The organism is Tsukamurella pseudospumae (assembly GCF_001575205.1).
GTDB lineage: Bacteria > Actinomycetota > Actinomycetes > Mycobacteriales > Mycobacteriaceae > Tsukamurella > Tsukamurella pseudospumae.
On record NZ_LSRE01000049.1, the window covers coordinates 1 to 56,184 of the forward strand.

At 71.0% G+C, this 56,184-nt stretch carries 57 protein-coding genes, 1 pseudogene and 1 riboswitch (1 of these 59 only partly in view); of the genes and pseudogenes, 21 read left to right on the top strand and 37 right to left on the bottom strand.

The window, feature by feature from the left end; genetic code table 11:
- On the top strand, positions 1-392 hold a 392-nt coding region (locus AXK61_RS25780), incomplete at its 5' end, for an IS30 family transposase (protein ID WP_156485766.1).
- Between the two features lie 8 nt (positions 393-400).
- On the opposite strand, the pseudogene AXK61_RS20010 reads toward AXK61_RS25780, so the two are convergent.
- Positions 401-1,264 (bottom strand): annotated as a pseudogene (locus AXK61_RS20010) (type I restriction-modification system subunit M); the annotation flags it as partial.
- 258 nt (positions 1,265-1,522) lie between these two features.
- Here AXK61_RS20010 and AXK61_RS20015 point away from each other — a divergent pair.
- The 8 genes from AXK61_RS20015 (at position 1,523) to AXK61_RS20050 (ending at position 9,914) form a co-directional block, all read left to right on the top strand.
- Positions 1,523-2,338, top strand: a complete 816-nt coding sequence (locus tag AXK61_RS20015) for a hypothetical protein (protein WP_068746831.1) — start codon at positions 1,523-1,525, stop codon at positions 2,336-2,338.
- A 59-nt stretch (positions 2,339-2,397) separates the two neighbouring features.
- Positions 2,398-2,739 (top strand): hypothetical protein, encoded by a 342-nt coding sequence (locus AXK61_RS20020; RefSeq protein WP_156485767.1) that lies wholly within the window; start codon positions 2,398-2,400, stop codon positions 2,737-2,739.
- 4 nt (positions 2,740-2,743) lie between these two features.
- Entirely contained in the window at positions 2,744-3,190 is a 447-nt protein-coding gene (locus AXK61_RS20025; protein ID WP_068746833.1) for an NADAR family protein, read from the top strand.
- 259 nt (positions 3,191-3,449) lie between these two features.
- Positions 3,450-4,091: a DUF4352 domain-containing protein gene (locus tag AXK61_RS20030; RefSeq protein ID WP_068746834.1), complete on the top strand. Its 642-nt coding sequence runs from the start codon at positions 3,450-3,452 to the stop codon at positions 4,089-4,091.
- Positions 4,092-4,195: 104 nt separating this feature from the next.
- The gene (locus AXK61_RS20035) at positions 4,196-5,191 is read left to right on the top strand and encodes a hypothetical protein (protein WP_068746835.1); all 996 of its coding nucleotides are present in this window, start codon (positions 4,196-4,198) and stop codon (positions 5,189-5,191) included.
- A gap of 58 nt (positions 5,192-5,249) precedes the next feature.
- Positions 5,250-6,713, top strand: coding sequence for a peptide MFS transporter (locus AXK61_RS20040; protein WP_068746836.1), 1,464 nt, complete (start codon positions 5,250-5,252; stop codon positions 6,711-6,713).
- A 136-nt stretch (positions 6,714-6,849) separates the two neighbouring features.
- Entirely contained in the window at positions 6,850-8,430 is a 1,581-nt protein-coding gene (locus AXK61_RS20045; protein ID WP_082789470.1) for a GMC family oxidoreductase, read from the top strand.
- The gene (locus AXK61_RS20050) at positions 8,427-9,914 is read left to right on the top strand and encodes an aldehyde dehydrogenase family protein (protein ID WP_068746837.1); all 1,488 of its coding nucleotides are present in this window, start codon (positions 8,427-8,429) and stop codon (positions 9,912-9,914) included. Before AXK61_RS20045 ends, AXK61_RS20050 begins: the two co-directional genes overlap by 4 nt.
- A gap of 3 nt (positions 9,915-9,917) precedes the next feature.
- Here the strand turns inward: AXK61_RS20050 and AXK61_RS20055 are convergent, their stop codons facing one another.
- The 7 genes from AXK61_RS20055 to rpe all read right to left on the bottom strand — a co-directional run bounded on the left by AXK61_RS20055 (position 9,918) and on the right by rpe (position 15,169).
- The gene (locus AXK61_RS20055) at positions 9,918-10,373 is read right to left on the bottom strand and encodes a PH domain-containing protein (protein ID WP_068746838.1); all 456 of its coding nucleotides are present in this window, start codon (positions 10,371-10,373) and stop codon (positions 9,918-9,920) included.
- Between the two features lie 63 nt (positions 10,374-10,436).
- Entirely contained in the window at positions 10,437-10,880 is a 444-nt protein-coding gene (locus tag AXK61_RS20060) for a 6,7-dimethyl-8-ribityllumazine synthase (protein WP_068746839.1), read from the bottom strand.
- Positions 10,877-11,356 carry a 6,7-dimethyl-8-ribityllumazine synthase gene (ribH, locus tag AXK61_RS20065; protein WP_068569118.1) on the bottom strand — a complete coding sequence of 160 codons (480 nt, stop codon included), beginning with the start codon at positions 11,354-11,356 and terminating at the stop codon, positions 10,877-10,879. The genes AXK61_RS20060 and ribH overlap by 4 nt, the downstream gene beginning before the upstream one ends.
- On the bottom strand, positions 11,353-12,600 hold the full coding sequence (locus AXK61_RS20070) for a bifunctional 3,4-dihydroxy-2-butanone-4-phosphate synthase/GTP cyclohydrolase II (protein WP_068569119.1): 1,248 nt from the start codon (positions 12,598-12,600) through the stop codon (positions 11,353-11,355). Before AXK61_RS20070 ends, ribH begins: the two co-directional genes overlap by 4 nt.
- Before the next feature lie 2 nt (positions 12,601-12,602).
- A complete protein-coding gene (locus AXK61_RS20075; protein ID WP_068746840.1) occupies positions 12,603-13,226 on the bottom strand; it encodes a riboflavin synthase in 624 nt (207 codons plus the stop codon).
- A 55-nt stretch (positions 13,227-13,281) separates the two neighbouring features.
- Positions 13,282-13,440: riboswitch (FMN riboswitch) on the bottom strand.
- A 62-nt stretch (positions 13,441-13,502) separates the two neighbouring features.
- Entirely contained in the window at positions 13,503-14,489 is a 987-nt protein-coding gene (gene ribD, locus AXK61_RS20080; protein WP_068746841.1) for a bifunctional diaminohydroxyphosphoribosylaminopyrimidine deaminase/5-amino-6-(5-phosphoribosylamino)uracil reductase RibD, read from the bottom strand.
- Positions 14,490-14,491: 2 nt separating this feature from the next.
- Positions 14,492-15,169: a ribulose-phosphate 3-epimerase gene (gene rpe, locus AXK61_RS20085; RefSeq protein ID WP_068569873.1), complete on the bottom strand. Its 678-nt coding sequence runs from the start codon at positions 15,167-15,169 to the stop codon at positions 14,492-14,494.
- Between the two features lie 163 nt (positions 15,170-15,332).
- Here rpe and AXK61_RS25925 point away from each other — a divergent pair, with 163 nt between their 5' ends.
- Positions 15,333-16,304, top strand: a complete 972-nt coding sequence (locus AXK61_RS25925; protein WP_068569122.1) for an LGFP repeat-containing protein — start codon at positions 15,333-15,335, stop codon at positions 16,302-16,304.
- A gap of 119 nt (positions 16,305-16,423) precedes the next feature.
- On the top strand, positions 16,424-17,368 hold the full coding sequence (locus tag AXK61_RS20095) for an endonuclease domain-containing protein (protein ID WP_068569123.1): 945 nt from the start codon (positions 16,424-16,426) through the stop codon (positions 17,366-17,368).
- Here AXK61_RS20095 and AXK61_RS20100 read toward each other — a convergent pair.
- Genes AXK61_RS20100 through def form a run of 3 tightly spaced genes read right to left on the bottom strand, consistent with a single transcriptional unit; the run spans position 17,365 to position 20,194 of the window.
- Positions 17,365-18,774 carry an RsmB/NOP family class I SAM-dependent RNA methyltransferase gene (locus AXK61_RS20100; RefSeq protein ID WP_414930015.1) on the bottom strand — a complete coding sequence of 470 codons (1,410 nt, stop codon included), beginning with the start codon at positions 18,772-18,774 and terminating at the stop codon, positions 17,365-17,367. The genes AXK61_RS20095 and AXK61_RS20100 overlap by 4 nt on opposite strands.
- A complete protein-coding gene (locus AXK61_RS20105) occupies positions 18,720-19,655 on the bottom strand; it encodes a methionyl-tRNA formyltransferase (protein WP_068569874.1) in 936 nt (311 codons plus the stop codon). Before AXK61_RS20105 ends, AXK61_RS20100 begins: the two co-directional genes overlap by 55 nt.
- Positions 19,655-20,194 carry a peptide deformylase gene (def, locus tag AXK61_RS20110; RefSeq protein ID WP_068569125.1) on the bottom strand — a complete coding sequence of 180 codons (540 nt, stop codon included), beginning with the start codon at positions 20,192-20,194 and terminating at the stop codon, positions 19,655-19,657. The genes AXK61_RS20105 and def overlap by 1 nt, the downstream gene beginning before the upstream one ends.
- 147 nt (positions 20,195-20,341) lie before the next feature.
- Here def and AXK61_RS20115 point away from each other — a divergent pair, with 147 nt between their 5' ends.
- Positions 20,342-21,400: an alpha/beta hydrolase family protein gene (locus tag AXK61_RS20115; protein WP_068746842.1), complete on the top strand. Its 1,059-nt coding sequence runs from the start codon at positions 20,342-20,344 to the stop codon at positions 21,398-21,400.
- A gap of 53 nt (positions 21,401-21,453) precedes the next feature.
- Entirely contained in the window at positions 21,454-22,797 is a 1,344-nt protein-coding gene (gene gdhA, locus AXK61_RS20120) for an NADP-specific glutamate dehydrogenase (RefSeq protein ID WP_068746843.1), read from the top strand.
- 61 nt (positions 22,798-22,858) lie between these two features.
- On the opposite strand, the gene AXK61_RS20125 is transcribed toward gdhA, so the two are convergent.
- Positions 22,859-23,347: an Lrp/AsnC family transcriptional regulator gene (locus AXK61_RS20125; protein WP_068569128.1), complete on the bottom strand. Its 489-nt coding sequence runs from the start codon at positions 23,345-23,347 to the stop codon at positions 22,859-22,861.
- A gap of 151 nt (positions 23,348-23,498) precedes the next feature.
- On the opposite strand from AXK61_RS20125, the gene pdhA reads away from it, so the two are divergent.
- The 3 genes from pdhA to AXK61_RS20140 are packed head-to-tail and all read left to right on the top strand — an operon-like array spanning position 23,499 to position 26,932.
- On the top strand, positions 23,499-24,623 hold the full coding sequence (pdhA, locus tag AXK61_RS20130; protein WP_068569129.1) for a pyruvate dehydrogenase (acetyl-transferring) E1 component subunit alpha: 1,125 nt from the start codon (positions 23,499-23,501) through the stop codon (positions 24,621-24,623).
- A gap of 3 nt (positions 24,624-24,626) precedes the next feature.
- On the top strand, positions 24,627-25,631 hold the full coding sequence (locus AXK61_RS20135) for an alpha-ketoacid dehydrogenase subunit beta (RefSeq protein WP_068569130.1): 1,005 nt from the start codon (positions 24,627-24,629) through the stop codon (positions 25,629-25,631).
- Positions 25,628-26,932, top strand: a complete 1,305-nt coding sequence (locus AXK61_RS20140; RefSeq protein WP_068746844.1) for a dihydrolipoamide acetyltransferase family protein — start codon at positions 25,628-25,630, stop codon at positions 26,930-26,932. The genes AXK61_RS20135 and AXK61_RS20140 overlap by 4 nt, the downstream gene beginning before the upstream one ends.
- A 15-nt stretch (positions 26,933-26,947) precedes the next feature.
- On the opposite strand, the gene AXK61_RS20145 is transcribed toward AXK61_RS20140, so the two are convergent.
- Entirely contained in the window at positions 26,948-28,768 is a 1,821-nt protein-coding gene (locus AXK61_RS20145; protein WP_068746845.1) for a neutral/alkaline non-lysosomal ceramidase N-terminal domain-containing protein, read from the bottom strand.
- A gap of 107 nt (positions 28,769-28,875) precedes the next feature.
- Between AXK61_RS20145 and AXK61_RS20150 the strand changes: the two genes are divergently transcribed.
- Complete coding sequence (locus tag AXK61_RS20150; RefSeq protein ID WP_068746846.1) at positions 28,876-29,184, top strand: hypothetical protein; 309 nt, start codon at positions 28,876-28,878, stop codon at positions 29,182-29,184.
- Positions 29,185-29,198: 14 nt separating this feature from the next.
- Here the strand turns inward: AXK61_RS20150 and AXK61_RS20155 are convergent, their stop codons facing one another.
- Positions 29,199-29,771 carry an ester cyclase gene (locus AXK61_RS20155; protein ID WP_068746907.1) on the bottom strand — a complete coding sequence of 191 codons (573 nt, stop codon included), beginning with the start codon at positions 29,769-29,771 and terminating at the stop codon, positions 29,199-29,201.
- Positions 29,772-29,834: 63 nt separating this feature from the next.
- On the opposite strand from AXK61_RS20155, the gene AXK61_RS20160 reads away from it, so the two are divergent.
- The gene (locus AXK61_RS20160; RefSeq protein WP_156485768.1) at positions 29,835-30,506 is read left to right on the top strand and encodes a TetR/AcrR family transcriptional regulator; all 672 of its coding nucleotides are present in this window, start codon (positions 29,835-29,837) and stop codon (positions 30,504-30,506) included.
- A gap of 38 nt (positions 30,507-30,544) precedes the next feature.
- Here the strand turns inward: AXK61_RS20160 and AXK61_RS20165 are convergent, their stop codons facing one another.
- The 15 genes from AXK61_RS20165 to pyrR all read right to left on the bottom strand — a co-directional run bounded on the left by AXK61_RS20165 (position 30,545) and on the right by pyrR (position 46,993).
- Positions 30,545-32,536, bottom strand: coding sequence for a primosomal protein N' (locus AXK61_RS20165; protein WP_231855617.1), 1,992 nt, complete (start codon positions 32,534-32,536; stop codon positions 30,545-30,547).
- A gap of 14 nt (positions 32,537-32,550) precedes the next feature.
- Positions 32,551-33,774: a methionine adenosyltransferase gene (metK, locus tag AXK61_RS20170; RefSeq protein WP_068746848.1), complete on the bottom strand. Its 1,224-nt coding sequence runs from the start codon at positions 33,772-33,774 to the stop codon at positions 32,551-32,553.
- 43 nt (positions 33,775-33,817) lie between these two features.
- On the bottom strand, positions 33,818-35,056 hold the full coding sequence (gene coaBC / locus AXK61_RS20175; protein WP_068746849.1) for a bifunctional phosphopantothenoylcysteine decarboxylase/phosphopantothenate--cysteine ligase CoaBC: 1,239 nt from the start codon (positions 35,054-35,056) through the stop codon (positions 33,818-33,820).
- Positions 35,057-35,068: 12 nt separating this feature from the next.
- Positions 35,069-35,341 (bottom strand): DNA-directed RNA polymerase subunit omega, encoded by a 273-nt coding sequence (rpoZ, locus tag AXK61_RS20180; RefSeq protein WP_068520856.1) that lies wholly within the window; start codon positions 35,339-35,341, stop codon positions 35,069-35,071.
- A 48-nt stretch (positions 35,342-35,389) separates the two neighbouring features.
- A complete protein-coding gene (gene gmk / locus AXK61_RS20185) occupies positions 35,390-35,986 on the bottom strand; it encodes a guanylate kinase (protein WP_082777724.1) in 597 nt (198 codons plus the stop codon).
- A 7-nt stretch (positions 35,987-35,993) separates the two neighbouring features.
- On the bottom strand, positions 35,994-36,308 hold the full coding sequence (gene mihF, locus AXK61_RS20190) for an integration host factor, actinobacterial type (RefSeq protein WP_068569137.1): 315 nt from the start codon (positions 36,306-36,308) through the stop codon (positions 35,994-35,996).
- Between the two features lie 316 nt (positions 36,309-36,624).
- Positions 36,625-37,836 carry a cation:proton antiporter gene (locus AXK61_RS20195; RefSeq protein WP_068746850.1) on the bottom strand — a complete coding sequence of 404 codons (1,212 nt, stop codon included), beginning with the start codon at positions 37,834-37,836 and terminating at the stop codon, positions 36,625-36,627.
- Positions 37,833-38,315 carry a cation:proton antiporter regulatory subunit gene (locus AXK61_RS20200; protein ID WP_068569878.1) on the bottom strand — a complete coding sequence of 161 codons (483 nt, stop codon included), beginning with the start codon at positions 38,313-38,315 and terminating at the stop codon, positions 37,833-37,835. Before AXK61_RS20200 ends, AXK61_RS20195 begins: the two co-directional genes overlap by 4 nt.
- Positions 38,316-38,339: 24 nt before the next feature.
- Positions 38,340-39,134, bottom strand: coding sequence for an orotidine-5'-phosphate decarboxylase (pyrF, locus tag AXK61_RS20205; RefSeq protein WP_068746851.1), 795 nt, complete (start codon positions 39,132-39,134; stop codon positions 38,340-38,342).
- Positions 39,131-42,460: a carbamoyl-phosphate synthase large subunit gene (carB, locus tag AXK61_RS20210; RefSeq protein ID WP_068569140.1), complete on the bottom strand. Its 3,330-nt coding sequence runs from the start codon at positions 42,458-42,460 to the stop codon at positions 39,131-39,133. The genes pyrF and carB overlap by 4 nt, the downstream gene beginning before the upstream one ends.
- Complete coding sequence (carA, locus tag AXK61_RS20215) at positions 42,460-43,599, bottom strand: glutamine-hydrolyzing carbamoyl-phosphate synthase small subunit (RefSeq protein WP_068569141.1); 1,140 nt, start codon at positions 43,597-43,599, stop codon at positions 42,460-42,462. The genes carB and carA overlap by 1 nt, the downstream gene beginning before the upstream one ends.
- Positions 43,596-44,024, bottom strand: coding sequence for a PH-like domain-containing protein (locus AXK61_RS20220; RefSeq protein ID WP_414930016.1), 429 nt, complete (start codon positions 44,022-44,024; stop codon positions 43,596-43,598). The genes carA and AXK61_RS20220 overlap by 4 nt, the downstream gene beginning before the upstream one ends.
- A gap of 62 nt (positions 44,025-44,086) precedes the next feature.
- Positions 44,087-45,400, bottom strand: a complete 1,314-nt coding sequence (locus AXK61_RS20225; protein ID WP_068569143.1) for a dihydroorotase — start codon at positions 45,398-45,400, stop codon at positions 44,087-44,089.
- A 52-nt stretch (positions 45,401-45,452) separates the two neighbouring features.
- Positions 45,453-46,409, bottom strand: a complete 957-nt coding sequence (locus AXK61_RS20230) for an aspartate carbamoyltransferase catalytic subunit (protein ID WP_068569144.1) — start codon at positions 46,407-46,409, stop codon at positions 45,453-45,455.
- Entirely contained in the window at positions 46,406-46,993 is a 588-nt protein-coding gene (gene pyrR / locus AXK61_RS20235; protein WP_082777725.1) for a bifunctional pyr operon transcriptional regulator/uracil phosphoribosyltransferase PyrR, read from the bottom strand. Before pyrR ends, AXK61_RS20230 begins: the two co-directional genes overlap by 4 nt.
- Positions 46,994-47,095: 102 nt before the next feature.
- Between pyrR and AXK61_RS20240 the strand changes: the two genes are divergently transcribed.
- The gene (locus tag AXK61_RS20240; protein ID WP_068746909.1) at positions 47,096-49,060 is read left to right on the top strand and encodes an FAD-dependent oxidoreductase; all 1,965 of its coding nucleotides are present in this window, start codon (positions 47,096-47,098) and stop codon (positions 49,058-49,060) included.
- Positions 49,061-49,064: 4 nt separating this feature from the next.
- Here the strand turns inward: AXK61_RS20240 and nusB are convergent, their stop codons facing one another.
- The 5 genes from nusB to AXK61_RS20265 are packed head-to-tail and all read right to left on the bottom strand — an operon-like array spanning position 49,065 to position 52,315.
- Entirely contained in the window at positions 49,065-49,574 is a 510-nt protein-coding gene (gene nusB, locus AXK61_RS20245) for a transcription antitermination factor NusB (protein WP_068569147.1), read from the bottom strand.
- Complete coding sequence (efp, locus tag AXK61_RS20250; RefSeq protein WP_068569148.1) at positions 49,575-50,138, bottom strand: elongation factor P; 564 nt, start codon at positions 50,136-50,138, stop codon at positions 49,575-49,577.
- A gap of 14 nt (positions 50,139-50,152) precedes the next feature.
- The gene (locus AXK61_RS20255; RefSeq protein ID WP_068746852.1) at positions 50,153-51,253 is read right to left on the bottom strand and encodes a M24 family metallopeptidase; all 1,101 of its coding nucleotides are present in this window, start codon (positions 51,251-51,253) and stop codon (positions 50,153-50,155) included.
- Between the two features lie 30 nt (positions 51,254-51,283).
- Complete coding sequence (locus tag AXK61_RS20260; protein WP_068746853.1) at positions 51,284-51,820, bottom strand: YceI family protein; 537 nt, start codon at positions 51,818-51,820, stop codon at positions 51,284-51,286.
- A gap of 42 nt (positions 51,821-51,862) precedes the next feature.
- Positions 51,863-52,315: a nitroreductase/quinone reductase family protein gene (locus tag AXK61_RS20265; protein ID WP_068569151.1), complete on the bottom strand. Its 453-nt coding sequence runs from the start codon at positions 52,313-52,315 to the stop codon at positions 51,863-51,865.
- A gap of 109 nt (positions 52,316-52,424) precedes the next feature.
- On the opposite strand from AXK61_RS20265, the gene AXK61_RS20270 reads away from it, so the two are divergent.
- Positions 52,425-53,090, top strand: a complete 666-nt coding sequence (locus AXK61_RS20270) for a TetR/AcrR family transcriptional regulator (RefSeq protein WP_068746854.1) — start codon at positions 52,425-52,427, stop codon at positions 53,088-53,090.
- Positions 53,091-53,094: 4 nt separating this feature from the next.
- On the opposite strand, the gene aroB is transcribed toward AXK61_RS20270, so the two are convergent.
- Genes aroB through aroC form a run of 3 tightly spaced genes read right to left on the bottom strand, consistent with a single transcriptional unit; the run spans position 53,095 to position 56,033 of the window.
- Positions 53,095-54,207 (bottom strand): 3-dehydroquinate synthase, encoded by a 1,113-nt coding sequence (gene aroB / locus AXK61_RS20275; protein WP_068746855.1) that lies wholly within the window; start codon positions 54,205-54,207, stop codon positions 53,095-53,097.
- Positions 54,208-54,210: 3 nt separating this feature from the next.
- Positions 54,211-54,828 carry a shikimate kinase gene (locus AXK61_RS20280; protein ID WP_068569154.1) on the bottom strand — a complete coding sequence of 206 codons (618 nt, stop codon included), beginning with the start codon at positions 54,826-54,828 and terminating at the stop codon, positions 54,211-54,213.
- Positions 54,828-56,033 carry a chorismate synthase gene (gene aroC / locus AXK61_RS20285; protein ID WP_068746910.1) on the bottom strand — a complete coding sequence of 402 codons (1,206 nt, stop codon included), beginning with the start codon at positions 56,031-56,033 and terminating at the stop codon, positions 54,828-54,830. The genes AXK61_RS20280 and aroC overlap by 1 nt, the downstream gene beginning before the upstream one ends.
- An 80-nt stretch (positions 56,034-56,113) precedes the next feature.
- Between aroC and AXK61_RS20290 the strand changes: the two genes are divergently transcribed.
- Positions 56,114-56,184 carry the beginning of a hypothetical protein gene (locus AXK61_RS20290; RefSeq protein WP_068746856.1) on the top strand. It continues 181 nt past the right edge of the window, so the window shows 71 of its 252 coding nt (coding positions 1-71); its start codon is at positions 56,114-56,116; the stop codon falls past the right edge of the window.

Consider the following 56,184-nt stretch of genomic DNA (forward strand, 5'->3'; position numbering starts at 1 on the left):
TGATCCTCGGGCTGCCCGGCGGGAAGCACGCGGACGGTGTCGCCGACGTGCTCATCGACCACCTGGCAGGTCTGCCCGCGTTCATGAAACAGGGCCTGACCTGGGATCAAGGCACCGAGATGGCCGAGCATGCGTCGGTGACCGTCGCCGCGGACCTGCCGATCTTCTTCGCCCACCCGCGGTCGCCGTGGGAGCGGCCGACGAACGAGAACACCAACGGGTTGATCCGTGAGTACCTGCCCAAGGGCACCGAGATCACCGATCATCAGCCCTACCTGGACTCCATCGCCCGCGAACTCAACGAACGCCCCCGAGCCTGCCTCGGCTTCCGCACACCCCGGGAGGTGTTCGAGAAACTACTACTGACCAGCGCTGTTGCTTCCACGAGTTGACATCGCCGGTCCTTCGAGGTGGCCTCGTAGTCGAGCGAGCCGGCGAACGGCGGGTTCGCGAGGATCAGAGTGTACTTCTCGGCGTCGCCGCTGGCACCCTCGGAAAGGGAGTCGCGATAGCGGATGTCGGGCTCCTCCACGCCATGCAGCAGCATATTCATCGAGCCGATGCGCAGCATGGTGCTGTCGAAGTCGTAGCCGTGGAACATCGAGCGGTGGAACTGGGTCCGCTGGAAGTCGTTCGACATCGCCTCCGGATGGTTCTCACGCACGTATTCGCTTGCCGCGACAAGGAAGCCCGCGGTGCCGCACGCGGGGTCGCAGATCGCGTCGCCGGGCTTCGGCTCCATGAGGTCCACCATCAGCTGGATGATGTGTCGCGGCGTGCGGAACTGGCCGTTGGTCCCCGACGTCGACAGCTTGGAAAGCATGTACTCGTACAGGTCACCGTTGGTGTCGCGGTTCTCCATCGGGATGTCGTCGAGCATGTCGACGACCTTCGACAGCAACGCCGGTGTGGGAATGGTGAACCGGGCGTCCTTCATGTGTTCGGAGTAGGTCGAGCCGTCGGTGCCCATGTTCTGCAGGAACGGGAACACCTTCTGGCCGACGGTCGCGAACATCTCCGCAGGGGCCTCGTGCCGGAAGGCGCTCCAGCGAAGTTCCTCCTGGCCGGGCTCGAAGATCGGGTTGGTGATGCCCTCACCGAGGATCTCGTTCTCGCGCTCCTTGAGCCGCTGCAGCTCGTCCAGCCGACGAATGAACAGCAGGTACGTGATCTGCTCGATCACCTCGAGCGGGTTACTGATCCCGCCGGACCAGAAGGCGTCCCAGACGCGGTCGATCTTGTTTTTGAGGTCTCCGGTGATCACCCGGCCAACCATAGCGGTGAGCCGATCGTCGCTGACGGACATCTCATCCTCCTTCGCCGCCCGGTATCTCCAGCGCAGCCGATCAGGATGCACCGGGGCACCGACAAGTTCTGATAGCCCGACCGGATCGGTCGCGAAACCACTGCGCGACCTGCTGAAACAAGAACTTGTCAGTGGGGCGGCGCATTCTATGCGGCTGGTCCGAAACGACGCCAGCCGCGGACACCACCGCGCACTCACAGCGTCAGGAGAACCACCATGACCGGCAACCGCTCCCCCGTCCTCATCCCATTCTGCGGCGCGGACCTGCGAACGCGTCGTGCAGCGCTCGGCCTGCACAACCGCGACAGCCTGCACCGCATGCTCGGGTACCGCGTACCGACGATCGAGGTCTGGGAGCGCAACCGCTCGCTCGGGCCGGCGCTGGATATGGCCGTCGTACGCCTGGCCCGGATCGAGAAGTTCGCGGACACCATCACCGCGTCGCTGATCGCCCGGGCCGAGACGACGGGTGTGATCAGGACCTACCGCACCGACGACGAGGCTGCGGAGGGCGGCACCGTGATCGCGGACGCAGCACTCCACCGGGTCTGCGCCGGGCGCGCCGCGGCTGCCTGCCCCGACGCCCGGCTCGTGATCGACAGCCTCACCGATTCGGAACAGTCCACCGCCGAACAGAAGGCGGCCTTCCTGGTCCGGCTGGCGATGCTGGGCCTGACGTGGAAGCCGTTGCGACACGCAACCGGAATCAACCCGCGCATCGTCCAGCTGTGGCTCGCGGGCGACGACCTCACTCGGATCTTCCCCGACCAGATGCAGCGGATCGCCGATATGGAGGCGGGGATGGACACGCACCGGGCCGTGCTGCTCACGCATCTCGACGAATCGGGGTTCGTCCCCGTCGCGTACTCCGACGAGGATCTGGCCGTCATCGACCCCGACACCGTGATCACCACCGACACCCATCGGGTGATCGCCGGCGATCTGCTGGCCGACGACTTCGACGCGCGAGCGCGGTGGGTGAATCCTCCTCCGCCGCGCGAACAGCGACCCGATCCGTCCCACGCCGCGTAGGCCACCGCAAGCACATTCTTCGACACGATTCTCCGACGATCCCAGAAGGGATGACCATGATGATCACCACCACTGCCGCCGTCTCGACGCCTCCCGTCATCGAGGTGTCACTGCCCCTGTACCCGTGCGAGTGCGGCAATCCGGACTGTGCGCTCACCGTCGACGAGGTCGAAGGATGGTTCTCCCGCCTCGTCCCGCACCACCGGGTCCTCGAATGCGTAGCGGACGAGTTCCACCTGATCGAGACGTGCGCGTTCTTCGACGACCACGTCGAGCGGTGCATCCGGAAGTTCACCGACCTCGCCGAGGCGTACCCGCCGCCGCTCGCGGCCCGGGCGATCGTTGAAGCGGTCAACACGTGGCACGGTTGCCCCGAAGAACTCTGCGGACGAGAGGCCTGACGCGATGAGAGTCATCGACGCCTTCCGAGGGGATAACTTCTTCCTCTCGAACTTCTATCCGGCGCGCGTCCTGTTCCGCGGACGCGAGTTCCCCACGGCCGAGCACGCTTTCATGTCCGCGAAGACCACGGACGAACGTAGCATCGAGCGGATCAGAACTGCTCCGACACCCGCGGAGGCGAAACGGATCGGCCGCTCGGTCACCCTCGTCGACGACTGGGACCGCGTTCGGTTCGACGCCATGGCCGACGTGCTGGCCGCCAAGTTCGACGATGCCGCGCTCGCCCGTCGGCTCGCCGCCACTGGTGGCGCGACCCTGATCGAAGGCAACACCTGGCACGACCAGGTGTGGGGGTCGTGCACGTGTGACACGCACCGGAACTTCGACGGCGGGAACGCCCTCGGCGTGCTCCTGATGCGCGAACGTCTCCGCCACCTCCTATTCCTTTGAGCAGCTATCGATTTCAGTCGAGATCGCCGCGAAAACTTGTCAGTGGTCGATGCGATGCTTCTTCCATCAGGTCCTGGGGAGGATGAATTGACCGCACGCACAAGCATTCCGATCGACGCTCACAGTCACCGATCCTGACGGTCCGCTTTCGGCGCACCGTCGTCACCTGATCACCCGAGCCGGCGACGGCTCCGTTTCACGCCGTTCGGCACTTCCCGCCGATCGGCGATTCCCCCATCTCTGGAAATGAGGATTCATCATGTCTCAGCAGCCCTTCCCGCTGCAGCCCGGCCAGCCCGACCAGGGGCGGCCCGCGCCCGGTCAGCTCTACCCGTACCCCGCCCCGCCGACCCCGCCCGCCAAGAAGAAGCGCAAGTGGCCGTGGATCGTGCTGGCCGTGATCGCCTTCATCGTGATCGTCTCCGTCGCCACCGGCGGCGGGAACAAGGACGACGCGGGCTCGGCGCCCGGCGGCAGCGCGGCCGCCACCGCTGCGAAGGTGGCCGGCCTGAACACCGCGGTCCGCGACGGCAAGTTCGAGTTCGTGGTCACCGGCGTGGAGGCCGGGCTCGCAGAAGTCGGTGACAACCCGTACCTGGCGAAGAAGGCGCAGGGTCAGTTCGTCGTCGTCTCCATGACGGTGAAGAACATCGGCACCAAGCCGCAGAGCTTCTCCCCCAGCTCGCAGAAGCTCAAGGACGCGCAGGGTCGCACCTTCGAGTCCGACTCGATGGCGCAGATCGCGCTCGGAGACTCCGACGTGCCGGTGTGGGACAACATCAACCCCGGCAACACCGTCCAGGTCAAGGTCGTCTTCGACATGCCCAAGGACGCGTCGGCGGCCAGCATCGAGCTGCACGACTCGATGTTCTCGGGCGGGGCGAAGGTGGCCCTGATGTAGGGCCGGGAGCGCCCCGGACCACTGTCCGCAAGAGTGGCCGGGGCGCTGCGGGCGCTGGAGGCCGATTCGTCGGTACATTCGGAGGTGACAGGAGGAGGTTCGAGATGGCGGATACAGTCCCTCAGGAGCTGGCGGCGCGGGTCATCGCCGCAGCCGACGCGGTGCCGATCGGGCGGGAGCAGGCACAGGTCGCGGCGCGGGACGCGTCCCACTACCTGCAGCGACTGCGGCCGAGCACCATCGACGACGCGTTCCGTCGCTACACCGCGAGCAACAATCCGGTGTACCTCGCGTCCATCCCCCAGCGCCGCGAGCCGTGGGGCGTACCCGCGTGGGTCTGGATCTTCGGCGCCATCGCGGTCTTCGTGAGCGGCTACGCGCTCGGTTCCGGCCTGGTCGCGCTCCTCCTCGTCGGCGGCGGCCTGGCAGGATTCCGCGTCTGGCAGCTCACGCAGCACAAGAAGCGCCTGGCCGCGCAGGAGCAGGCGCGGCTGGCGGCGAACCCGTGGCCCTTCCAGGCAGACCGGATGCCGGCGTGGAACCCCGACGCGGAACCCGGCGATACCCGCGTCGAGACCCGTCTCCTCGGCCTCGCGGTGCTGCTCACCGAGGAGATCCGCCGCTCACCGGCGTGGAACAACCCGATCCTCGACCAGCACCGGGTCCGCATCAACCTCGATGCCACGCTGCACGACATCAGTCACCGCGCCTACCGCGTCTGGCGGATGCGCACGGACACGCCGCGGCCGTCGGGCGAGTCCTCGGTGTCCTACGCCCTGGCCCAGCACGTCGACGAGTACACGCAGGCCGCTCGCATGGCGGAGAACGCCCTGCGCGATCACGTCGCGGCGCTCACGGAGTACCTGGGCGAGCTCCGCCCCGTCGAACGCCTGCTGAACGACCTGCAGCTCCTGGACCGCACCAGCACCGGCGCGCACCGCGAGCTGCTCGACCAGCTCTACCGCGACGCGGTCGGCAACGAGGCGGACGCCCGGCGATTCCAGGGCCACGCCGACGAACTGCGCGACCTGCAGGCCAGCCTCGACACCCAGTTCCACTTCCTCCGGGAACAGGTGGCGCGGACCAACCTCCTACGCTGAGCCCCGCCGCGCGGCGCGAACCACGCGCCGCGCGACCAGGACATGGTTTCATCGGGCAATGAGCAATCCTCACACCCCGGTGGGCTACAAGCCCGACACCCGTTTCTTCGGACACCCACTCCCGCTGGTCAACCTGTTCGGCGTCGAGATGTGGGAGCGCTTCTCGTTCTACGGGATGCAGGCGATCCTCGCGTACTACCTGTACTACTCGGCGTCGCAGGGCGGCCTCGGTTTCGACAAGCCCACCTCGCTCGGCATCGTCGGCGCCTACGGCGGATTCGTCTACCTCTCGACGGTGGCCGGCGCGTGGATCTCCGACCGACTGCTGGGCGCCGAGCGCGCCCTGTTCTACTCGGCGTGCCTCGTCATGGCGGGCCACATCGCGCTCGCGGTGATCCCCGGCGCTGCCGGCGTCGGAATCGGACTCGTGCTCGTCGCCCTGGGAGCCGGCGGGGTGAAGGGCAACGCCACCAAGGTCGTCGGCGACCTCTACGAGGCGGGCGACACCCGCCGTGACGCCGGCTTCTCGCTCTACTACATGGGCGTGAACCTCGGCGCCTTCATCGGCCCACTGCTCACCGGCTACTTGCAGGACACGCAGGGCTTCCACTGGGGCTTCGGCCTTGCCGCGGTCGGCATGGCACTCGGGCTGTTCCAGTACTCGCTCACCCGTAGGATGCTGCCGCCGATCAGCCAGACGGTGCCGAACCCCGCTTCTCGCAGCGAAATCCAGCGGGTCGCCATGGGCACGGCCACCGTTCTCGCGGTTGTCTTCGTGCTGATCGTCACCGGTGTGATCACGGCGGGGAACCTCGTCGATGTGGTCATCCTCGCCGTCGCCGCGGTCTCGCTGGCCTACTTCGTCTTCCTCCTGCGCAGCTCCCGCGTCGACGGTGCCGAGCGCAACGGCGTCAGGGCTTTCATCCCGCTGTTCCTCTCCCAGGCCGCCTTCTGGGCTCTGTTCCAGCAGATGTTCACCTTCGTGGCGGTCTACGCCGACGAGCGGCTCGACCGCAGCATCGGCGGCTGGGAGTTCCCGGCGTCGTGGGTCCAGTCCGTCGACCCGGTGTACATCCTCATCTTCGCGCCGGTGTTCGCCGCGCTCTGGACGAAGCTCGGCCCGCGCCAGCCGAGCACCCCGATCAAGTTCGCGATCGGCACCGTCGGGATCGGCGTCGCGTTCCTGGCCTTCCTCCTCATGCCCGCCGGCACGAACACGGCGCCGCTGATCGGGCTGCTCGGCATCATGCTCATCTTCGCGCTCGCGGAGTTGTGCATCTCCCCCGTCGGCCTGTCCGTCTCCACCAAGCTCGCGCCGCGCGCGTTCTCCACCCAGATGGTGGCGCTGAACTACCTCTCCATCAGCCTCGGCACCGCCCTGGCCGGACGGCTCGCGACCTTCTACGACCAGGACGACGAGGCGCCGTACTTCCTGATCCTCGGCGGCACCGCCATCGCGATCGGCCTGATCGTCGTGGCCCTCTCCCCGATGATCAAGCGCCTCGCGCCCACAGTCGCGTGACGCGCCGGGCCGGGGCCGGATGACGGGGCCCGGCGCGGCGCACCGTCGGGCCTGAGAACCTGCCCGAACCTCTTCACGCGACCCGTACTCCCGAGTAGCTTCGACACCAAGGACTGGATCGAGGCGAGGAGCGGCATTGCCGGCGGACGAGTACGACTACATCGTGGTGGGGGCCGGGAGCGCGGGAGCCGTGATGGCGGCCCGGTTGTCGGAGGATCCGGGCGTCTCCGTCCTGCTCCTCGAGGCCGGAGGTGAGGCGGACGCGGACGAGATCCACATCCCCCTCGCGTTCTCCGCGATGTTCAAGACGAAGTGGGACTGGAACTACACCACCACGCCGCAGAAGCACCTGAACGACCGCCCGGCGTACTGGCCGCGGATGAAGGCGCTCGGCGGCTGCTCGTCGCTCAACGCGATGATCTACATCCGCGGCAATCATGCGGACTACGACGCCTGGGAGCAGGATCACGGGGCGCAGGGCTGGTCGCACGACGACGTCCTGCCGTACTTCGTCAAGGCGGAGGGGAACACGCGCATCGGCGGCCCCCTGCACGGCACCGACGGCCCGCTGCACGTCGAGGACCGCAGGTTCACTCACCCCCTCTCGACGGCCTTCGTCGAATCCGCGGTCTCGTGGGGCCTGAAGCCGACCGACGACTTCAACGGCGCGTCCCAGGACGGAGCCGGCCTCTACCAGGTGACCTGCAAGAACGGCCGGCGCTGGTCGACCGACAAGGCCTACATCGAGCCGGCGCGCTCGCGCCCCAACCTCACGGTCGCGCTGGGAGCCACCGCGCGGCGCATCCAGTTCGACGGTGACCGCGCCTCGGGGGTGCTCTTCCGGCAGCACGCCGCCGATCACACCGCGCGCGCCCGCCGCGAGGTGATCCTCTCCGGCGGGGCGATCAACTCCCCGCAGCTGCTCATGCTGTCGGGGGTCGGCCCCGCCGAGCACCTCGCCGAGCACGGCATCGACGTGCGCGCCGCCCTCCCGGGCGTCGGAGCGAACCTGCACGACCATCCCATGGTCCCCGTCGACTACGACACGCACGGCACCTTCGACCTGCTCGAGACGCAGAACGTGGGAAACCTCCTGCGTTGGAAGCTCACCGGCACCGGCCCGCTGTCGTCCAACGGCGCCGAGGCGGGCGGCTTCTTCCGCTCCCGCGAGGATCTCGAGCACCCGGACCTGCAGTTCCACGTGATGCCGGCGGGCGTCTACGACAACCTGCTGCACGAGACGCACCGTCGGGGCATCATGCTCGGCCCGACGCTGGTGGACGTGCGGAGCCGGGGAACGCTCCGGCTGCGCTCGGCGAACCCCGATTTCAAGCCGCGTCTGGAGCCCAACTACTTCGACGCGCCGGAGGACCTCGACGCACTGGTGGCCGGAGTGAAGGCGACGATGGAGCTCGCCGCGCAGGGCCCGATCGCGCGCTACCTCGGCAAGCCCTGGCACATCAGCGAGTCCCCGTCGGAGGACGAGATCCGTACGCTCGTCGCCGATTACACGCAGACGCTCTTCCATCCCGTGGGCACCTGCGCGATGGGCTCCGGGGAGGACTCCGTCGTCGATCCGCAGCTGCGGGTCCGCGGCGTCGAGGGACTGCGCGTCGTCGACGCCTCCGTCATGCCGAAGGTCCCCCGCGGCAACACGAACGCCCCCACCATCATGATCGCCGAGAAGGCGGCCGACGAGATCAGGAAGTCAGCATGACCGCAGCGAACACGAAGACCTTCGACTCGCTCAACCCGCGCACCGGCGACGTGGTCGAGTCGTACCCCATCCACTCCACCGACCACGTGCACGCCGTCGTGGCGCGCGCCCGCGAGCAGGCCGACTGGTGGCAGGAGATCGGCTTCGAGGGCCGCAAGAAGGCCCTGAACACGTGGAAGGGCGTCATCACCCGCCGCATCAACCAGCTGGCGCAGATCGTCCACGACGAGACCGGCAAGCCGCACGGCGACGCGCTCCTCGAGGCCGCGCTCGGCATCGACCACCTCGGTTACGCCGCGTCGCACGCCAAGAAGGTCCTCGGTCCCCGTCGGGTCGGCTCGGGCCTGGTCATGGCGAACCAGTCGGCGACGGTGCGCTACCACCCGCTCGGCGTGGTGGGCGTGATCGGGCCGTGGAACTACCCCGTCTTCACCCCGATGGGCTCGATCGCGTACGCGCTCGCCGCCGGCAACGCCGTGGTCTTCAAGCCCTCGGAGTACACGCCCGGCGTGGGCGTGTGGCTGGCGCGCACGTTCGAGGAGGCCGTGGGCCGCCCGGTGCTGCAGACCGTGACGGGTCTCGGCGAGACCGGCAACGCGCTGTGCACCTCCGGCGTGAACAAGGTGGCCTTCACCGGCTCGACCAACACCGGCAAGAAGGTCATGGCCGCCTGCGCCGAGACGCTGACGCCGGTGGTGATCGAGGCCGGCGGCAAGGACGCCTTCCTCGTGGACCGCGACGCCGACCTCGACGCCGCCGCCGACGCCGCCGCGTGGGGCGCCTTCGCCAACGCGGGCCAGACCTGCGTCGGCGTCGAACGCGTCTACGTGCACAAGGACGTCTACGACCCGTTCCTGGAGAAGCTGGTCGCGAAGGCGCGCGAGGTCACGGCGAACGACTCGGACGATTCCAAGATCGGCCCGATCACCATGCCCAGCCAGTTGCCGATCATCAAGTCGCACATAGAGGACGCCCTCGCCCGCGGCGGCCGTGCCCTCGTCGGGGGCATCGACGCCGTCGGCGAACGGTTCGTCCGGCCGACGGTGCTCGTCGACGTCCCGGAGGACTCGATCGCGGTCACGCAGGAGACCTTCGGACCGACGGTGACGGTCGCCAAGGTCGACACGATGGACGAGGCCGTCGAGTACGCGAACGCGACGAAGTACGGCCTCGCCGCGACGGTCTTCTCCAAGGCCCGCGGCATGGAGCTGGCGGACAGGATCCGGTCCGGCATGGCCTCGGTGAACGGCATCATCACCTTCGCGGGCGTGCCGAACATCCCGTTCGGCGGCGTCGGCGAATCGGGCTTCGGCCGGATCCACGGCGCCGACGGCCTCCGCGAGTTCACCTACTCGAAGGGCATCGCCCGCAAGCGGTTCAACCCGCTGCTGAACCTCACGAGCTTCGCGCGCACCGCCGCGCAGGAGGGTCAGCTCACGCAGCTGATGACGCTGCTGCACGGTCGCAGCGGCACGATCAAGTAGGGCTCAGGCCCGGTACGCGGCGGCGATCTCGCGGGCGCGGTGCAGCGCCTGCACCGCGAGTTCGCCGTCGCGGGCCTGGATGGCCCAGATCGCGACGAACTCGTCGTGCGGCAGATCGAGGTGCGCGAACTGCGATCCTTCGGGGAAGGTGAATCCCTGCACCACGTCCCACGGGTAGGTGTTCTCGTTCAGCAGGTTGCGGACGGTGACCCCGTCCGGGCCGAGGTGCAGCCGCGCCCGCGTGAACAGCAGCGCCCCGCACGCCAGGACCACGCCGATCAGGACCATGCCCGCCTGGTCCGAGGTCCGGAACGTGAGTCCCGTGTTCCCGCCGGCCTTGAGCAGGAGGGCGACCGCGGTGTGCCCGACGACCAGGACCCCCGCGAGGACCCAGGCGTACACCTTGATCTTGCGCGGGGTCACGTCGAGCACGGGCTGTGTGGTGGGTTCAGCGGTCACGGGTCCGGATTCTACCGATGTCGCGCCCCTGACCTCCGCGCACAGTCGGTGGCCTGCGGATGGTTACGCCGGCAGGCTCGCGTGCAGCGCCAGTGTCGCGTCGACCGCGCGAGCCGCCTCGGCGCCCTTGCCGACGAAGTGCCGCTCGAAGTACGCGGTGTGCTCGTCGTGCTCGTGGAAGTGGTGCGGGGTGAGTACCACGGAGAACACCGGGACATCGGTGTCGAGCTGGACGCGCATGAGTCCGTCGATGACCGCGGTGGCGACGAACTCGTGCCGGTAGATGCCGCCGTCGACGACCAGGCCCGCGGCGACGATCCCCGCGTACTTCCCGGTCGTGGCGAGGCGCTTCGCGGTGAGCGGGATCTCGTAGGCCCCGGGCACCTCGAAGACGTCCACGTCGGCACCGTCGTGCCCGAGCCGTGCCCATTCCTCGACGAACCCGTCCCGTGCCCGGTCGACGATGTTCCGGTGCCAGGTGGCCTGGACGAGGGCGATCCGGCTCATCGGCCGGCCCGCAGCTTGCGCAGGGTCAGCGCGGTGTCGAGCGCCGCCGACGCCGCCTGCTCGCCCTTGTCCTCGGCCGAGCCCGGCAGTCCGGCGCGGTCGAGGGCCTCCGCCTCGGTGTTCGTGGTGAGCACGCCGTTCCCGACGGGGACGCCGGCGTCGAGCGAGACGCGCAGCAGGCCCGCGGTCAGCGCATCGCAGACGTACTCGAAATGCGGAGTACCACCGCGGATCACGACGCCCAGCGCGACGACGGCGTCGTGCGTCTTCGTCAGCTCCTGCGCGACGACGGGCAGCTCGACGGCGCCCGCCACCCGCTCGACGGTGACGTGCCGCACGCCCGCAGCCTCGGCCGTGCGGACGGCGCCCGCGAGCAGGGCCTCGCAGACGGTGTCGTGCCAGCGCGAGGCGACGATCGCCAGCCGCAGGTCGGCGGCACCGTCGAGCGTGATGTCGGGGATCCCAGCGCCGCTCACGCGGTACCTCCCTGGTCGAAGTGGTCGAGGTCGCGCAGGTCGTGGCCCATGCGGTCGCGCTTGGTGCGCAGGTAGTGGATGTTCTCGGCGTTGGCGCGCAGCGGCATCGCGACCCGCTCGGTGATCTGCAGGCCGTAGCCGTCCAGCCCGACGCGTTTGGCCGGGTTGTTGGTGAGCAGCCGCATCGAGGTGATGCCGAGGTCGACGAGGATCTGCGCGCCGAGACCGTAGTCGCGGGCGTCGGCGGGCAGGCCCAGCTGCAGGTTGGCGTCGACGGTGTCCGCTCCCCCGTCCTGGAGCTGATAGGCCTGGAGCTTGTGCATGAGGCCGATGCCGCGGCCCTCGTGGCCGCGCATGTACAGCACCACGCCGCGGCCCTCCTGCGCCACCATCTCCATGGCGGCGTCGAGCTGAGGGCCGCAGTCGCAGCGGAGCGAGCCGAAGACATCACCGGTCAGGCACTCGCTGTGCACCCTGACCAGGACGTCCGCGCCGCCGTCGGCGGTGATGTCGCCCTTGACCAGCGCGACGTGCTCGACGTCGTCGTGGATCGAGGTGTAGCCCACGGCCTGGAAGTCGCCGTATCGGGTGGGGATCCGTGCGGACGCGACCTGCACGACGTGCTTCTCGTGCTTGCGGCGCCACGCGATCATGTCGGCGATGGAGATCATCGCGAGGCCGTGCTCGTCGGCGAAGACGCGCAGCTCCTCCGACTTGGCCATGCCGCCCGGGTCCTTCTCCGAGACGATCTCGCAGATCACGCCGGCGGGCGCGAGGCCGGCCATGGTCGCGAGGTCGACCGCGGCCTCGGTGTGCCCGGGCCGGCGCAGCACGCCGCCCTCCTTCGCGCGCAGCGGGACGACGTGGCCGGGGCGGGTGAAGTCCTCGACGGTCGAGGCGGGATCCGCCAGCTTCAGCATCGTCGTGGCCCGGTCCGCGGCCGAGATCCCCGTACCGACACCGGCTTTGGCGTCGACGGTGACCGTGTACGCGGTGCCGTGCTTGTCCTGGTTGGTCGCGTACATCGGGGGCAGGCCCAACTTGTCGCAGGTGGCGCCGTCGAGCGGCACGCACAGGTAGCCGGAGGTGTAGCGGACCATGAAGGCCACCAGCTCGGGCGTCGCCTTCTCGGCGGCGAAGATGAGATCGCCCTCGTTCTCCCGGTCCTCGTCGTCGACCACCACGACGGCCTTGCCCGCGGCGATGTCCTCGATGGCGCGCTCGATGGAATCGAACCTGGTCATGGCTACTTCTCCTCCTTGAGCGTCACGAGGCGCTCCACGTACTTCGCGACGATGTCCACTTCGAGGTTGACGACGGTGCCGGGCTCGGCCCCGCCCAGGTTGGTCAGGTCGAGGGTGGTCGGGATCAGCGAGACCTCGAACCAGTGCTGCTCGTCGTCACCGGTCACACCCTGCCCGAGGGCCGAGACAGTCAGGGAGACCCCGTCGATGGTGATCGAGCCCTTCTCGACGACGTACCGGGCCAGATGCCGCGGCAGCGCGAGCCGCACGACGGTCCAGTGCTCGGATGGGCTGAGGCCGAGGACGTGGCCGGTGCCGTCGACGTGGCCCTGCACGATGTGCCCGCCGAGGCGGGAGTTCACGGCGGCGGCGCGCTCGAGATTGACCCGGTCGCCCGGGCCGAGCTTGCTCAGCGAGCTGCGGCGCAGCGATTCCTCCATGACGTCGGCCGTGAACGCCCCGCTCTCGACGGTCACGACCGTGAGGCAGACGCCGTTGACCGCGATCGAATCGCCGTGTTTCGCATCGGAGGTGACGAGGTCGCCCTGGACCGTGAACCGGGCCGCATCCGGGAGATCCTCGCGGGCGGTGATCACGCCCAGCTCTTCGACGATGCCGGTGAACATCCGCCGCTCCTGCCACTTCGGTCTCAGGGCGGCACGACGACGCGGGAACGCCCCGCGTAGTTCTCTTTCATCCGGACTATGACCGTCGGCTCCGGGATCGCACCGGAATCTGCTGACCCCCGCCTCGCGGTGGGGCGCTCGCGGGCTCGAACACCGGGATCGCCCGGAGTCCATCACCGCCGGTGGGGAATCGCACCCCGCCCTGAGAACTTCCACTTCCGAAGGTAGCACTCACCGGCTCCGGCCCCAAGTATTGGGCTCACGGCGAACGCAAGCTCAGCGCAACAGGGTGAGCAGCACGTCCTCGCCGAGCCGCTCCACGGACTCCAGGTGGAACCGGGTCGCGTCGGCGAGCGTCCCGACGCCAGGGATCGTGACCGCCGGCAGCCCCGCGCCGAGCAGCACGGGAGCGATGTAGGCCTGCACCCGATCGACGAGGCCCGCGGCGAAGAACGCGCCGAGCACCGTCGAACCGCCCTCGACCTGGACGTTCACGGCGTCGCCGGTGGCCTCGAGCGCGGCGTGCGGGTCGCGGCTGCGGACGTGCTGCGCTGCCCCGGGGCCGGTCAGTACCCTCGCGGCGGCGGGAAGGTCCCGCTTCCCGAGGACGATCCGGGTCGGCTGGTGCGGGTACGGCGCACCGTCGGGCGTGCGGGCCGTGAGCGCCGGATCGTCGGCGAGGACGGTGCCCGTGCCCACGATGATCGCGTCGAGCTTCGCACGCTCGGCGTGGGCCCGCTCCCGCGCGGCGGGCCCGGTGATCCACTGGCTGGTTCCGTCCGGGGCGGCGATCCGCCCATCGACGGTGGCCGCCAGCTTGACGGTGACCATCGGCCTGCCGTGCCGCTGCCGGAAGATCCACTCGGTGAGCGGCCACGGCTCGACGTCGAGGTGCTCCACGTCGACACCCGCAGCGCGGAGCGTGTGGGCGCCCCCGGCGGCGAGGGGGTTGGGGTCGGCCGCGGCGTACGCGACGCGAGCGATACCGGCCCTGATCAGCGCCTGCGTGCACGGGCCGGTGCGGCCGGTGTGGTCGCAGGGCTCGAGGGTGACGACGGCGGTGCCGCCGCGTGCCGCGTCGCCGGCCTGCGCCAGCGCCACGACCTCTGCGTGGGGCCCGCCCGCCGGGGCCGTGCGGCCCCGTCCGACGACGGTGCCGTCGGCCGCCAGGATCACGGCGCCCACCGGCGGGTTCGGCGTGCTGATCCCGCGGGCGGCCGTCGATTCCTCGACGGCCAGCGCGAGTGCGGCCTGCAGGTCCACCGTCAGACGCGCGGCACGGCCGCGGCCTGGGCGCGGAGCTTGCGGAGCGCCTCGGCCGGGTCGGCGGCGTTGTAGACGGCGGAGCCGGCCACGAAGCAGTCGACGCCCGCGGCGGCGGCCTGCTCGATGGTGTCGGCGTTGATGCCGCCGTCGATCTCGACGACCAGGCGCAGCTCGCCCGAGTCCACGAGCCTGCGGGCCGCGCGGGCCTTGTCGAGGACCTCCGCGATGAAGGACTGGCCGCCGAAGCCGGGCTCGACGCTCATCACCAGCAGCGTGTCGAAGTCCTTCAGGATCTCGATGTACGGGTCGAAGGCGGTGCCGGGCTTGATCGCCAGGCCCGCCTTGCCGCCCGCCGCGCGGATGTCCTTGGCGACGGCGACCGGGTCGTCGCTGGCCTCGGCGTGGAAGGTGACGTTGTACGCGCCCGCCTCCGCGTAGGGCGGCGCCCAGCGGGCGGGATCGTCGATCATCAGGTGGCAGTCGAGCGGGATCGACGTGGCCTTCAACAGACTCTCGACCACGGGCAGGCCCAGCGTGAGATTCGGCACGAAGTGGTTGTCCATCACGTCCACGTGCACCCAGTCGGCGCCCTCGGAGCCGCCCACGGCCTCGATCTCGGCACCGAGCCGGGAGAAGTCGGCGGACAGGATGGACGGCGCGATCATCGGCGAGGACATGCGCAGCATTGTATGTGGTCCGGTTCCGTCGACCGGTCGGTGCGCGCGGCGCGATGCGACGCGCGGTCGCTGAGCCTCATTGAATTCGATTGATCACTTTAGTAACATCGGCATCATTAGTCACACGGGTAACACTCGTGCCGCCGATTGTTGAGAGGTCGTCATGCGGATCGCACGCACCACCTTGACCACGTTCGTGGCCGTCGCCGCCGCCACGTTCCTCGCCGCGGGGCCCGCCCTCGCCGAACCCGCCGTCCCGGCCGTCCCCGTGACCCCCGCCGCGCCGGCTGCTCCCGCAGCGCCTGCAGCAGCGACTCCGGCTGCGGCTGCAGTTCCCGCCGCGGCTCCGGCTGCTGCGGCCCCCGCGGCAGCGCCAGCGGCTGCAGCTCCCGCGGCTGCCAACACCCCGCTCGTCTCGACCGCCAATGCGGTTCCCGCGTCGGCACAGCCCGCGCTCACCGAGCTCGCCAAGATCCCCGGCGTCCAGCAGATCCTCGCCACCGGGCAGCTGCCCACCACCGACGTCGCGACGCTGGTCAAGATGTTCGGCAGCGATCCGAATGCGCAGAAGCTGCTCGGTCAGCTCCTCGCCGGCCAGGCCGCGACGTCCACAACCACCGCGACCGACGCCAAGCCCGACGAGCCGCTGAAGTTCGCCGTCACCGGCGCGATCAACGACACCTTCACCAAGGACGGCGGCCAGAAGAAGTACGGCCAGCCGCTCGGCGTCGAGAAGGACGCGGCCGGAGGCAAGGTGCAGGAGTTCACCAACGGCACCATCTACTGGAACCCGAAGGTCAACGGCGGCAAGGCCGCCGGCGTCACCGGCGCGATCCGCGACCTCTACCTCAAGGAGGGCGGCCCCACCGGCAAGCTCGGCGCACCGCTCATGAGCGAGCTCTCCGTCGGCGGCCCCACTGCGGGCTCGGTCGCGGGTGCGTACAACGACTTCCAGAACGGCTCGATCGTGTGGTCGCCCGAGAACGGCGCCCATGTCGTCTCCGGCAAGATCAAGGACCAGTGGGTCAAGGGCGGCGGCGCCTTCGGCATGGGCTACCCGAAGGGCGACGCCAAGCCCGGCCCCGGCGGCGCGCTGACGCAGGAGTTCACCAAGGGCGGCGTCCTCAAGGCCTAGCCCTCCCCCCCAATTGAACACCGTTATGGAGAGCAAAACCGCAGGTCGGACTCTCCATAACGGTGTTCAATTCGTGGGGTAGGGATCCGATCGCAGAGCTGGTGCGTCCAATTGATGTGATGGGACGCAAGAGTGAGCTACTCCTCGGACGGACCGAGCACGCGGTGCGGGAAGAGTCCACGTCCGTCATCCGCGGCATTCGCCACGACGGCGGTTCGGCGCCGTCCGTCGACGACATTCGCGATGCGCTCGAGCTGGCCTACCCGGGGCTGGTCTTCGTCGGCTGGAGCGCGGCGACCCTGCACGGCATCGAGTACGCCGAGGGCCATCGGCCGGAGATCTGGCTGCCCTCGCAGGTGCGGCGGCAGGGAGTGGTCGTCCGGTGCGGTCGATTGCCGCCCGAGGACGTCGTCGCCGTCGAGGGGCGCGTCACGACCTCCGTGGTCCGCTCCGCCGTCGATCTGGCGCGATTCGCCGAGGGCGACGAGAAGATCGTGGGCGTCGACCAATTCATCCGAATCGACCGGCAGGGGCGTTCGCTCACGACCAAGCCGGCCATCCTCGGATACCTCGACACGCACCCGCGTCTGTACGGCGCGAACCGCGTCCGGGAGGTACTCGACGAGTCCAGCACCGGAGCGCACTCCCCCTGGGAGACCTACTCGCGGCTCGTCGTCCACCGGTCGGGCCTCGACTTCTTCCGCCCCCAGCAACCCGTGCCCGGCACCCCGTTCCACGTCGACCTGGGCTCGGCGCGGTACCGCGTCGCCATCGAATACGACGGCGGCTACCACCGCTCGAAGGAGCAACAGCGCATCGACATCGCCCGATGGAACGCCATCACCGATCAACGATGGACGATCATCCGCGTGACCTCCCCGATGCTGCTGAGCGGACGAGCGGCGTTCCTCGATCGCGTCGCCCGCGAGCTACGGGCGCGAGGCTGGCGCGGACCGTCGCCGACGGTCCCGCCCCTGAAGCTCCCCACGATCCACCGATTGAACACCGTTATGGAGGACGAAACCGCAGGTCAGATTCTCCATAACGGTGTTCAATTCGGTTAGAGCTTGCGGAGGGCCTGGAAGAACATGCCGTCGGTGCCGTGCAGGTGCGGCCACAATTGCACATGCGGGCCGTCGCCGAGGGGCAGGTCGGTGGCCGGGACCAGCGGGCGGGTGTCGATCCGCTCCAGTCCGGCGGTCGCGAGCAGTTCCTCGTCGCCGACGACGCCGAGGGTCTCGGCCACGTGCGGGGAACAGGTCGCGTAGAGCACCACGCCGCCCGGGCGGGTCAGCGCGGCGGCCCCCGTCAGCAGCTCGCGCTGCAGAACGGTGAGTTGCTCCACGTCGGCGGGCTGCTTGCGCCAGCGCGCCTCCGGGCGGCGGCGCAGCGCGCCGATGCCTGAACACGGCGCGTCCACGAGCACCCGGTCGTAGCCGGGTTCGAGGCCGGACGCGCGACCGTCGGCCACGTGCACGTCCACGGGGAGCCCCTTGACCGCCTTGCGGACCAGCTCGGCGCGGTGCTCGGCGGGTTCCACCGCGTCGACGCGCGCACCGTCGATCGCGGCGAGCGAGCCGAGCAGCGCGGCCTTGCCGCCCGGCCCGGCACACAGGTCGAGCCAGCGGCCACCGTCGGGACCCTCGAGCGGCGCCACCGCCGCGGCGCGGGCCACCAGCTGCGAGCCCTCGTCCTGCACGCCCGCGAGACCGTCCCGGACCGGTTCCAGCGCACCGGGATCGCCGCCGGGCAGGTACACCGCGTAGGGCGAGAGAACGCCGACCTCGCCCTCCACGATCAGAGCGAGTTCGTCGGCGGAGATCTCCCCGGGCCGCGCGACGAGGTGCACGGGCGGCCGGGCGTCGTCGGAGGCCAGTAGCGCCTGCAGCTGCCCCATCGACGTGATCCCGTTCGCGCGCAGCGACTCCCGGAACGCCTCCGCGATCCACCGCGGATGCGCGTACTGCATCGCCAGGTGCCCCAGCAGATCCTCCGCGGCAGGCGGCGCGACGCGCGTGACCCACGTGTCCTCATCGTCGCGGGACACCTTGCGCAGCACCGCGTTCGCGAACCCCGACGCGCCGCGCCCCGAGCTCTCCTTCACCGAGTCCACGGTCTCGGACACGGCCGCGTGCGCACCGACACGAGTACGCAACAGCTGGTAGACACCGAGCCGCAGGGCGTCCAGCACGGGGCCGTCGATATCGGAAACGGAACGCCCCGAGGCGTTCTCGATCACGGCGTCGAGCAGGCCCTGCGCCCGGCAGGCGCCGTACGTCAGCTCGGTCGCGAAGGCGGCGTCGCGTCCCTTGAGTCGGGCATCGCGCAGCAGCCCCGGCAGCACCAGGTTCGCGTAGGCGCCACGCTCCCGGACGGCGGCGAGGGTCTGCAGCGCGGCGCGGCGGGCGGGATCGGTCACTGGTCCACTCCGATGATCGTGCCGTCCTCGATGCGCGCTCCCCGCGCCCAGTCGGCGGCGGGCATGGGCTTCTTCCCCGGGGGCTGCACGCTACCCAGCCGCAGCGCGGCGGTCGCGGTGCCCACGAACACGGCCCGCTTGGTCACGCGCAGCTCACCGGGCGCCAGGCCCGCGGTCTCCCCGTCGACGGTGGCCGGGCCCAGCTTGAGCCGCGCATCGCCGAAGGGGACCCACGCGCCGGGCGCGTCGGTCATGGCCCGGATGTGCCGGTCCACGGCGCCGGCGGGACGGTCGAACCGCACCCGGGCACCGTCGACGGTGACCTTCGCGGCGTGCGAGACCCCGTCGGGGGACTGTGGCTGCGCCTGCAGCGCGTCCGCGCCCACCCCGTCGACGGTCCGCGTGAGCAACTCCGCGCCGTACTCCGCGAGGCGCGCGAGGAGCACCGTCGAGGTGTCGTCCGGGCGGATGCGCTCAGTGAGCACCCCGAAAACGGGGCCGGTGTCGAGGCCCTCCTCGATGCGGAAGGTGGACGCGCCGGTCAGCTCGTCCCCCGCTTCGAGCGCCGCCTGCACCGGCGCCGCGCCGCGCCATGCCGGGAGCAGCGAGAAGTGCAGATTGATCCAGCCGTGGGCGGGCACGTCGAGCAGGTCCGGCGGGATCATCCCGCCGTAGGCGACGACGGGGCAGCAGTCGGGGGCGAGCGCGACGATCGCGGCGCGCGCCTCGGGATCGCGCAGCGTCGCGGGGGTCAGGACGGGGATCCCCGCCTCGTCGGCGACCTGCCCGACCGGCGAGCGCCGGACGCCGCGGCCACGCCCGGAGCGGGCGTCGGGGCGGGTCAGCACGCCGACCACCTCGTGGTCCGAGTCGAGCAGGGCCCGCAGCGCCGGGACGGCGGGCTCCGGCGTGCCCGCGAACAGCAGCCGCATCAGGCGCGGCCTCCCGCCGCCCCGGCCGCGAGCGTCGCGGCGGGGTCGGTGAACCACGGCGAACTGCGGATGACCCGCATGACGGCCTTCCGCTCCTCGGGCTCGAGCCGGCTCAGGTAGAGCACGCCGTCGAGATGGTCCGTCTCGTGCTGGATGCAGCGCGCGAGGATCTCAGTGCCCTCGAGGACCACCGGGGCGCCGGTGACGTCGACCCCCTCGGCGATCACGTTCATGTGGCGCGTGCACTCCCCGCGGACCTCGGGGATCGACAGGCAGCCCTCGGCCGCCGTCTGCATCTCCTCACCGACGGCGCGCCAGACGGGGTTGACGATGTGCCCCTCACGGCCGCCGCAGCCGTAGACGAACACGCGCTTGCTCACCCCCACCTGGGGCGCTGCCAGCCCCGCACCGCTGTGGTGGTGCATCGTGTCGATCATGTCGTCCACCAACCGGGCGAGATCGGCGTCGAAGACCGTCACCTCGTCCGCAGGAGTACGCAGGACCGGGTCCGGATAGATGCGGATGGGGAGCACGCTCATCCCCCTATTATCCAGCCCGGATCGCGCCACGGGTGCGCGGCCCGGAGGCCACACGAACGCGCCCGCGCTAGGACTTGAGGCAGGGTTGCCTTAGGATTCGGCTCGGAAACGCCACAGAACCGCCCCGCCGGGCGAGAGAGGGTCGACGTGCAGTTCGCGCGCGCCCGGCGGCCGCTGATCGGCGCCGCCGTATGCCTTTCCGTGCTGATCGGCACGGGTTGCACCCCCGTCCACGAGGGGGGGCCGGGTGCCCCGTCGTCCACCGCTCCGGCGGCACCGTCGATCACGTACCCGCCGGTGAACCCCGCGTCGCTCGTCGGCAAGTTCCCCGTCACGCAACCTCAGCGCATCGTCTACACGGTGCCGGACGGCGTGTCGGATCCCGAGCAGAACTACGGCGAGCTGTACCTGCCCACTAACCCGGCGATTCAGCAGAACCCCTCCGGCGGCCCGCTCAGCGCCCACACCACGATCGAGCTGCCCGCGCAGATCCCCGTCGTGGTGCTGCTGCACGGCGGCGGCTGGCGCACCCCGTCGGCGGCGTCGTCGATGTCGGAGATGGCGCGCTCGCTCGTCTCGCACGGCGTGGCGGTCTGGAACGTCGAGTACCGCCGGATCGGCGCGGGCGGCGGCTACCCGACGACCCTCACCGACACGGCAGCGGCCATCGACTTCCTGCAGACCGTCAAGGCACTGAACGCCCCGAACCTCGACCTGAACGACGTCGTCGTCGCCGGACACTCCGCGGGCGGCCAGCTCGCGGTGTGGGCCGCGGCGCGGTCCATCCTGACGCCCGGCGCCATGGGCAGCGTGCCCGCGGTGACGCCCGCGGCGGTAGTGTCCATGGGCGGCGTCCTCGACATGCGCCGCGCAGTGGCTGACGGCAACGTCAACACCAGGCTGTTCCTAGGTCTGCCCGAAGAGTTCCCGCAGCAGTTCGCGGTGGCCGACCCGATCCAGAACATCAACCCGAAGGTGCCTGTGACCTGCTACAACGGCACCGCGGACCGCATCGTCCGGCCGGCCGGGTGTGAAGGCTTCATCACCACCCTCGCCGCCAAGGGCGGCCGCGGCACCGCCGTGCTGCTCCCCGGCGCGGGCCACAACGTCTACCTGCCCTCGCAGTCCCAGAACCGCTACTGGCCCGTGGTGCAGAAGTCGATCCTGGGCTACACCGATGAATTCCGCCCACGCGGGGGCAAATAGACTGTCCGGGCGATTGTCCGACACTTCGGACAACGAGCGAGAAGGGACGTGTGATGGCGCACGCTGAAACGACCTTGGACGAGCTGTACAGCGAAGTGCTGCGTCGGAATCCAGGCGAGACCGAGTTCCACCAGGCTGCGAAAGAGGTCCTCGAGAGCCTCGCGCCGGTGGTCACGAAGCACCCCGAGTACGTCGACGCGGCCGTCATCCGCCGACTCTGCGAGCCGGAACGCCAGGTCATCTTCCGGGTCCCGTGGCAGGACGACAACGGCAACGTCCAGCTCAACCGCGGCTTCCGCGTCGAGTTCAACTCGGCGCTGGGCCCGTACAAGGGCGGCCTGCGGTTCCACCCGTCGGTGTACCTCGGCATCGTCAAGTTCCTCGGCTTCGAGCAGATCTTCAAGAACTCGCTGACGGGCCTGCCCATCGGCGGCGGCAAGGGCGGCTCGGACTTCGATCCGAAGGGGCTCAGCGACGGCGAGATCATGCGCTTCTGCCAGTCGTTCATGACCGAGCTGTACCGGCACATCGGCGAGTACACCGATGTGCCCGCCGGTGACATCGGCGTGGGCGGCCGGGAGATCGGCTACCTGTTCGGCCAGTACAAGCGGATCACCAACCGCTACGAGTCGGGCGTGCTCACCGGCAAGGGGCTGACCTGGGGTGGCTCGCAGGTGCGCACCGAGGCGACCGGCTACGGCGCGGTCTTCTTCCTCGACGAGATGCTCAAGACCCGTGGCCAGTCCTTCGAGGGCAAACGCGTCGTGGTGTCGGGCTCCGGCAACGTGGCCGTGTACGCCACCGAGAAGGTCGAGCAGCTCGGCGGCACCGTCGTGGCCTGCTCCGACTCCTCGGGCTACGTGGTGGACGAGAAGGGCATCGACCTCTCGCTGCTCAAGGACGTCAAGGAGCGCCGCCGTGAGCGGATCGACGTCTACGCGGCCGAGCGCGGCGCGATCTTCGTGCCGGGCGGTTCGGTCTGGGACGTGCCCTGCGACATCGCGCTCCCCTGCGCCACGCAGAACGAACTCGACGGCGACGCCGCCGACCGGCTGATCAAGAACGGCACGTCGTACGTGGCCGAGGGCGCCAACATGCCGTGCACCCCGGACGCCGTGCGACTGTTCTCCGATGCCGGCGTGGCCTTCGCGCCGGGCAAGGCCGCCAATGCCGGCGGCGTGGCGACCAGCGCGTTGGAGATGCAGCAGAACGCCTCGCGCGACTCGTGGTCCTTCGACTACACCGAGGACCGCCTCGCGCACATCATGCGCGGCATCCACGACCGCTGCCTCGAGACCGCCGACGAGTACGGCTCCCCCGGCGACTACGTCACCGGCGCCAACATCGCCGGCTTCATCCGTGTCGCGGACGCCATGCTCGCGATGGGCGTCGTCTAGACCCGCACCGGACGGTGCCATCGGCGGTGCCATCGGCGGCACGTCCCGACGGTCGTGGGCCCTACCCGACGGTGCCGTCGCCGGGCCCCGGCGCGCCGGCACCGTCGGCCTCGTCGAAGACGAGCCAGGTGCGGGTGGCGCGCACCCCGCCGAGTGCCTGCAACCCGACGAGCACGACGTCGCGGAGGGCGGCGTTGTCCGGGGTCCGGACCAGGACGAGCACATCGAAGTCGCCGCCCACCAGCGCGAAGTGCTCCACATAGGGCAGTTCGCGCAGGTGCGCGGCGACCTGCTTCCACCCGTCCTGCCGGATCGAGAGACCGATGTACGCGGACGTCCCGAGACCGGCCCGGCCGTGGTCGATGCGGGCGCCGTAGCCGCGGATCACCCCCTCGCGTTCGAGGCGTTCGACCCGCACGTAGGCGTTGGCGCGGGAGACGTGCACGCGCTCCGCGAGGGCGCGCATGGAGATCCGCCCGTCCTCGGCGAGGACGTGCAGGATGCGCCGGTCGTACTCGTCCAACCGGGGCTCCGGGGAACCGTCCGCCATCCGTCCAACTCCGTCCCGCTCGCCGACACTCCCACGGACATATGGTCCGATCTCGTGATCAATCTACGACGATCGTCTCGCGATGGCTGACGTCGGTGAGAACTCCGTCCATCGGTGAGACCCTCGTCACAGGCCGAGAACGGAGGACGATGTGACCACCACCGATGTCGCGGGCGAGCCGAGGTACCGGAAGTTCCTTCCGGCGGACACGCCCGTCCAGTACCTCGACGAGGCGGGCGCACTCACCGACTCGCACGCGCGCTATCCCCACCCCGACGACGAGCGCATGGTCGAGATGTACCGGCGGATGGTCCTCGGGCGGCGGTTCGATGCGCAGGCCACGGCGCTGACCAAGCAGGGCCGCCTCGCGGTGTACCCGTCCTCGCACGGGCAGGACGCCTGCCAGATCGCGGCGGCCATGTGCCTGCGGCCCACCGACTGGCTGTTCCCGACCTACCGCGATTCCGTGGCGCTGACCGCCCGCGGCGTGGACCCCGTCGAGGTCCTGACGCTTCTCGCGGGTGATTGGCACTGCGGCTACGACCCCGCGGCGCTGCGCACGGCGCCGCAGTGCACCCCGCTCGCGACGCAACTGCTGCACGCGGCGGGCGTGGCGCACGGCGAGCACCTGCGCGGCACCGACACGATCGCCCTCGCGCTCTGCGGCGACGGTGGCACCAGCGAGGGCGACTTCCACGAGGCCCTCAACTTCGCGGCCGTGTTCCACGCACCGGTGGTGTTCCTGGTGCAGAACAACGGCTTCGCGATCAGCGTTCCGCTCTCGCGGCAGACCGCCGCACCGAGCCTGGCGCACAAGGGCGTCGGGTACGGCATCGGCTCCGAGCAGGTCGACGGGAACGACCCGATCGCGATGCTCGGCGTGATGCAGGAGGCCGCGCACTTCGTCCGCTCGGGCAACGGGCCCGTCATCGTGGAGGCCCACACGTACCGGATCGACGCGCACACCAACGCCGACGACGCGACCCGCTACCGCACGACCGCGGAGGTCGAGGAGTGGGTCCGCCGCGACCCGATCACCCGGCTGGAGACCCATCTGCGGGCGCGGGGCCGCATCGACGACGCCCTCGTCGCCGCGGTCGCCGACGAGGCCGAGGCCGCCGCCGCGGACCTGCGGGAGCGGATGAACGCGGACCGCCCCGTCGATCCCGCGGACCTGTTCCGGCACGTGTACGCCGAGCCCACACCCCAACTGCGGGAGCAGCAGGCACTCGTCGAGGCGGAGCTCGCCGCCGCAGCAGCTTCCCGGGAGGACTGAACCATGCCGCGTCACACCATGGCCCAGGCGCTCAACACCGCCCTGCGGGACGCGCTCGCCGCCGATCCGAACGTGGTCGTGTTCGGCGAGGACGTGGGCACGCTGGGCGGCGTCTTCCGCGTCACCGACGGTCTGACCCGCGAGTTCGGCGCCGACCGCTGCTTCGACACCCCGCTCGCCGAGTCGGGGATCATCGGCTTCGCCGTCGGCATGACCATGGCGGGGTTCAAACCGGTGGTCGAGATGCAGTTCGACGCCTTCGCCTATCCCGCCTTCGAACAGATCGTCTCCCACGTCGCCAAGCTGCGCAATCGGACTCGCGGCGCGCTGGCCGTGCCGATGGTGATCCGCGTGCCCTACGCGGGCGGCATCGGCGGCGTCGAGCACCACTGCGATTCCAGCGAGGCCTACTACGTCCACACGCCCGGGCTGAAGGTGGCCGCGCCCGCGACGGTCGGCGACGCCTACACGCTGCTGCGGCGGGCGATCGACGATCCGGATCCCGTCGTCTTCCTCGAGCCCAAGCGGCTCTACTTCGCCTCGGAGGACACCGATCTCACGATCGGCGAGCCGCTGGGCAGGGCGGAGGTGCGGCGGGCCGGGACCGACGCGACGCTCATCTCCTACGGCCCGTCGGTCGGGGTCGCTCTCGACGCCGCGAAGGCGGCCGCCGAGGACGGGCGCTCACTCGAGGTGATCGATCTGCGCACCCTCGTGCCCTTCGACGACGCGACCGTGGCCGCCTCGGTCCGGCGGACGGGCCGGTGCGTTGTGGTGCAGGAGGCGCAGGGATTCGCCGGCGTCGGCGCCGAGATCGCGGCCCGCGTGCAGGAGCGGTGCTTCCATCACCTGCACGCCCCCGTGCTCCGCGTGAGCGGACTCGACATCCCCTATCCCCCGCCGAAGCTCGAGCGCCTGCATCTGCCCGGTGTGGACCGGATCCTGGATACCGTGGACCGGCTGCAGTGGGACGATCAGGTGGATCCCCGCTGGACGGTGTCCGCATGAGCGAGAAGGTGTTCCTGCTCCCCGACCTCGGCGAGGGACTGACCGAGGCCGAGATCCTGTCCTGGCGGGTCGCCGTGGGCGACACCGTGACCGTCGACCAGGTGGTCGTCGAGGTGGAGACCGCCAAGGCGGCGGTCGAGGTGCCGGTCCCCTACGCGGGCACCGTCGTAGCGCTGCACGGCGGACCCGGCGACGTCCTGCGCGTCGGCGAGCCGCTCATCGCCGTCGGCGACGGCACGGAGAGCTCCGGAACCCCCGCGCGCACACCCGACGTCCCGAGCACCGACGGTGCCTCCGGCAACGTCCTCATCGGGTACGGCACGAGCGCGGACGAGCCCGTCCGGCGGCGACGCGTCGCGCCCACCGGCCGTACCGTCTCGGCATCGCCGCGCCCGGCGGCTACGCCCGCCCCGGCACCGTCGACGCCCTCGGCCGTGCGGGTCATCTCCCCCGTCGTGCGCGCCCTGGCTCGCGAGCACGGAATCGACCTGGCGACGGTGCGCGCGACGGGCGTGGGCGGCGTGATCCGGCGCGCGGACGTCGACGCGGCCCTCGCCGAGCGGGAGGCACCGGCGACCACGGCAGCGTCGACGCCCGGTACCCGCAGCGACGTCCACATCCCGCTCAACGGCATCCGGAAGGCCGTGGCGGACAAGTTGAGCACGAGCCGCCGCGAGATCCCCGACGCCACCACGTGGGTCGACGTCGACGCCACCGAGCTGCTGGCCGCGCGGGCGGCGATGAATGCGGCGCTGCCCGAGGCGGACCGGGTGAGCCTGCTGGCGCTGCTCGCCCGCCTCACAGTGGCGGCGCTGCGCCGCTACCCGCAGCTCAACGCATCCGTCGATCTCGGGCGCCGGCGGATCGTCCAGTACGGTCGTGTGCACCTCGGGATCGCCGCGCAGACCCCGCGCGGACTGGTGGTGCCGGTGCTCGCCGACGCGGACACCCTGACCACGGTCGAACTCGCACAGCGGCTCTCGGAGACCACGGCGCTCGCCCGCGACGGGAAGCTGCCGCCGGGCCGACTCACCGGCGGCACCTTCACTCTCAACAACTACGGCGTGTTCGGCGTCGACGGCTCCACGCCGATCATCAACCACCCCGAGGCGGCGATCCTCGGGATCGGCCGGATCATCGACCGGCCGTGGGTGATCGGCGGCGAGGTCGCCGTGCGCAAGGTGGCACAGGTGTCGCTGTCCTTCGATCACCGCGTGTGCGACGGCGGCGAGGCCGGCGGTTTCCTGCGACTGTTCGCGGACTACGTGGAGGACCCGGTCAGAGCACTGGCCCACCTCTGAGCCGGGCCGCGGCGCTCAGTCCACCCGCACGAGTGCCCACGTGTACCGGCCGGGAACGGCCTCGGCGTAGCCCACCCGGTACAGCCCGGCGCGCCCGCGGAGGTCGACGGCCACCCTCGCGGTGAACGCCGATCCCCGGCGTTCCCAGGAGATCTCGGTGGACGGCGAGTCGTCGTCGGCGATCGGGACCCAGCGGTCACCGTCGCGCCGTTCGACGCGCGCGTAGCTGTCCGGGATCACGCGGTTCGGGTGCGGGCAGTCGAAGTCGACGGTGAGCCGCCCGCCCGGCTCCGGCGTGCGCACGGCCGCCACCCGGATCGGGCGGGGTCGACTGAGCACCGTCGAGCCCGACGGTGACCCGAACCGCCCGGCGCGCTGCCGCGCCGGGGGCGTGCAGGGCTCGCTGGGCCGGCCGGCTGCGAGGTCCGCGGCGAGCCGGGACGCCGTCTCGCTCACGGCGGCCAGCTGATTGCGACCGAACACGGTGGCCCCGGCCTCGTAACGCTGAGCGTCGTACTCCTCCGGCGTCGTCAGGTAGTGGCCGTACCCGTTCGCGTAGCCCTGGACCAGCACGTCGCCCGCGTCGATCCCGGCCGCCGCGGCGACCGCGTCCCGCAGCCGCGCGCCCGCCGTGACCGTGACCTCCATGGGCAGGCACAGCAGGTGCAGCTCACCCAGCCGGATCAGCTGCACCGGCAGGCATTCCTGCACCCAGCCCACCGCGCCGACCGGCAGCAGCATCTCCTTCGGCGCCTGCTGGGCCGCGAGGACGGGGTCTCGCCGGTACAGCGCCCGGCTGATCGCGCCGACCCGGTTGCCCAGGCCCTGCTGGAAGACGGTCGCGCCCAGCCCGTCGGAGGTGCCTGCGGCGAAGGCGGCGCCGAGGACGGCACGCCCCGTCGGACCCGAGACGGTGTGCGCGGCACCGAAGTCGACGTAGGTGAGCCGGTGGTCGACGATCGGCGCCAGCGACCGGCCCGGCCCCGCGGCCAGGGCGCGGGCCGCCTCGAGCTGGCGGCGGGCGATCTCCGCGGTGTTGTCTCGCTCGTCGTCGGTGGGCCCGTGTCCGGCACTGCCACCGAGGTTCGGCGACATGTCGCCGGCATTGGTCTGGGCGAACGCGCTCACGAAGTCCGGCACGCGATCGCGCTCCCGCGCCTCCCACGCCGACGCCGCCCGGCCCTTGTTGTCGGAACTGATCAGGCGGTTGCCGTTGCCCATGGAGGTGCAGTGCACCGCGAACCAGTCGATCGCCGCACGGAGTTCACCGTCGCGCTCGATGCGCAGCAGGGTCACCGCGGGGTCGATGCGCCCGGGAAGCCGGTCTCGGTCGGGGTTGCGGTCGAAGGAGCTCGCGCTGCGGTTGACGGAGGCGTCGTGCAGCTCGCCGCGCGCGAGCGAGAGGTCCGCGGGCGCGAGCGCGGCCTCGGCGTCGAGGACGGCCCGGACCACGCCGTCGACGAGCCGGTGGAAGGTCCGGCGATGGTGCCCGAGGGTCGTGATGTTGTAGAGCCGGTGCCGGCCGTGACCGCCGGGGCCGCAGTGCGTGTGCGTCGCCGTGAGCACGACGTTCTCGGCGGACAGCCGGCCTCCGGTCGCGGTGGCGAGCCGGTCGGTGATCTCGTCGACCGCCGCCTGGAAGAACATGCCGATGTCCGCGACGACGAAGGCCACCCGATGCGAGGAGGTCGCGACGACGAAGGCGCGGGCCCACTGCCGGGTGAGCAGGCCCCGTCCGCGCTGCCCCGGCATCCCGTACCCCATCAGGCCCACGCCCCACGGCTCGCCCGTGATGTCCGTCTTCGCCCAGCCCGCACGCAGCCCCGCTCCGCTCATGCCCACGAGGTTAGTGCCCGGCCTGCGGCGGATCGCCGTCCGGCGTAGCGTGGCCGGAGCGATGAAGGAACGGTCGCCTCAGCCGCGAACGACATCAGGACATCGATATGCGCATTCTCGCAGCCATCCTCGCCACCATGGCCATCTCCGTCGCCGGCACCGGACTCGCCGCCGCGGAGGACGACGGGGCCTCGACACCCACCGCGACCATCGAGACCGGGGACTCCCCGCGCGAGGTCGGCACCGCTCCCGAGGGTGCCGCCGATCCGGCGGAGCCCACGGCCCCGCCCGAATCCGCCTCCGAGCCGATCGAACCCACTGCCGCACCCGAGGGCGCGGGCGAGCCGCGGTCGGACCCCGAGACCGTGACCGCCGAGGAGGCCATCGCCGCGTTCACCGAGGACGGGGCGGAGTAGCGCCCTGGCCCGGGTCAGTCCTCGAGCTCGGGCGGGACGGTCCGCGCGAGCCGGGCGTCCGGCTCCCGCCCGGACATCCGCAGTGCCCCGAACAGCACCTTCCCGAGCGTGATCAGGCCCGACGGACTGCGCAGGTTCAGCCCGCCGATCAGTTGCCGGAGGATCGTCAGCTGGTCGAAGTAGATCCGCTCGGCGACGAGGTTCTCCTCCTCGTCGAAGACGAAGTACGCGGTCATCCGCGTGCGGTGCCGCGCGCCGGTGGGCGGGATCGCGCCGAGCGGCCCGCGCTGGGTGCCGAGCAGCCAGAACTCGACGATGACCGCGTCCACGCTGTGCCGCAGCGCGATCAGCTCGTGATCCTGATCGGGGAACGCGATGCGGGTGTCGGCGTAGTAGTCCCGCACCTCCTCGTCGCCGTCGTGCACCGTCATCTGCGCGACGAGCTCGTAGTGCGGGTGTGGGAAGGTCGACAGCGTGGCGTCCCAGTCCTGGCGCACCTCGTCGTGGAAGTGGTCGAGCACGAGCTTCTCGCGCGCTCGGAGCACGGACGCGGGCGGCATCACGAAGCGGGAGCTGTGGGCGATCATGCCCATCATCTTACCCACACCGTGGATTAAATAGACATCGCAAACATGAGGAATGATGTCCTCATGAGCACACCGCCGCCGCCCCGTCGCGGGCGTCCCGCCCTGGGCGCGCCGCGGCTGACCCGCGACGTGATCGTGCGCATCGCGCTCGGGCAGATCGACGAGCACGGCATCGCGGCCACCGGCATGCGCTCCGTCGCCAAGCAACTGGGCGTCGACCCGAAGAGCCTCTACAACCACGTCCGCGACAAGGAGGACCTGATGGACGCGGTCGCGGACGCGATCCTCACCTCGATCGACGCGCACGTCCCGACCGGTGACCTCGACGCCGACCTCGCGGGCATCGCGTACGCCTTCCGCGCAGCGGCACTCGCGCATCCCCGGGCGGCACCGCTCGTCCTCACGAGACCGCCCCACACCCTCGCCGCCTTCGCGCCCGCGGAGTCGATCCTCCACGTCCTCCTGACCGCGGGCTTCGGGCCCGGCGAGGCGGTGCACATGATGCGCAGCCTGCTGGCGCTCCTCATCGGAACCCTGCAGCGCGAGCTGGAGACGGGCACCGACTACGACGAGGCCGCGATCGCCTCGCGCGAGGCGGCGTTCGGCGGGAGCGGCTGGCCCGCCGTCCAGGCCGTCGCGGGCGACCTCGCCCGGTTCGACCCCGAGGCCGAGTTCGAGTACATGATCGCGCTCTCGATCGGCGCGGTGCGCGGCCGCATGCCCGAGGCGCGCTGAGCGCCGTCGTCCGCCGACCGCTCACGCCGGGACCGCGCCTATCCGATCCGCAGCGGATCGATCTGGATCCGCACGGGATCACCCTCACGGCGCAGGCTCCGGCCCACCTGGGCCAAGAACAACGCCCGCGCGAGCGCACGCCCGTCCCGCCTCGCGACCCGGACCAGGAGCCGCCGCGGCGGCGGACCGTCGTCGGGGGCGCCCGGGACCCGGACGCCGGGCGGTAGGTCGACGGGGCCGAGCACCTCGGCACCGTCGGGTAGAGCGGCCGCCTCCGCGAGGGCGAGGACGTCGGCCTCGGCACCGTCGAGCACTGCGAGGTGCGTCGCGGGCGGGAACCCCACATCGGCCCGCTCGGCGAGCTCCGATGCGGCGAAACCCGCGGCGTCCCAACGGATCAGCGCCTGCACAGCGGGGATGCCCGCGTCCGCGCCGCACACCACCGTGCCGTCCTCGGCGACCAGCGCCGTGGCGTTCATCCACCGGCGCAGCGTCTCCTCCCCGGCCCGCAGGTCGGCCCGGCCCAGCAGCAGCCAGCCGTCGAGCAGGAGCGCCGCCCCGTAGCCGCCCTCCACCACGGGCTCGGCGCCCGGCGTGGCCACCACGATCCGACGGTCCGCCGTCGTCTCCGTCAGCACGGACTCCCCGCCCGAGGTCGCCACGACCACCCCCGGGAAGGCGCGCCCCAGCTCCTCGGCGGTCCGCATCGCACCCACGATCACCGCCCGCATCGTGGTGCCGCCGCACGCCGGGCACCGGTACGCGGCATCGGCCTGCGCGCACCACCGGCAGCGGAGCGTCCCGCCGGACGCCTGCTCGAGCGGACCGTGGCACCGTCGACACCGGGCGGGCGTCCGACACCGATCACACGACAGCGCGGGCGCGTAGCCCCGACGGGGCACCTGCACCAGTACCGGACGGTCGGCGTCCAGCGCCGTGCGCGCTGCGGCGAACGCGGCCGCGGGCAGCCGCGCGGAGCGGGCCAGCGGGTCGCGCGCCAGGGCGACGTCGGAGTCCGCCACGCCCACGATGCGCGGTGAGCGTTGCCGAACCAGCTCGCGCGGCGCCGTGATCTCCGCGGCCCACCCCGCGTCCACCAGCGCCTGCGACTCCGGGGTCCGGGCGAAACCGCCGATCACCAACGCCGCACTCTCCTGGTGCGCGCGCAGCGCGAGCACCTCGCGGGTGTGCGGATAGGGCGCGCGGGGCTCGATCAGCGACTCGTCGCCGTCGTCCCACAGCGCGATCAGGCCCAGGTCCGGCAGGGGCGCGAAGGCGGCGCTGCGCGTGCCGATCACCACCCGGGTGCGGCCGAGCCGCGCGAGGAGCCAGCGCCGGTACCGCGCCGACGGCCCCAGCCCCGCCGCCAGCACCGCGGGGGCCAGGTGGACGCACGCCGCCGCCAGGCGGTCAAGGTCGGTCTGGTCGGGAACGATCAGCAGGGCCGTGCGGCCCGCGGCCACGACGGTCGCCGTGAGCTCGGCGAGCCGCGCCGCCCAATCCTCGCCGGGCAGCGCCTGCCAGATCGCACGCGGCGATCTGCCGCCGACCGCCGCCGCGGCGAACTGCGCGCCGTGGGTGTACTCGGCGAGCGCACCGTCCGGCGCCACGGGTCGCACGGATTCGACGACGTCCTGCTCCAGGAGCGTCTTCTCGACGCGGGCGTGCCGGGGCGGGATCGCGAGCCGCAGCACGTCGGCGCGGGTGCCGGCGTATCGCGCGGCGACCTCCGTGACCAGCCGCAGCACCGCCGGCGTCAGCACCGGCAGCGGCGAGACGACCCGGTCCAGCGTGGCGAGCCTGCCCTCGTGCTCGGTGCGCGGAAGCCGCTCGAGCAGGTAGCCGTCGACGAGTCGGCCGGAGAAGCGCACGCGGACGCGGACCCCCGGCTGCGCCGTCTCGGCGAGCTCGGGCGGGACCAGATAGTCGAACTCCCGATCGAGGTGACTGACCTGCAGGAGGGGCAGCACCCGAGCGATCGGGAGTTCGACGGCGGCCTGAGCCGCCTCGGCGGGGCCGAGTCCGCTCACGCCGGCGGGCTCTGTCAGAGGCCCGCCGCGGTGCGCAGCGCGTCCACCCGGTCGGTGTGCTCCCACGGCAGGTCGATGTCGGTGCGGCCGAAGTGCCCGTACGCCGCCGTCGGCGCGTAGATCGGGCGCATCAGGTCCAGCTCGTTGATGATCGCGCGCGGGCGCAGGTCGAACACCTCGGTGATCGCCTGCTGGATCTTGGCCGGGTCGATCTTCTCGGTGCCGAAGGTCTCGACGAACAGGCCGACCGGGGCGGCCTTGCCGATCGCGTACGCCACCTGGACCTCGATCCGCTCCGCGAGCTCAGCGGCGACGGCGTTCTTCGCCACCCACCGCATCGCGTACGCGGCCGACCGGTCCACCTTCGACGGATCCTTGCCGGAGAACGCGCCGCCGCCGTGACGGGCCATGCCGCCGTAGGTGTCGACGATGATCTTGCGGCCGGTCAGGCCCGCATCGCCCATGGGGCCGCCGAGCACGAACTTGCCGGTGGGGTTCACCAGCAGCCGCACGTCCGAGGTGTCCAGGCTCGGCAGGTTCAACTCGGCGATCACCGAATCGAGCACGTGGCCGCGCAGGTCCGGGGTCAGCATCGCGTCGATGTCGATGTCGGCCGCGTGCTGGCTGGAGATGACGACGGTGTCGAGTCGCACCGGCTGCTCGCCCGCGTACTCGATGGTGACCTGGGTCTTGCCGTCGGGCCGCAGGTAGGGAAGCGTGCCGTTCTTGCGGACCTCGGTCAGCCGGCGCGAGAGGCGGTGCGCCAGCGAGATCGGGAGCGGCATCAGCTCGGGCGTGTCCGAGCACGCGTAGCCGAACATCAGGCCCTGATCGCCCGCGCCCTGCGCGTCGATCTCGTCCACGGCGCCGTCGACGCGGTGCTCGTAGGCGCGGTCGACGCCCTGCGCGATCTCGGGGCTCTGCGCGCCGATCGCGATGTTCACGCCGCAGGAGTTGCCGTCGAAGCCCTTGGCCGAGCTGTCGTACCCGATCTCCAGCACCTTGTCGCGCACGATGTGCGGGATGTCCGCGTACGCCGAGGTGGTGACCTCGCCCGCGACGTGCACCTGACCGGTGGTCACCAGGGTCTCGACGGCGACGCGCGACGCCGGGTCCTCCGCGAGCAGCGCGTCGAGGATCGAGTCCGAGATCGCGTCACAGATCTTGTCCGGGTGCCCCTCGGTGACCGACTCGCTGGTGAACAGGCGATGGGCGGAATTGGCGAATCCGGAAGCCACTGTCGAAGGTCCTCTCGATGGAGTTTGCGATGTCAGAAGAAATCTAGCGGGCGGGGCCCAACCGGGCGGACGCCGCATCCAGTATGCGCGCGGCCATGGCGGACTTCGATCCGAGCGGCAGCGCGCTCTCGCCGCCGTCCGCGCCCAGGAGCCAACCGGAGTTCTCGTCGACCTCGAACGCCCGACCGTCGCCCACCGCGTTGAGGACCAGGAGGTCGCATCCCTTGCGCTGCAGCTTGGCCCGGCCGTAGTCCAGAACCGTGCCGCCGGCGTCGCCCGTCTCGGCCGCGAATCCGACGATGACCGCGTCGGCCCGCAGCCCGCCGTCACGCCGCGCGGCGACCAGCCCGGCGAGCACGTCCGGGTTTTCGACCATCGTGATCGATTCGAGCGCCTCGCTCTTGCCGTCCGCGCCCTTCTTGAGCTTCGTGGTGGCGACCTCGGCGGGGCGGTAGTCCGCGACCGCGGCGGCCATGATCACGAGGTCGGCTGCGGCGGCGTGCTCGGCCATCGCGGACTGCAGGTCGAGTGCCGAGGCGATGCGCACCACCTCGACCGCGGGCGGATCCGCCAGGCCGATGGTGTTGCCCGCGACGAGGACGACCCGGGCGCCGCGCTGTGCCGCGAGCCGGGCCAGCGCATAGCCCTGCTTGCCCGAGCTGCGGTTGGTGAGGTAGCGGACCGGGTCGAGCGCCTCCTTGGTGCCGCCGGCGGAGACGACGACCTTCCGGCCCTCGAGGTCGCGGTTCAGCGCGCCCGGGTGCTCCAACAGGACGTCGGCGAGGGCGCCGATCTCGTCGGGCTCGGGCAGCCGGCCGGCGCCGGTGTCCTTCCCGGTGAGCCGGCCGGAGGCCGGCTCGATCACGACGGCACCGCGCTCGCGCAGGGTCGCGACATTGGCCCGGGTGGCGGGGTGCTCCCACATCTCGGTGTGCATCGCAGGAGCGAAGACGACCGGGCAACGGGCGGTGAGGAGGGTGCCGGTCAGCAGGTCGTCGGCGCGGCCCTGGGCGGCGCGCGCCATCAGGTCGGCGGTCGCCGGGGCGATCACGACGAGGTCGGCCGACTGCCCGAGGCGCACGTGCGGCACCTCGGGGATCGACTCGAAGACCCCCGTCTGGACGGGGTTACCCGACAACGCCTCGAAGGTCGCGGCACCGACGAACTTGAGCGCAGACTCGGTGGGGATCACCCGCACCTCGTGCCCGCGTTCGGTGAAATGCCGGACCAGAGCGCACGCCTTGTAGGCAGCGATGCCGCCGCCGACGCCGACGATGATCATGGGCGCGTCAGCTCACTCGCCCTCGGTGTGCTCCAGGAGATCCTCGTGGATCTCGCGCATGGCGATCGACAGCGGCTTCTCGTGCAGGCCCGGCTCGACGAGCGGGCCGACGTACTCGAGGATGCCGTCCGACAGGCTGTTGTAGTAGTCGTTGATCTGACGCGCGCGCTTGGCCGCGTAGATCACCAGGGCGTACTTCGAGGAGGTGCGCTCGAGCAGCTCGTCGATCGGCGGGTTGGTGATGCCGAGCGGCTGGTCGTACACGGTCTCAGTGGTGGTGCTCACGCGTCTCCTACGTTACGGATCTTCACGAAATTCGCTTCTCTGGCCAGTCTACGCGCGGGGCGATTCGGGGCCGACCAGTAAGGATACCAAGTCACCCACCGCTCGGTCCAAGTCGTCGTTGACGACGACGGCGTCGTAGTCGTCGCGGGTGGCCATCTCGGCCCTCGCGGTCTCGAGCCGGCGTGCGATCTTCTCGGCACTCTCGGTGCCCCGTCCGCGCAGCCGGCGCTCCAGCTCGTCCCAGCTGGGCGGGCTCAGGAACACGGTCCGCGCCTCGGGCAACGCCGCCTTCACGCTGGCCGCGCCCGCGAGGTCGACCTCGACGAGAACGGGACGTCCGGCGTCGAGGGCCTCGTACACGGGGCCCGCCGGGGTACCGGACCGCTGCAGGCCGCCGTGGATCTCCGCCCACTCGAGCAGGTCGCCGTCGGCGATCAGACGGTCGAAACCGTGGTCGCCGACGAAGTGGTAGTCCCGGCCGTCCACCTCACCGGGGCGCGGATCGCGCGTGGTGGCGGACACCGAGAAGAACAGGTCGGGCACCTCACTGCGGAGCCTGCCGACCACCGATGACTTACCGACGGCGGAGGGGCCGACCAGTACAACCAGTCGACCCCTCCGGCCTGCGGGAACTACTCCGGACACTGATGTGTCAGGCGGAGAACTTCTCGAGCAGCGCCTTGCGCTGCCGGTCGCCCAGACCGCGCACACGGCGCGTGGGGGCGATCTCCAGCTCGGTCATCAGCTCCTGCGCCTTGACCTTGCCCACCTTGGGCAGGGCCTCGAGCAGGGCCGAGACCTTCATCTTGCCGATGACCTCGTCGGCCTCCGCGTCCTTCAGCACCTGCTGCAGGGTGGTGGTGCCACTCTTGAGCCGGTTCTTCAGCTCTGCGCGGGCACGGCGAGCGGCAGCTGCCTTCTCCAGAGCAGCGGCACGCTGCTCGTCGGTCAACTGGGGAAGGGCCACGATTCCTCCGTCTTCGATGTACGTACGTCTTTGCCGCGTACTTGCGACTCCTGCGACGGTACCCACGTTTCGCTCACCATGGGAACCCCACCCCCCTCTCACCTGCGGTTTGGCAGTGATGTAGGCGGCACGCGACGGCGGCGGCGAGAACACCACCCGATCACCAGTGTTGCAATCGAGAACCGTTGCCCCGCAATGCTTTCAGATCGGTAGGACCGTACCGACCGCAATATTTCGATGTGACGGGTGAAACTCATGTGACCTGCGAAAATACCTGCACTTCCCGGCGTGCCCGGGCGTGTCGGACGGTTCCCGGTCACCCCGTCGACGATGCCGCGCCCGGGCGGACCCGGCGGACCGTCCGCTCGCCGAGGCGCACGACGGGCTCGACCACGCGAGCGATGATCGGCCCCAGCACCGCCATGATCAGTACGTACGTGGTGGCGAGCGCCGCCAGCCGTCCGTCGACGGCACCGGCGGAGACGGCCAAGCCGGCGATGACGATCGAGAACTCGCCGCGGGCGACGAGTGCGGCACCCGCGCGGGCCCGGCCCATGCGCCGGACCCCGATGCGGCCGGCGGCCCACCATCCCGTGGCGATCTTCGTCACGGTGGTGACCACCGCGAGCAGTACGGCCCACCCCAGCACGGGTGGGATCGACCGCGGATCGGTGTTCAGGCCGAAGACCACGAAGAAGAGCGCCGCGAACAGGTCCCGCAGCGGCTCCAGCAGCCGCGTCGCCTCGTGCGCGATCGAGCCCGAGATCGCGATGCCGAGGAGGAACGCCCCCACGGCCGCGGACACCTGCAGCGCGGACGCGACACCGGCCACCAGGAGCGCCGCGCCGATCAGCCCCAGAAGGAAGACCTCGCGGTCCTCGCTGTAGACCAGCGCGGACACCCGGTGCCCGTAGCGCACCGCCGAGATCAGCACGACCCCCACGACCACCACCGCGATCGTCACCGCCTCCACCTCGCCCACGAGACCGAGGCCGGCCAGGATCGCCGTCAGGATCGGCAGGTACACCGCCATCGCCAGATCCTCGAACACGAGAACCGACAGCACCACCGGCGTCTCGCGGTTGCCCAACCGCCCGAGATCGCTGAGCACCTTGGCCGCGATGCCCGACGACGAGATGTAGGTGACACCGGCCAGGACCAGCGCCCCCGTCGGCCCCCAGCCGAGGACGAGCGCCACGATCGCGCCCGGGGTCGCGTTGAGCACGATGTCGAGCACACCGGCCAGCCAGGACTGTCGCATCCCGGTGATCAGCTCGGTGGCGGTGTACTCCAGCCCGAGCATCAGGAGCAGGAGGACCACGCCGATCTCTCCGGCGACGTGGCTGAAGTCGGAAGCCTCCCCCAGCGGGATCACTCCGCCGACGCCGAAGGCGAGGCCGCCGATCAGGTAGAGCGGGATGGGCGAGATCCCGAACCGGCTCGCGGCGCGGCCCAGGAACCCGAGGGCGAAGAAGATCGCGCCGAGCTCGATCAGGGCGACCGTGTTCTCGTCGAGGTGGAGGGTCACCCGTTCGTCAGGATCTGCGCGGCGGCCTCGATGCCCTGCGTGGTGCCGACCACGACCAGTAGGTCCCCCGCGGTGAACACGAACTCCGGCCCGGGCGAGGGCTGCACCTCACCGGCGCGCATCACCGCGACGAGCGAGACCTTCGTCCGCGTCCGCATCTGGGTCTCCCCCAGGGTCCGCCCGTCGTAGGGCGAGCCGGCGAGGATCGGCAGCTGTCGGGTGTTGATGCCCTCGAGCTCGCGCTGCTCCGCGCGCAGCTGATTGACCAGCTGCGGCGCACCCAGAAGGTTGGCGAGGACACTCGCCTCCTCACCGGTCAGTGGGACCTGGGCCGCACAGGCGTCCGGATCGTCGCGTTCCGACAGGAACAGTTCGACGGTGCCGTCGCGGTGCGCCACGACCCCCACCCGCCTGCCGGTGGTCAGCTCGAAGTCCTTACGCACTCCGATGCCCGGCAGCGGTGTCACATCGACGTTCACGGATCCGACCATAGACCCGATCGGTCATGCCAGGGCGCGCTCCACCTCATCCCGCACCGACAGCGCGGCCGAGCGCAGCGCACCGGCATCGGGCCCCGCGGCGAGCACCTGCCGCGAGGAGTTGGGCAGCACCGTCGTTCCGGCGCCGAAGATCGCCGCCAGGTCCGCCGGGGTCGCGCCCTGTGCGCCGAGGCCGGGCGCCAGGACCGGACCGCCCAGGCCGTCCAGGTGCAGGCCGTGCTCACGGGTGGCACCCACGACCAGCCCGACGGTGCCGGTCCCGTCCGCGTTGTCGGCCCGGGCATCGTCGACGATGCGCTGCGCGACCCCGTCGGCCTGGACCTGCGCCCCCTCGGGGTTCGAGGTCCGGGCGAGGACGAAGACACCGCGCCCGGCGGCGCGGGCCGCGTCGATCGCCGGCGCGAGCGAGCCGTAGCCGAGGTACGGCGACAGGGTGACCGCGTCGGCCGCCAGCGGCGAGTCCTGCAGCCACGCACGGGCGTAGCCGGCCATGGTGGATCCGATGTCGCCGCGCTTCGCATCCGCGATGACGACGGTGCCCGCCTCCCGGCAGGCCGCAATGACCTCCTCCAGCGCGAGCATGCCGGCGGCGCCGAACTGCTCGAAGAAGGCGACCTGCGGCTTGACGAAGCCGACCTCGCCGGCGAAGGCCTCCGCACAGCGCAGGCCGAACGCCCGCACGCCCGCAGCGTCGTCGGACAGGCCCCACGCCGCCAGCAGCGGGGGGTGCGGGTCGATGCCCACCACGAGCCGCCCCCGGTCGGCGGCCGCCGCGGCGACCCGCTGCGCGAAGGTCACAGGTTCACCAGGGCCGCGTGCATATCCTGCAGGCTCTTCACGCCGATGCCGCCGCGCAGGGCGGCCTCGATGCCCTGGACCGCCGCGGAGGCGCCCTGCACCGTGGTCACGCACGGCACCGACGCCTGGACGGCGGCGGTGCGGATCTCGTAGCCGTCCACCCGCGGTCCGGCGTTGCCGTAGGGCGTGTTGATGATCAGGCCTATCTCGCCCGCCTTGATCTTCTCGACGATCGACTGCTCGCCCTCGGGAATCACGTCGGAGTGCTTGAGCACCGTCTCCGCCTGGACGCCGTTGCGGCGCAGTACGTCCGCGGTGCCCTCGGTGGCGACGATCGTGAAGCCCAGGTCGGCCAGCCGCTTGACCGGGAAGATCAGCGAGCGCTTGTCCTTGTTCGCGACCGAGACGAAGACCTTGCCGGTGGCGGGCAGCGAGCCGCTGATCGCGGTCTGCGACTTGGCGAACGCGGTACCGAAGTCCCGGTCCACGCCCATCACCTCGCCGGTGGACTTCATCTCGGGCGAGAGCAGCGAGTCGACACCGGTACCGTCCGCGCGGCGGAACCGGTTGAACGGCAGCACGGCCTCCTTGACCGAGACCGGCGCGTCGATCGGCATCTGCGAGCCGTCGCCCTGCGCGGGCAGGATCTGCTGCTCGCGCAGTTCGGCGATGGTCTGCCCCAGCATGACCCGCGCGCAGGCCTTGGCCAGCTGCACCGCCGTGGCCTTCGAGACGAAGGGCACGGTCCGGGAGGCCCGCGGGTTCGCCTCGAGGACGTAGAGCACGTCGTCCTTGAGGGCGTACTGGACGTTCATCAGGCCGTGCACGCCGATGCCGCGAGCGAGCGCCTCGGTGGCGGTGCGCACCGCGTCGATGTCGGCACGGCCCAGCGTGGTGGGCGGCAGCGAGCACGCCGAGTCGCCGGAGTGGATGCCGGCCTCCTCGATGTGCTCCATGATCCCGCCGATGAAGACCTCGCCGGTCGCGTCGCACAGGGCGTCGACGTCGATCTCCACCGCGTCCTCGAGGAAGCGGTCGACGAGGACGGGGCGGTCGGGCGCGAGTTCGGTTGCGCGCGAGATGTAATCGAGCAGCGCCTGCTCGTCGTAGACGATCTCCATGCCGCGGCCGCCGAGCACGTACGAGGGGCGCACGAGCACCGGGTAGCCGATGCCGGACGCGACCTCGCGGGCACCGTCGGCGGTGGTGGCGGTACCGAATTTGGGCGCCGGGAGGCCCGCCTCGGTGAGCACGCGCCCGAACTCGCCGCGGTCCTCGGCGAGGTCGATGGCCTCGGGTGAGGTGCCGACGATGGGCAGGCCCGCGGCCTTGAGGCGCGCGGCCAGGCCCAGCGGGGTCTGGCCGCCGAGCTGCACGATGACACCGACGACACCCGGGCCGCCCTCGCCGGAGCTCTGCTCCGAGTGGTAGACCTCGAGGACGTCCTCGAAGGTCAGCGGCTCGAAGTAGAGACGGTCGGCGGTGTCGTAGTCGGTGGAGACCGTCTCCGGGTTGCAGTTGATCATCACGGTCTCGTAGCCGGCCTCGCTCAGGGTGAGCGCGGCGTGGACGCACGAGTAGTCGAACTCGATGCCCTGGCCGATGCGGTTGGGGCCCGAGCCGAGGATGAGCACCTTGGGCCGCTCGGTCTGCGGCGCGACCTCGCTGGTCGCCGACGGGTCGAGTTCGTAGCTGCTGTAGTGGTACGGCGTCTTCGCCTCGAACTCCGCGGCGCAGGTGTCCACGGTCTTGTACACCGGGCGGATACCGTGCTCGTGCCGGTAGGCGCGGATCTCGTCCTCGGTGACGGCCCGCAGGTCGGCGATCTGCAGGTCCGAGAGACCGTGCGTCTTGGCGACGCGGACCAACTCCGGCGTGAGGTCCGCCGTGCGGACCTCGGCGCCGAGCTCCACGACGGCCTTGATCTCCTCGAGGAACCACGGGTCGATCGCCGTCGACTCGAAGACCTGCTCCACGGTGGCGCCCAGCTCGAAGGCGCGCCCGATCAGGTAGTAGCGGCCGTCCTTGGGGACCTTGATCTCCTCGAGGAGTTCCTCGAGAGTGCCCTCGACCGGCGCGCCCGTCCAGAATCCCTGTCGCTTGGTCTCCAGCGAGCGCATCACCTTGCCGAAGGCCTCGGCGAAGCTGCGGCCCAGGCTCATCGCCTCGCCGACCGACTTCATGGTGGTGGTCAGCGTGTCGTCGGCGCCGGGGAACTTCTCGAAGGCGAAGCGCGGCGCCTTGACCACGACGTAGTCGAGCGTCGGCTCGAAGCACGCCGGGGTCTCGCCGGTGATGTCGTTGAGGATCTCGTCCAGCGTGTAGCCCACGGCGAGCTTCGCGGCGATCTTGGCGATCGGGAAGCCGGTGGCCTTGGACGCCAGCGCCGACGAGCGCGAGACGCGGGGGTTCATCTCGATGGTGACCAGCCGGCCGTCGCGCGGATCCTGCGCGAACTGGATGTTGCAGCCGCCGGTGTCGACGCCGACCTCGCGGAGGATCGCGATCGACTGATCGCGCATGATCTGGTACTCGCGGTCGGTGAGCGTCATCGCCGGCGCGACGGTGACCGAATCGCCGGTGTGCACGCCGACCGGGTCGACGTTCTCGATGGAGCAGACGACCACCACGTTGTCGCGGCCGTCGCGCATGAGCTCGAGCTCGTACTCCTTCCAGCCGAGGATCGACTCCTCGATGAGCACGTTCGCCGTCGGCGACGCCGCGAGGCCCGCGCCGGCGATGCGGAGCAGGTCGGTCTCGTCGTAGGCCATGCCGGAGCCGAGGCCGCCCATCGTGAACGAGGGCCGCACGACGACGGGGTAGCCGAGGTCGGCGACCGTCTCCTTGCACTCGTCGAGCGTGAAACAGACCTTGGAGCGAGCGGATTCGCCGCCGATCTTGGCGACGATGTCCTTGAACTTCTGCCGGTCCTCGCCGCGCTGGATGGCGTCGAAGTCGGCGCCGATCAGGCTGATGCCGTACCTGTCGAGGATGCCCTGCTCGTGCAGGCCCACGGCCGCGTTGAGCGCGGTCTGGCCGCCGAGGGTGGCGAGCACCGCGTCGATCGGGAAGCCCTTGTCGCGCTCGGCGACGATGACCTTCTCGATGTACTCGGGCGTGATGGGCTCGATGTAGGTGGCGTCGGCGAACTCGGGGTCGGTCATGATCGTGGCCGGGTTCGAGTTCACCAGCGAGACGCGGAGTCCCTCGGCGCGGAGGACGCGGCAGGCCTGGGTGCCGGAGTAGTCGAACTCACAGGCCTGGCCGATCACGATCGGGCCCGAGCCGATCACCAGGACGTGCTGGATGTCTGTGCGGCGCGGCATTACTTGTCTCCTGAGGTGGTGCCCATGACGGTGGCGAACTTGTCGAAGAGGTAGGCGGCGTCGTGCGGACCCGCCGCGGCCTCCGGGTGGTACTGCACGGAGAAGGCGCGGCCGTCGAGCAGTTCGACGCCCTCCACGACCCCGTCGTTGGCGCAGACGTGGCTGACCCGCCCGCGGCCGAACGGGGTGTCGAACTCGGCGCCACGCTCGCCCTCGAGGGCGAAGCCGTGGTTCTGCGCGGTGATCGAGATCCGGCCCGTCGAGTCCTCGACCACCGGGATGTTGATGCCGCGGTGGCCGAACTTCATCTTGTAGGTCTCCAGGCCGAAGGCGCGGCCCAGCAGCTGGTTGCCCAGGCAGATGCCGAACAGCGGAAGACCGGCGTCCAGCACGCCGCGGGTGAGCTCGACCTCGTGGTCCGCGGTCGCCGGGTCGCCGGGGCCGTTGGAGAGGAAGAAGCCGTCCGGGTTGAAGGAGCGCACCTCGTCGAGCGTGATGGTCGAGGGCACGACGTGCACCCGCATGCCGCGCTCGGCGAACATCCGCGGGGTGTTGGTCTTGATGCCGAGATCCACGGCCACGACGGTGAACCGGGGCTCACCGTCCGGCTCGATGGTGTACGCCTCGCCGGTGGAGACCTCGCCGATCAGGTTGAGGCCCTTCATCTCCGGTTGGCTGCGGACCCGGTCGAGCAGCTCGGCCTCGGGCGCCAGCGCGTCGCCGGCGAAGATGCCGGCCCGCATGGAGCCGTTGTCGCGCAGCCGGCGCACCAGCGCGCGGGTGTCGATGCCGCCGATGCCGACGACGCCCTGGTCCACCAGCTCGCCCTCGAGGGTGCCGCTGGAGCGCCAGTTGCTCACCCGGCGGGTGGGGTTGCGGACCGCGTAGCCGGCGACCCAGATCTTGTCGCCCCTGCTCTCGTCGTCCTCGTCGTTCCAGCCCGTGTTGCCGATCTGCGGGGCCGTCGCCACCACGATCTGGCGCGCGTACGACGGGTCGGTCAGCGTCTCCTGGTACCCGGTCATGGCGGTGCAGAAGACGGCCTCGCCGAGGGTCTGGCCGACCGCGCCGAACTCCACACCGCGGTGGACGGTGCCGTCCTCCAGAACCAGTAGCGCGGTCGAAAGTTGAGCAGTCATTCCGTTTCCCTCTTGTCCATCAGTTTTCGGTAGGTCGTCTTGTCGTCGGCGCGGAACCCCGTGTCGATCACGGTGCCGGTGGGCAGCTCCCAACGGAGCACCAGCAGGCCGTCGCCGGGCATCACCTTGCCCGCGAGCTTCGAGGCGCGGCGGACCTCGACGATGCGCTCGTCCGCGATCCACATCGGATTGCCGCGGCCGCGCTCCATCAGGTAACCGTCGGCGTACCGGCTCAGGTTCACGGTGGCGCGGAAGCCCCAGTCGCCCACCGCGACCCGGTCCTGCCAGTGCGGCGCGACCGTGCTGCCCACGTACACCCCCGACACCGGCCCGAAGACCAGGTCGCGCAGTTGCTCGGGGGTGGTCGGGATCTCACCGACCGCCGCGGCCTGACGCTGCCCGCGGCGGCGCCAGCCCAGCATCATCAGCGAGAACAGGAGCGCGAGCACCACGAGCACGATCAGGAGCGTCACGATGTCGCTGAGGATCACGCCCGCACCTCGGTCCCGGGCCGCGCCGTCACCCCGTCGCGTGCGGTGATCCGGCCGCGCAGCACGGTGAGGACCGGCTTCGCGCGGAAGCTCAGGTCCGCGAAGGGCGTGTTGCGCGAACGGCTCGCGAGCTCGTCCGCCCGCACGGTCCACCCCAGGTCGGGGTCGACCAGCGTCAGGTTCGCGGGCTCGCCCACGCCGATCGGCCGGCCTTGATCGTCCAGGCGCGCGATCTCCGCGGGCTTCTCGCTCATCACCCGCGCGACATCACGCCAGGTGAGGTCGCCGGTCTCCACCGAGACCTGCGCGACGATCGCCAGCGCCGTCTCCAGGCCCAGCATGCCGGGCCGAGCCGCGGCGAACTCGCAGCACTTGTCCTGGTCCGCGTGCGGAGCGTGATCAGTGGCGACGCAGTCGATCACGCCGTCGCGCAGCGCCTTCCGCAGCGCGGCCACGTCGGAGGCCTCCCGCAGCGGCGGGTTCACCCGGTTCACGGCGTCGTAGGTGGCCAGTCGCGAATCGTCGAGCAGCAGGTGGTGCGGGGTGACCTCGGCCGTGATCGCCACACCCTGCCCCTTGGCCCACTTCAGCAGTTCGACGGTGCCCGCCGTCGAGGCGTGGCAGATGTGCACGCGGGCGCCGGCGTCGCGCGCCAGCAGCGCGTCGCGGGCGACGATCGCCTCCTCGGCGGCGCGGGGCCACCCGGTGAGGCCGAGGCGCGCTGCCTCGGGGCCCTCGTGCGCCACCGCGCCCTTCGTCAGGCGCGGCTCCTCCGCGTGCTGCGCGATCACCACGCCGAGCGAGGCGGAGTACTCCAGCGCCCGTCGCATGAGCAGCGGATCCGACACGCACACACCGTCGTCCGAGAACACCCGGACGCGACCCGGTCCGGCGGCCATCATGCCCATCTCGGCCAGCTTCTCGCCCTGCAGACCGACGGTGACGGCGCCGACCGGGTGCACGTCGACGAGGCCGACCTCCTGGCCGCGCCGGTACACGTGATCGGTGACGACGGCGGAGTCGGCGACCGGGCTGGTGTTGGCCATCGCGAACACGGCGGTGTAGCCGCCGAGAGCGGCGGCGGCGGAGCCGGATTCGATCGTCTCGGTGTCCTCCCGACCGGGCTCACGCAGATGCGTGTGCAGGTCCACGAAACCCGGCAGCAGGACCCTGCCGCCACCGTCGACGACCTCGGCGCCGTCGGCCGGTGCGAGACCGGCGGCGATGGCGGTGATCTCACCGCCGGCGATCGCGACGTCGACCGGATCGCCCTCGCCGTAAGGACGGACGTTCTTCAGCAGCAAGCTCATTCGGAGGATCCTTCGGTCCGCGAGGAATGGGTGGCACCGGAGCGAGCCGACATCATTCCGCACCCCCCTCTTTGGCAAGAAGATGGAACAGCACCGCCATGCGGACGTGCACACCGTTGTTCACCTGCTGCAGGATCGCGGCCTGCGCGGAGTCCGCCACCGAGTAGCCGATCTCCATGCCGCGGAGCATCGGACCGGGGTGCAGCACGACCGCGTGCTCGGGCAGCAGTGCCGCGCGCTGCGCGTTCAGCCCGAAGCGGACCGAGTACTCGCGCTCGCTGGGGAAGAAGCCGCCGTTCATCCGCTCGGCCTGGACCCGCAGCATCATCACCGCATCGGCCCCGGGCAGTTCCGCCTCCAGCGAGTCCGCGACGGTGACCGGCCAGGTCTCCACTCCCACCGGAAGCAGGGTGCGGGGCGCCACCAGGACGACCTCGGCGCCGAGCGTGGACAGCAGCAGCGCGTTCGACCGCGCGACGCGACTGTGCAGGACGTCACCCACGATGACGACGCGACGACCCTCCAGGTGGCCGAGCCGCTGCCGCAGCGTCAGCGCGTCGAGCAGGGCCTGAGTGGGGTGCTCGTGCATGCCGTCGCCGGCGTTGATGACGACCGGTCCGGGCAGGCCGCCGAGGGCGGCGGCCGAGTTCGTCCACGAGGCGATCTGTTGCGCCGCACCCGATGCCGGATGCCGGACGATCAGCGCGTCTGCTCCCGCCGCATGCAGGGTCAGCGCCGTGTCCCGGAGCGACTCGCCCTTGGCGACCGAGCTGCCGGAGGCGGAGACGTTGATCACGTCCGCGCTCATCCACTTGCCCGCGACCTCGAAGGACACGCGGGTGCGGGTGGAGTTCTCGTAGAACACGGTCATCACGGTGCGGCCCCGCAGCGTGGGCAGCTTCTTGACCTCCCGGCCCAGCAGCGCCTGCTGCAACCGGTCGGCCTCGTCGAGGATCTCCTCGGCCTCCGCGCGGCACAGATCCGCGGCGGACAGCAGGTGCTTGGTCACGACTGAACCTCCGTCGAACCCGTCTCGGGCAGCTCCGAGATCACCACGGAGTCCTCGCCGTCCTTCTCCAACAGCCGGACCTGGACGTCCTCCTGGCGGGAGGTGGGGATGTTCTTGCCCACGTAGTCGGCCCGGATGGGCAGCTGCCGGTGACCGCGGTCCACCAGGACCGCGAGCTGCACCGCGGCGGGCCGCCCGATATCGCGCAGCGAGTCCAGCGCGGCGCGCACCGTCCGGCCCGAGAACAGCACGTCGTCGACGAGGACGACGAGGGCACCGTCGACGCCCTGCGGCGGCACCGTGGTGCGCTCGAGGGGACGGTGCGGCTTGTGCCGCAGATCGTCGCGGTAGAGGGTGATGTCGAGGTGGCCGACGGGCACCGCCACGCCGGAGAACTCTTCGATGTGCGCGGCCAGCCGCGCGGCGAGAACCGCACCGCGCGTGGGTATGCCGAAGATCACGACGCGGGGATTCGGGGTGCCGTCACCCGAATCGGTGTCTAAGGCCGTCTTCTCGATGATCTGGTGCGCGATCCGTGCCACCGTCCTGGTGACATCGGCCGCGGACATGAGTTCCCGAGCCACGTGACCTCCTTCTCCGCCTCTCCGGACGGCTCGCTCCGCCTCTCGGGACGGACTTCAAAGGATGCCTTGATGCACCACGAAGCATACCAGTACGTTCAGGTCATGGAATTGTCGACCAGGCAGCGCGCGACGCTCTCCGCGATCGTCGACACGTTCGCCCCGGGAGACGGTGTGGCCATCCCCTCGGCGAGCGATCTGCGCGCCGGTGACGTGGCCGTCTCCTACGCCGATCGAAGCCCCCGCGACAGCGACGGCAACACCCTCTCGCAGTCGCTGTCCCTCTTCGACAACCGGGTGTTCTGCGCCACGGTGCTCGGCACGCGCGGGCAGCGTTTCGTGGACCTGACGGCGGCGGAGCGCGAGCGGGTCCTGGTCGACCTCTCCCGATCGCGGTTCGTCCAGAAGCGGATGCTGTTCAAGCGGCTGCGCAATGTCGCGCTGCTCGCGTACTACGCGGCCGGCGGCGCCGACGGCCAGCACGGGCCGGGCGCCGAACTGATGGCCGCGATCGGCTACCCGCGGCAGGCGCCGATGAAGAAGCCGCGGGCCCGGGCCATGCGGGCACTGCGTCCGCTCTCCCCCACCCGGTACGAGATCGACGCATCGACGGCGTGCGACGTGGTCGTGATCGGGTCCGGCGCCGGCGGCGCGGTCGCCGCCGCCGTACTCGCCGAGGCCGGGCTCGACGTGCTCGTCCTCGAACGCGGCGAGTACGTCTCCCCCACGGAGGCGGGCGATTCCGATCTCGACAACCTCTCCCAGCTCTACGCGCGCGGGCCGTTCTGGACCGAGAACGCGCAGTCCTACCTGCTCTCGGCGCGCTGCCTCGGCGGCGGCACCGTCATCGCGCACGGCGGGTACTACCGCATCCCGGACGAGGTGCGCGCCGACTGGGCCGCCCGGGGCGTCGACACCGGGCCCGCGTTCGACGCCGCCCTCGACGAGGTCTGGCAGCGCTCGGGGATCACCGACGGGCTCGGCGCGCCGTCGGTACGGGACGTGCTCCTCGAGAAGGGGTGCGCAGCGCTCGACCTGCCCGTGCGCACCGTCGGCCTGGCGGACGACGACGAGGCCGACGGCCGGTGGGGACCGGCCAGCCGGATCGCGTCGAAGCAGGACGCGGGCCGCACGTGGCTGCGCGACGCGGAGAAACGCGGGGCACGCATCGTGACGGGCGCGCAGGCCAGGTCCATCGAGACGCAGGCCGGTCGGGCCCGCACGGTGATCGCACGCACGTCGGGCGGCTCGTGGCTCACCGTCAAGTGCAGCGCCGTCGTCGTGGCCGCCGGCGGATTCGAGACACCGGCACTGCTGAGGCGGTCCGGGATCGGCGGCTCGCACGTGGGCAAACACCTGCACCTGCACCCCACCGCGACGGCGGTGGGCCTGTTCGGCGACCTGATCGACCCGTGGTCGGGCCTGCCCTCAACGAGGTTCAGCGACGCGCACGCGGACCTCGACGGCAAGGGTTTCGGCGTCCGGTACGAGACCATCCCGTTGACGCCGGCGTTGGCGTCCAGCTTCGTGCCGTGGCGCAACCCCGTCGAGCACCTCAACGTGATGCGCCAGTTCCCGCACCTGTCGATGGTGCGCGTGATGCTCCGTGACCGCGGCGCCGGCGAGGTCGTCATGGACGCCGCCGGCGAGCCCTCCGTGCGGTACGAGTTGGCGGAGGCGGACCGCGCGCACCTGCGGACGGGCGTCGACACGGCGGTGAAGATCCTCGAGGCGGCGGGCGCGCGGAGGATCTTCACCGGGCAGCAACGCGGCGGCGACTACGTTCCCGGCGACCGGCCGCTGGAGGAGTTCCTCCAGCGCTCGCACGCCGCGGGCTACGGGGTGGGCGAGATCGCGCTCGGCGCGTCCGACCCGATGAGCACCGCCCGGATGGCCTCCTCGGAGCGCCGCGGCGCGGCGAACCCCGAGGGTGCGCTGTGGGACGTGCCGAACGTCGTCATCGCCGACGCCTCGATGCTGCCCACCGCGAGCGGTGTCCACCCGATCGGGGTCGTGCAGGCCCTCGCGCTCCGCAATGCGCGGGCCCTGGCCGCGCGACTCAAGGCGTAGCGGACTACTCCGAGCGGTCGGCGGGCTGGGCCGCGGCGGCGGATCGCACCTGCGGCGCGAGCGTGGCGACCTTGCCGAGCACGCCGTTGAGGTAGGTGGGCGACTCGTCGGTCGACAGCTCCTTCGCGAGCTCGACCGCCTCGTCGACGACGACGGCCGGGGGCACGTCGACGGCGTTGAACAGCTCCCACACGGCGATGCGCATGATGGCGCGGTCCACCGCCGGGAGGCGCGTCAGGGTCCAGCCGGTCAGGTGCGAGGTAATCACCGAATCGATCTGGTCGCCGTCCACCCCCACGCCGGTCACCAGCGTCGCGGTGTAGTCGGACACCGGGGCGACCGCGGCGTCGTCCGCGGCGAGCTGCCGGCGCTCGGCGAGCAGACCGTCGAGGTCGGTGACGCCGCGCGCCTCCGCCTCGAACAGCAGGTCGACGGCGCGTTTGCGCGCGCGGTGGCGGGCACCGGACTTCTTCGGGCCCTTGGTGGAGCGGGTGTTGTCAGACTGCTCGGGCACTTAGGAGTTCACGCGCCCCAGGTAGCCGCCGTCACGGGTGTCGACCTTGAGCTTGTCGCCGGTGTTGATGAACAGCGGGACATTGATCTCGGCGCCGGTCTCCAGCGTGGCGGGCTTGGTGCCGCCGGTGGAGCGGTCGCCCTGCAGGCCCGGGTCGGTGTGCTGAACGACGAACTCGGCCGACAGCGGCAGCTCGACGAACAGCGCCTCACCCTCGTGCATCGAGATCTGGACCTGCATGTTCTCCAGCAGGAACTTCGCGCTGTCGCCGACCTTGCCCTCGTCCAGGTTGATCTGGTCGTAGGTCTCGGCGTCCATGAACACGTAGTCGGTGCCGTCGTGGTACAGGTAGCTGAAGTCACGGCGATCGACGGTGGCGACCTCAACCTTGACGCCGGCGTTGAAGGTCTTGTCGACCGTCTTGCCGGAGACCACGTTCTTGAGCTTCGTACGTACGAAGGCGGGCCCCTTGCCCGGCTTGACGTGCTGGAACTCGATGATCTGCCAGAGCTGGCCCTCCTGGTTGAGGACCAGTCCGTTCTTGAAATCAGCAGTCGATGCCACGGGTGTCAATTCTCCTAGAGTGCGATCAAGTCCTTGGTGGTGCGGGTCAGCAATTCCGGCCCGTCCGCACGGACCACAAGGGTGTCCTCGATGCGGACTCCACCGCGGCCCGGGAGGTACACACCCGGCTCCACGGTGACCACAGCACCGTCGGACAGTGTACCGCTGCCGAGTTTGCCCAGCGTCGGGGCTTCGTGGATCTCCACGCCGACGCCGTGGCCGAGGCCGTGCAGGAACTGCTCGCCGTACCCCGCGGCCTCGATGACCGACCGTGCCGCGGCATCGATGTCGCGCACGTCCGCACCCGGTACCAGCGCGGCCCGACCCGCCGCCTGAGCCCGCGCCACCACGTCGTAGATCTCGCGTTGCCAATCCGCGGGCTCGCCGAGCACGAAGGTCCGCGTCTCGTCGGCGTGGTAACCGGCGTACCGGGCGCCGAAGTCGATCTTGACGAGGTCGCCCGACGCCAGCACGGCGTCGGTCGGGCGGTGGTGCGGGATCGCGGAGTTGGCGCCCGCCGCCACGATGGTCTCGAACGCGACGGCCTCGGCGCCGAACTCGAACATGAGGTTCTCGAGCCGACGAGCGACCTCCCGCTCGGTGGCGCCGGGGCGGATCGCTCCCTCCTCGACGAGGGCCGCGAGCGCCTGGTCGCTGATCGCGCAGGCGCGGCGCAGGAGCTCGATCTCGCCGTCGTCCTTGACCTCGCGAAGGGTCTCGACGAGCCGGGTGGTGGGCACCAGGGCCGGGGCGTCGTCGCCCGAGAGCCGGGCGTGGTCGGCGTAGCTCAGCACGGCGGCCTCGAAGCCGACGGTGCGGGCTCCCGCCGCGCGCGCCTCGACGAGCAGGGCCTTCGCCACGTCGCGCTCGATGACGGCCCGCAGGTCGCCGGACTGCTCCGCGACCTGGGTCAGGTACCGGCCGTCCGTGGCGATCGCGTCACCCTCGCCGTCGGCGGTGACCAGCAGGGCTCCGTTGGAGCCGGTGAAGCCGGCGAGGTAGTGCACGTTGTCGAGGTTGGTGACCAGAACCGCGTCGAGGGCGGGTTCGTGGCTCGCCAGCGCGGCGCGGAGGGTGTGGCGCCGGCGGGCGTGGTCGGTGGGTGTCTGCGGCATGCCTCCCACGGTATCGCGGAGGGCGCGCGGTCACACCGTCACGCGCGCGATCACCGTGACCTCGTCGGCCACCTGCAGGGTGCCCATCATCAGGGAGAAGGGCTTGATCCCGAAGTCGGTCTGGCGCACGGGGACCGCGACGGCGAGCGTCGGTGCGGGCGAACCGTCCTCGTACTCGAGCGCGAACTCGCAGGGCCGCGCGACGCCGCAGATCGTGAGCGTTCCCGCCACGCGGAAGCCGTTCTCGGACTCTTCGATCGAGTCCGACGCGACGTCGATCGTCGGGTACTTCTTCACCTGCAGCGAGCGGTGCGCGTTCGCCGTGGCGACGGCGCGCTCCGGGGCGCTGAGCGGCGTGAGACCTCCCTCGCCGGACGCCACCTCGAGCGACCCGGCACGGACGGTCACGGCGAGCGCGACCGGACGCTCACCGTCGAGCTGCACCACCGCCTGCCAGGCGCGGGCCGCGAGCAGCAGACGATGCCCGAGCCGCGCGGAGCGACCGGCGACACCGGTGTGCACCTCGAGCTCGCCGGTGTCCTGATCGATGGTCCTCGTCGCCTTCACCCGTCCGACGGTACCGCCGCGCCGCCCGGTCGGCAGGTCGCGTCAGGCGCGCCGGATCGCGAAGACCGGGTAGCGGTCCGCGGCCGCGGCGAGCTCGTCATCGGTGCTGTCGGCGCTCAGGCCGGGGAAGAACGCGCCGACCTCCCAGGCCCACGTGCGCAGGTAGGCGCGCAGCACCGGGACCTTGGCGGCCGGGTCGAGCACCTCGGTCGCGGTGACGGGTTCGACGGTGCGCCCGAGCCGCAGTTCGCCCGCGCCGGCGACGCGCATGTTGCGCACCCACTGCGTGAGTCCACGCGCCGCGACGAGGTACTCGGCGCCGTCGACGGCGAGGACGTTGACGGGCACCGTCCGCCACTCGCCCGACTTCCGCCCACGGACGGCGAGTTCCCTACTGCCGTAGATCGACACGCCGCGGCGGGCGAGCCAGGCGACGGTGTTGTTGAACGCGGTGGCGGTCCGGCCGGGACGGACGGTGGCGGCGGGTGTGGTCATGAGATCCTCCAATTGTGAGCACTGCTCTTGTATGAGATCAATGCTCCGCCAACGACTCCACATTGTCAAGAGCAGTGCTCTCGTTTCTGATCAGTGCAATGATCGAGGAGTGAACGCCTCCCTGACCGCACGCGAGCGCGCCCGCGCCGAACTGACCGCCGAAATCACCCGCAGCGCGCGGGAGCAGCTGCGCCAGGTGGGCGCCGCGGCGCTCTCGCTGCGCGCCGTGGCGCGCGACCTGGGACTCGCCTCGTCGGCCGTGTACCGGTACTTCCCGAGCCGCGACGCGTTGCTCACCACGCTCATCACCGAGGCCTACGAGGCCCTCGGCGACGCGGTGGTGGCCGCCGACTCGGCCGCTGCGGAGCCACGCGACCGCTGGATCGCCGCGGCCCGCGCCGTCCGCCGGTGGGCGCTGGACCATCCGCACGAGTACACCCTGCTCTACGGTTCCCCCGTGCCCGGCTACCACGCTCCGCCGGAGACGACCGCCGCGGCGATACGGATTTCCGGCACCTTCGCCCGGATCGCGGCGAGCGGGCACCGCGGGGCACCGGCACCGTCGGGCGTGCTCGACGGACAGCTGCGCGCCGTCGCCGAGGCGGTCGCCCCCGGCGGCGACCGCGCCCAGCTCGCCCTCGGTGTCATCGCCTGGACGCAGCTGTTCGGCGCCGTGAGCTTCGAGCTGTTCGGGCAGTTCGCGAACACCCTCGAGCCCGCGGACGCGCTGTTCGACTACACGGTCGGGCGGACCGTCGAGACGCTGGGGCTCTGACGTCTCAGAGCAGGATCGAGCCGCTCGGCTGGGTGCCATCCTTGGCGACGGCCGAGTAGGCGGCGACGAGGATCGCCGGGTCCGGCGCCTCGAGCCGACCCGGGCGCGCCAGGCCGTCGAGCACGACGAACCGGAGCATGCCCGCGCGGTTCTTCTTGTCCTTGCCCATGTATTCCAGGAGTTGTCCGAAGGCGTCGGCGTCGTAGGACGTGGGCAGGCCCACGGACTCCAGGACCCGACGGTGCCGGTCCGCGGTCTCGTCGTCGAGGCGCCCGGCGAGGCGGCCGAGCTCGGCGGCGTAGATGAGGCCGACCGACACGGCGGCGCCGTGGCGCCAGCGGTAGCGCTCGCGACGCTCGACCGCGTGCGCCAGGGTATGGCCGTAGTTGAGGATCTCCCGCAGCGACGACTCCTTGAGATCGGCGGAGACGACCTTGGCCTTGACCTCGATGGAGCGGCGCACCAGCTCGGGAAGGACCTCGCCGGTGGGGTCGAGCGCGGCCTCCGGGTCCTTCTCGATGAGCTCGAGGATCACCGGGTCGGCGATGAAGCCGGTCTTGATCACCTCAGCCATGCCGGCCACGATCTCGTTGCGCGGCACCGTCTCCAGCGTGACGAGGTCGACGATGACGGAGCGCGGCTCGTGGAAGGAACCCACGAGGTTCTTGCCGGCGTCGGTGTTGATGCCGGTCTTGCCGCCGACCGCCGCGTCGACCATCGCGAGCAGAGTGGTCGGGATGTGCACGACCGGGACGCCCCGCATCCACGTGGCGGCCACGAAACCCGTGACATCGGTCGCGGCGCCGCCGCCCAGGCTGTAGATCACGTCCTGGCGGCTCAGGCCGATGCGGCCGAGCACCTCCCAGCAGAACCCGGCAACCTGCAGCTCCTTGCCGGCCTCGGCGTCGGGGATCTCGACGCGGTGCGCGTCGATCCCCTTGTCCGCCAGCGCCTGCCGCAGCGCCTCGGCGGTCTCGGCGAGCGTGGGCTGGTAGAAGATCGCGGCCTTGGTCGCCTCGCCGGCGGCCGCGACGGTCTCGTCGAGCAGCCCGCGACCGATCACCACGTCGTAGGGGCTGCCCGCGTCGACGCGGACCTTCACCGGGTTCTCGCTCATCTACTACTCCGATCGATTCTTGGCGGACGTGCGCAGGACGGCGGGCAGCTTCGGCCAGGGGCCGCGGCGTTCCCGCCCGGGGGCGGTGTCCTTCAGGCGCCGCTGCACCTGCCGGACGACGGACGACGGTGCGCGCCCCACCGTGGAGACGCGGATCGTCGCGAGTTCGCGGTAGATCGGGGCGCGCCGGGCCATCAGGGCGCGGTACGCCGCCTCGGGGTCGGCGCCCTTGAGCAGGGGACGGTTCGACGCCGCGGGGCTGACGGTGCGCCGGATCCCCTCCTCCTCGGTCAGCTCGAGGTACACGACCTGATAGCTGCGCAGCAGCGTCCGCGTGGTCTCGGAGAGCACCGCGCCGCCGCCCAGGGAGACGACACCCGCGTGATGGGTCACGACATCGGCCACGACCTCCTCCTCGATCGCGCGGAACGCCGGCTCGCCGTCGCCCGCGAAGATCTCGGGGATCGACCGACTCTGGCGGCGCTCGATCTCCTCGTCGACGTCGAGGAAGTCGACGCGCAGCGCGCGCGCGAGGCGCCGGCCGATCGTGGTCTTGCCGGCTCCCGGAGGGCCGATCAGGATGGCTGCGGGGCCCGGCTCGCGACCGGGCGCGCCGGCCATCAGATCGCCTCGGGCGTCACCCGCTGCAACCGCGCCGCCACCTGCTCGGAGTACCGCTCGATGTTGCTGCGGGTCTCGCCCAGCGAGTCGCCGCCGAACTTCTCGAGAGCCGCTTGCGCGACCACGAGCGCGACCATGGCCTCGGCCACCACGCCCGCTGCGGGCACCGCGCAGACATCACTGCGCTGGTGGATCGCGACGGCCTCGGCGCCGGTCTGCATGTCGATCGTGCGCAGGGCGCGGGGCACCGTGGAGATCGGCTTCATCGCCACGCGCACGCGCAGCTCCTCGCCGTTGGTCATACCGCCCTCGACGCCGCCCGCGCGGTTCGTCGAGCGCAGCACGCCTCCGCGGTCCGGCAGCATCTCGTCGTGGGCCTCGCTGCCGCGGCGGCGGGCCGTCTCGAAGCCGTCGCCGACCTCGACGCCCTTGATCGCCTGGATCCCCATGAGCGCGAACGCGAGCCGCGCGTCCAGGCGGCTCTCCCCCGACGCGACCGAGCCGATGCCGACCGGAAGCCCGGTGACGACGACCTCGACGACACCGCCGAGGGTGTCGCCGTCCTTCTTGGCCGCCTCGATCTCGGTGATCATCGACTGCTCAGCGGCCTCGTCGAAGGCACGCACGGGCGAGGCGTCGATCCGCTCCAGGTCGGCCGCCGACGGGGTGGGCCCGACGTAGGGCTCCGACGCACCGATCGAGATGACGTGGCTGATCACCTCGGCCCCGAGGGCCTGGCGCAGGAAGTTGCGGGCGACGGTGCCGGCGGCCACCCGGGCCGCCGTCTCGCGGGCGCTCGCGCGCTCGAGCACCGGGCGCGCGTCCTCGAAGCCGAACTTGAGCATGCCCGAGTAATCGGCGTGGCCGGGGCGCGGACGCGTGAGCGGCGCGTTGCGCGCCATGCCGTCCAGCAGCTCCTGGTCGACGGGGTCGGCCGACATGACCTGCTCCCACTTGGGCCATTCGGTGTTGCCGATCTCGACGGCGACGGGGCCCGCCTGCGTCAGGCCGTGCCGGACGCCGCCGAGGATGGTCACCTTGTCGGCCTCGAACTTCATGCGCGCACCACGGCCGTAGCCCAGTCGACGCCGCGCCAACTGGGCGGCGATGTCCGACGATGTGACCTCGACGCCCGCGACCATGCCCTCCACGAGGGCCACGAGGGCGGGGCCGTGCGATTCTCCAGCGGTTATCCAGCGCAACACGCGGTCCATCATCCCAGATCGACCCGCCGGACCGTGAGTTCGGGTAGCCGAAATCTCAGTCACAGGCTATGGTTAAGACCATGACCACCGTCGCCGCATCCTCGACTTCCGCCAGCCGCGCCAGCGTGCAGCGGGGCACCGTCGACGTGTT

What these genes read in the sequence shown, in the direction of transcription:
- AXK61_RS20265 (WP_068569151.1), bottom strand. Translation starts at nt 52,315, where the DNA reads ATGACCACACCCGCCGCCACCGTCCGTCCCGGCCGGACCGCCACCGCG.
- carA (WP_068569141.1), bottom strand. Translation starts at nt 43,599, where the DNA reads ATGACTGCTCAACTTTCGACCGCGCTACTGGTTCTGGAGGACGGCACC.
- AXK61_RS20075 (WP_068746840.1), bottom strand. Translation starts at nt 13,226, where the DNA reads ATGTTCACCGGCATCGTCGAAGAGCTGGGCGTGATCACCGCCCGCGAG.
- AXK61_RS20070 (WP_068569119.1), bottom strand. Translation starts at nt 12,600, where the DNA reads ATGACCAGGTTCGATTCCATCGAGCGCGCCATCGAGGACATCGCCGCG.
- AXK61_RS20140 (WP_068746844.1), top strand. Translation starts at nt 25,628, where the DNA reads ATGAGCGAGAAGGTGTTCCTGCTCCCCGACCTCGGCGAGGGACTGACC.
- AXK61_RS20060 (WP_068746839.1), bottom strand. Translation starts at nt 10,880, where the DNA reads ATGAGCCGGATCGCCCTCGTCCAGGCCACCTGGCACCGGAACATCGTC.
- def (WP_068569125.1), bottom strand. Translation starts at nt 20,194, where the DNA reads ATGAGCGTGCTCCCCATCCGCATCTATCCGGACCCGGTCCTGCGTACT.
- AXK61_RS20095 (WP_068569123.1), top strand. Translation starts at nt 16,424, where the DNA reads ATGGGACGCAAGAGTGAGCTACTCCTCGGACGGACCGAGCACGCGGTG.
- AXK61_RS20125 (WP_068569128.1), bottom strand. Translation starts at nt 23,347, where the DNA reads ATGGCGGACGGTTCCCCGGAGCCCCGGTTGGACGAGTACGACCGGCGC.
- AXK61_RS20160 (WP_156485768.1), top strand. Translation starts at nt 29,835, where the DNA reads ATGAGCACACCGCCGCCGCCCCGTCGCGGGCGTCCCGCCCTGGGCGCG.
- AXK61_RS20040 (WP_068746836.1), top strand. Translation starts at nt 5,250, where the DNA reads ATGAGCAATCCTCACACCCCGGTGGGCTACAAGCCCGACACCCGTTTC.
- AXK61_RS20225 (WP_068569143.1), bottom strand. Translation starts at nt 45,400, where the DNA reads ATGAGCTTGCTGCTGAAGAACGTCCGTCCTTACGGCGAGGGCGATCCG.
- AXK61_RS20015 (WP_068746831.1), top strand. Translation starts at nt 1,523, where the DNA reads ATGACCGGCAACCGCTCCCCCGTCCTCATCCCATTCTGCGGCGCGGAC.
- AXK61_RS20135 (WP_068569130.1), top strand. Translation starts at nt 24,627, where the DNA reads ATGCCGCGTCACACCATGGCCCAGGCGCTCAACACCGCCCTGCGGGAC.
- AXK61_RS20025 (WP_068746833.1), top strand. Translation starts at nt 2,744, where the DNA reads ATGAGAGTCATCGACGCCTTCCGAGGGGATAACTTCTTCCTCTCGAAC.
- AXK61_RS20030 (WP_068746834.1), top strand. Translation starts at nt 3,450, where the DNA reads ATGTCTCAGCAGCCCTTCCCGCTGCAGCCCGGCCAGCCCGACCAGGGG.
- AXK61_RS20255 (WP_068746852.1), bottom strand. Translation starts at nt 51,253, where the DNA reads ATGCCGCAGACACCCACCGACCACGCCCGCCGGCGCCACACCCTCCGC.
- AXK61_RS20155 (WP_068746907.1), bottom strand. Translation starts at nt 29,771, where the DNA reads ATGATCGCCCACAGCTCCCGCTTCGTGATGCCGCCCGCGTCCGTGCTC.
- AXK61_RS20280 (WP_068569154.1), bottom strand. Translation starts at nt 54,828, where the DNA reads ATGGCCGGCGCGCCCGGTCGCGAGCCGGGCCCCGCAGCCATCCTGATC.
- AXK61_RS20220 (WP_414930016.1), bottom strand. Translation starts at nt 44,024, where the DNA reads ATGATGCTGGGCTGGCGCCGCCGCGGGCAGCGTCAGGCCGCGGCGGTC.
- AXK61_RS20020 (WP_156485767.1), top strand. Translation starts at nt 2,398, where the DNA reads ATGATCACCACCACTGCCGCCGTCTCGACGCCTCCCGTCATCGAGGTG.
- AXK61_RS20035 (WP_068746835.1), top strand. Translation starts at nt 4,196, where the DNA reads ATGGCGGATACAGTCCCTCAGGAGCTGGCGGCGCGGGTCATCGCCGCA.
- AXK61_RS20050 (WP_068746837.1), top strand. Translation starts at nt 8,427, where the DNA reads ATGACCGCAGCGAACACGAAGACCTTCGACTCGCTCAACCCGCGCACC.
- carB (WP_068569140.1), bottom strand. Translation starts at nt 42,460, where the DNA reads ATGCCGCGCCGCACAGACATCCAGCACGTCCTGGTGATCGGCTCGGGC.
- coaBC (WP_068746849.1), bottom strand. Translation starts at nt 35,056, where the DNA reads ATGATCATCGTCGGCGTCGGCGGCGGCATCGCTGCCTACAAGGCGTGC.
- rpe (WP_068569873.1), bottom strand. Translation starts at nt 15,169, where the DNA reads ATGTCCTCGCCGATGATCGCGCCGTCCATCCTGTCCGCCGACTTCTCC.
- AXK61_RS25925 (WP_068569122.1), top strand. Translation starts at nt 15,333, where the DNA reads ATGCGGATCGCACGCACCACCTTGACCACGTTCGTGGCCGTCGCCGCC.
- AXK61_RS20240 (WP_068746909.1), top strand. Translation starts at nt 47,096, where the DNA reads ATGGAATTGTCGACCAGGCAGCGCGCGACGCTCTCCGCGATCGTCGAC.
- aroB (WP_068746855.1), bottom strand. Translation starts at nt 54,207, where the DNA reads ATGAGCGAGAACCCGGTGAAGGTCCGCGTCGACGCGGGCAGCCCCTAC.
- AXK61_RS20145 (WP_068746845.1), bottom strand. Translation starts at nt 28,768, where the DNA reads ATGAGCGGAGCGGGGCTGCGTGCGGGCTGGGCGAAGACGGACATCACG.
- AXK61_RS20105 (WP_068569874.1), bottom strand. Translation starts at nt 19,655, where the DNA reads ATGCGGCTGCTGTTCGCGGGCACGCCGGAGCCCGCCGTCCCGGCGCTG.
- gdhA (WP_068746843.1), top strand. Translation starts at nt 21,454, where the DNA reads ATGGCGCACGCTGAAACGACCTTGGACGAGCTGTACAGCGAAGTGCTG.
- AXK61_RS20150 (WP_068746846.1), top strand. Translation starts at nt 28,876, where the DNA reads ATGCGCATTCTCGCAGCCATCCTCGCCACCATGGCCATCTCCGTCGCC.